The sequence below is a fragment of the Paenalcaligenes sp. DL 463 genome, assembly GCF_057475185.1.
The window spans coordinates 57,672-115,342 of sequence record NZ_JBYBKX010000002.1; the positions used below are offsets into that span (position 1 = coordinate 57,672).

General features: G+C 49.5%; 44 protein-coding genes, 1 tRNA gene, 1 pseudogene and 1 riboswitch (2 of these 47 cut by a window edge). Of the genes and pseudogenes, 16 read left to right on the forward strand and 30 right to left on the reverse strand.

Features of this window, described 5'->3' with window-relative positions; genetic code table 11:
* The 4 genes and pseudogenes from nusA to scpB all read right to left on the reverse strand — a co-directional run.
* Window positions 1-1,239, reverse strand: partial view of a transcription termination factor NusA gene (gene nusA, locus AC2UZI_RS10380; protein WP_486943803.1) — the 5' portion only. It extends 246 nt beyond the left edge of the window; only the first 1,239 of its 1,485 coding nucleotides appear in the window; its start codon is at window positions 1,237-1,239; its stop codon lies beyond the left edge, outside the window.
* On the reverse strand, window positions 1,236-1,727 hold the full coding sequence (gene rimP / locus AC2UZI_RS10385; RefSeq protein ID WP_486943804.1) for a ribosome maturation factor RimP: 492 nt from the start codon (window positions 1,725-1,727) through the stop codon (window positions 1,236-1,238). Before rimP ends, nusA begins: the two co-directional genes overlap by 4 nt.
* 383 nt (window positions 1,728-2,110) lie before the next feature.
* Window positions 2,111-3,805, reverse strand: coding sequence for a 23S rRNA pseudouridine(2605) synthase RluB (gene rluB / locus AC2UZI_RS10390; protein ID WP_486943805.1), 1,695 nt, complete (start codon window positions 3,803-3,805; stop codon window positions 2,111-2,113).
* A gap of 114 nt (window positions 3,806-3,919) precedes the next feature.
* A pseudogene (gene scpB, locus AC2UZI_RS10395) lies at window positions 3,920-4,459 on the reverse strand (SMC-Scp complex subunit ScpB); the annotation flags it as partial.
* Window positions 4,460-4,524: 65 nt separating this feature from the next.
* Here scpB and AC2UZI_RS10400 point away from each other — a divergent pair.
* Together AC2UZI_RS10400 and AC2UZI_RS10405 are read left to right on the forward strand one after the other, a co-directional pair.
* Window positions 4,525-4,601 (forward strand) — tRNA-Met (locus AC2UZI_RS10400).
* An 869-nt stretch (window positions 4,602-5,470) separates the two neighbouring features.
* Window positions 5,471-6,589 (forward strand): GNAT family N-acetyltransferase, encoded by a 1,119-nt coding sequence (locus AC2UZI_RS10405; RefSeq protein WP_486943806.1) that lies wholly within the window; start codon window positions 5,471-5,473, stop codon window positions 6,587-6,589.
* A 27-nt stretch (window positions 6,590-6,616) separates the two neighbouring features.
* Here the strand turns inward: AC2UZI_RS10405 and phaR are convergent, their stop codons facing one another.
* The 5 genes from phaR to AC2UZI_RS10430 all read right to left on the reverse strand — a co-directional run bounded on the left by phaR (window position 6,617) and on the right by AC2UZI_RS10430 (window position 11,532).
* Window positions 6,617-7,174 carry a polyhydroxyalkanoate synthesis repressor PhaR gene (phaR, locus tag AC2UZI_RS10410; protein ID WP_486943807.1) on the reverse strand — a complete coding sequence of 186 codons (558 nt, stop codon included), beginning with the start codon at window positions 7,172-7,174 and terminating at the stop codon, window positions 6,617-6,619.
* Between the two features lie 49 nt (window positions 7,175-7,223).
* A complete protein-coding gene (gene phbB / locus AC2UZI_RS10415; protein ID WP_486943808.1) occupies window positions 7,224-7,961 on the reverse strand; it encodes an acetoacetyl-CoA reductase in 738 nt (245 codons plus the stop codon).
* A 62-nt stretch (window positions 7,962-8,023) separates the two neighbouring features.
* The gene (locus AC2UZI_RS10420) at window positions 8,024-9,574 is read right to left on the reverse strand and encodes a PHA/PHB synthase family protein (protein WP_486944008.1); all 1,551 of its coding nucleotides are present in this window, start codon (window positions 9,572-9,574) and stop codon (window positions 8,024-8,026) included.
* A 228-nt stretch (window positions 9,575-9,802) separates the two neighbouring features.
* Window positions 9,803-10,555 carry a peptidoglycan editing factor PgeF gene (pgeF, locus tag AC2UZI_RS10425; RefSeq protein ID WP_486943809.1) on the reverse strand — a complete coding sequence of 251 codons (753 nt, stop codon included), beginning with the start codon at window positions 10,553-10,555 and terminating at the stop codon, window positions 9,803-9,805.
* Window positions 10,555-11,532: an RluA family pseudouridine synthase gene (locus AC2UZI_RS10430; protein ID WP_486943810.1), complete on the reverse strand. Its 978-nt coding sequence runs from the start codon at window positions 11,530-11,532 to the stop codon at window positions 10,555-10,557. The genes pgeF and AC2UZI_RS10430 overlap by 1 nt, the downstream gene beginning before the upstream one ends.
* Window positions 11,533-11,651: 119 nt before the next feature.
* On the opposite strand from AC2UZI_RS10430, the gene AC2UZI_RS10435 reads away from it, so the two are divergent.
* Entirely contained in the window at window positions 11,652-12,431 is a 780-nt protein-coding gene (locus AC2UZI_RS10435; protein WP_486944009.1) for an outer membrane protein assembly factor BamD, read from the forward strand.
* A 56-nt stretch (window positions 12,432-12,487) separates the two neighbouring features.
* Here the strand turns inward: AC2UZI_RS10435 and yoaA are convergent, their stop codons facing one another.
* Window positions 12,488-14,503: a DNA repair helicase YoaA gene (yoaA, locus tag AC2UZI_RS10440; protein ID WP_486943811.1), complete on the reverse strand. Its 2,016-nt coding sequence runs from the start codon at window positions 14,501-14,503 to the stop codon at window positions 12,488-12,490.
* 153 nt (window positions 14,504-14,656) lie between these two features.
* Here yoaA and AC2UZI_RS10445 point away from each other — a divergent pair, with 153 nt between their 5' ends.
* Together AC2UZI_RS10445 and AC2UZI_RS10450 are read left to right on the forward strand one after the other, a co-directional pair.
* Window positions 14,657-17,014: a Tex family protein gene (locus tag AC2UZI_RS10445; protein WP_486943812.1), complete on the forward strand. Its 2,358-nt coding sequence runs from the start codon at window positions 14,657-14,659 to the stop codon at window positions 17,012-17,014.
* A 162-nt stretch (window positions 17,015-17,176) separates the two neighbouring features.
* Window positions 17,177-17,692 (forward strand): hypothetical protein, encoded by a 516-nt coding sequence (locus AC2UZI_RS10450; protein WP_486943813.1) that lies wholly within the window; start codon window positions 17,177-17,179, stop codon window positions 17,690-17,692.
* A gap of 80 nt (window positions 17,693-17,772) precedes the next feature.
* Here AC2UZI_RS10450 and AC2UZI_RS10455 read toward each other — a convergent pair whose 3' ends face one another.
* The 5 genes from AC2UZI_RS10455 to AC2UZI_RS10475 all read right to left on the reverse strand — a co-directional run bounded on the left by AC2UZI_RS10455 (window position 17,773) and on the right by AC2UZI_RS10475 (window position 26,073).
* Window positions 17,773-19,098, reverse strand: coding sequence for a tryptophan--tRNA ligase (locus AC2UZI_RS10455; protein WP_486943814.1), 1,326 nt, complete (start codon window positions 19,096-19,098; stop codon window positions 17,773-17,775).
* Between the two features lie 36 nt (window positions 19,099-19,134).
* Window positions 19,135-20,226 (reverse strand): cell division protein ZapE, encoded by a 1,092-nt coding sequence (zapE, locus tag AC2UZI_RS10460; RefSeq protein ID WP_486943815.1) that lies wholly within the window; start codon window positions 20,224-20,226, stop codon window positions 19,135-19,137.
* Window positions 20,227-20,378: 152 nt separating this feature from the next.
* Window positions 20,379-21,806: a dihydrolipoyl dehydrogenase gene (gene lpdA / locus AC2UZI_RS10465; RefSeq protein ID WP_486943816.1), complete on the reverse strand. Its 1,428-nt coding sequence runs from the start codon at window positions 21,804-21,806 to the stop codon at window positions 20,379-20,381.
* 147 nt (window positions 21,807-21,953) lie between these two features.
* Window positions 21,954-23,156 (reverse strand): 2-oxoglutarate dehydrogenase complex dihydrolipoyllysine-residue succinyltransferase, encoded by a 1,203-nt coding sequence (gene odhB, locus AC2UZI_RS10470; RefSeq protein WP_486943817.1) that lies wholly within the window; start codon window positions 23,154-23,156, stop codon window positions 21,954-21,956.
* A 43-nt stretch (window positions 23,157-23,199) separates the two neighbouring features.
* Complete coding sequence (locus tag AC2UZI_RS10475; RefSeq protein ID WP_486943818.1) at window positions 23,200-26,073, reverse strand: 2-oxoglutarate dehydrogenase E1 component; 2,874 nt, start codon at window positions 26,071-26,073, stop codon at window positions 23,200-23,202.
* Between the two features lie 471 nt (window positions 26,074-26,544).
* Here AC2UZI_RS10475 and AC2UZI_RS10480 point away from each other — a divergent pair, with 471 nt between their 5' ends.
* Window positions 26,545-28,845 carry an NADP-dependent malic enzyme gene (locus tag AC2UZI_RS10480; protein ID WP_486943819.1) on the forward strand — a complete coding sequence of 767 codons (2,301 nt, stop codon included), beginning with the start codon at window positions 26,545-26,547 and terminating at the stop codon, window positions 28,843-28,845.
* A 107-nt stretch (window positions 28,846-28,952) separates the two neighbouring features.
* On the opposite strand, the gene AC2UZI_RS10485 is transcribed toward AC2UZI_RS10480, so the two are convergent.
* From AC2UZI_RS10485 to AC2UZI_RS10520, 8 genes are all read right to left on the reverse strand, one after another.
* The gene (locus AC2UZI_RS10485) at window positions 28,953-30,368 is read right to left on the reverse strand and encodes an amino acid permease (protein ID WP_486943820.1); all 1,416 of its coding nucleotides are present in this window, start codon (window positions 30,366-30,368) and stop codon (window positions 28,953-28,955) included.
* Window positions 30,369-30,790: 422 nt separating this feature from the next.
* Window positions 30,791-30,878, reverse strand: a riboswitch (glycine riboswitch).
* A gap of 150 nt (window positions 30,879-31,028) precedes the next feature.
* Window positions 31,029-32,324, reverse strand: coding sequence for a citrate synthase (locus tag AC2UZI_RS10490; RefSeq protein ID WP_486943821.1), 1,296 nt, complete (start codon window positions 32,322-32,324; stop codon window positions 31,029-31,031).
* 19 nt (window positions 32,325-32,343) lie between these two features.
* Window positions 32,344-32,604, reverse strand: a complete 261-nt coding sequence (locus AC2UZI_RS10495) for an FAD assembly factor SdhE (protein WP_486943822.1) — start codon at window positions 32,602-32,604, stop codon at window positions 32,344-32,346.
* Window positions 32,605-32,616: 12 nt separating this feature from the next.
* On the reverse strand, window positions 32,617-33,333 hold the full coding sequence (locus tag AC2UZI_RS10500) for a succinate dehydrogenase iron-sulfur subunit (RefSeq protein WP_486943823.1): 717 nt from the start codon (window positions 33,331-33,333) through the stop codon (window positions 32,617-32,619).
* 13 nt (window positions 33,334-33,346) lie between these two features.
* Window positions 33,347-35,122: a succinate dehydrogenase flavoprotein subunit gene (sdhA, locus tag AC2UZI_RS10505; protein ID WP_486943824.1), complete on the reverse strand. Its 1,776-nt coding sequence runs from the start codon at window positions 35,120-35,122 to the stop codon at window positions 33,347-33,349.
* Window positions 35,123-35,125: 3 nt separating this feature from the next.
* Window positions 35,126-35,509: a succinate dehydrogenase, hydrophobic membrane anchor protein gene (gene sdhD / locus AC2UZI_RS10510; RefSeq protein ID WP_486943825.1), complete on the reverse strand. Its 384-nt coding sequence runs from the start codon at window positions 35,507-35,509 to the stop codon at window positions 35,126-35,128.
* Window positions 35,509-35,922, reverse strand: coding sequence for a succinate dehydrogenase, cytochrome b556 subunit (gene sdhC / locus AC2UZI_RS10515; protein ID WP_486943826.1), 414 nt, complete (start codon window positions 35,920-35,922; stop codon window positions 35,509-35,511). The genes sdhD and sdhC overlap by 1 nt, the downstream gene beginning before the upstream one ends.
* 108 nt (window positions 35,923-36,030) lie before the next feature.
* A complete protein-coding gene (locus tag AC2UZI_RS10520; RefSeq protein ID WP_486943827.1) occupies window positions 36,031-36,801 on the reverse strand; it encodes a GntR family transcriptional regulator in 771 nt (256 codons plus the stop codon).
* 298 nt (window positions 36,802-37,099) lie between these two features.
* Here AC2UZI_RS10520 and AC2UZI_RS10525 point away from each other — a divergent pair, with 298 nt between their 5' ends.
* The 8 genes from AC2UZI_RS10525 (at window position 37,100) to efp (ending at window position 47,184) form a co-directional block, all read left to right on the forward strand.
* On the forward strand, window positions 37,100-38,089 hold the full coding sequence (locus tag AC2UZI_RS10525; RefSeq protein ID WP_486943828.1) for a malate dehydrogenase: 990 nt from the start codon (window positions 37,100-37,102) through the stop codon (window positions 38,087-38,089).
* Between the two features lie 220 nt (window positions 38,090-38,309).
* The gene (prpC, locus tag AC2UZI_RS10530) at window positions 38,310-39,485 is read left to right on the forward strand and encodes a bifunctional 2-methylcitrate synthase/citrate synthase (RefSeq protein ID WP_486943829.1); all 1,176 of its coding nucleotides are present in this window, start codon (window positions 38,310-38,312) and stop codon (window positions 39,483-39,485) included.
* 20 nt (window positions 39,486-39,505) lie between these two features.
* Window positions 39,506-40,957 carry a bifunctional 2-methylcitrate dehydratase/aconitate hydratase gene (locus tag AC2UZI_RS10535; protein WP_486943830.1) on the forward strand — a complete coding sequence of 484 codons (1,452 nt, stop codon included), beginning with the start codon at window positions 39,506-39,508 and terminating at the stop codon, window positions 40,955-40,957.
* 109 nt (window positions 40,958-41,066) lie between these two features.
* Entirely contained in the window at window positions 41,067-41,342 is a 276-nt protein-coding gene (locus AC2UZI_RS10540; RefSeq protein ID WP_486943831.1) for a GNAT family N-acetyltransferase, read from the forward strand.
* A gap of 136 nt (window positions 41,343-41,478) precedes the next feature.
* Window positions 41,479-44,064, forward strand: a complete 2,586-nt coding sequence (acnB, locus tag AC2UZI_RS10545) for a bifunctional aconitate hydratase 2/2-methylisocitrate dehydratase (protein WP_486943832.1) — start codon at window positions 41,479-41,481, stop codon at window positions 44,062-44,064.
* A 168-nt stretch (window positions 44,065-44,232) separates the two neighbouring features.
* Window positions 44,233-45,438 (forward strand): DUF2863 family protein, encoded by a 1,206-nt coding sequence (locus AC2UZI_RS10550; RefSeq protein ID WP_486943833.1) that lies wholly within the window; start codon window positions 44,233-44,235, stop codon window positions 45,436-45,438.
* A gap of 6 nt (window positions 45,439-45,444) precedes the next feature.
* Window positions 45,445-46,554 carry an elongation factor P maturation arginine rhamnosyltransferase EarP gene (gene earP, locus AC2UZI_RS10555; RefSeq protein ID WP_486943834.1) on the forward strand — a complete coding sequence of 370 codons (1,110 nt, stop codon included), beginning with the start codon at window positions 45,445-45,447 and terminating at the stop codon, window positions 46,552-46,554.
* Between the two features lie 69 nt (window positions 46,555-46,623).
* Window positions 46,624-47,184 (forward strand): elongation factor P, encoded by a 561-nt coding sequence (gene efp, locus AC2UZI_RS10560; protein ID WP_486943835.1) that lies wholly within the window; start codon window positions 46,624-46,626, stop codon window positions 47,182-47,184.
* Between the two features lie 115 nt (window positions 47,185-47,299).
* On the opposite strand, the gene AC2UZI_RS10565 is transcribed toward efp, so the two are convergent.
* The 7 genes from AC2UZI_RS10565 to AC2UZI_RS10595 all read right to left on the reverse strand — a co-directional run bounded on the left by AC2UZI_RS10565 (window position 47,300) and on the right by AC2UZI_RS10595 (window position 56,707).
* Entirely contained in the window at window positions 47,300-47,812 is a 513-nt protein-coding gene (locus tag AC2UZI_RS10565; RefSeq protein ID WP_486943836.1) for a DUF1178 family protein, read from the reverse strand.
* 103 nt (window positions 47,813-47,915) lie between these two features.
* Window positions 47,916-49,643 carry an ABC transporter ATP-binding protein gene (locus tag AC2UZI_RS10570; protein ID WP_486943837.1) on the reverse strand — a complete coding sequence of 576 codons (1,728 nt, stop codon included), beginning with the start codon at window positions 49,641-49,643 and terminating at the stop codon, window positions 47,916-47,918.
* Complete coding sequence (locus AC2UZI_RS10575) at window positions 49,640-51,133, reverse strand: ABC transporter permease (RefSeq protein WP_486943838.1); 1,494 nt, start codon at window positions 51,131-51,133, stop codon at window positions 49,640-49,642. Before AC2UZI_RS10575 ends, AC2UZI_RS10570 begins: the two co-directional genes overlap by 4 nt.
* Before the next feature lie 54 nt (window positions 51,134-51,187).
* Window positions 51,188-52,165 (reverse strand): ABC transporter permease, encoded by a 978-nt coding sequence (locus tag AC2UZI_RS10580; protein ID WP_486943839.1) that lies wholly within the window; start codon window positions 52,163-52,165, stop codon window positions 51,188-51,190.
* Window positions 52,162-54,369, reverse strand: a complete 2,208-nt coding sequence (locus AC2UZI_RS10585) for an ABC transporter substrate-binding protein (RefSeq protein WP_486943840.1) — start codon at window positions 54,367-54,369, stop codon at window positions 52,162-52,164. The genes AC2UZI_RS10580 and AC2UZI_RS10585 overlap by 4 nt, the downstream gene beginning before the upstream one ends.
* Window positions 54,369-54,980 (reverse strand): thermonuclease family protein, encoded by a 612-nt coding sequence (locus AC2UZI_RS10590; protein WP_486943841.1) that lies wholly within the window; start codon window positions 54,978-54,980, stop codon window positions 54,369-54,371. The genes AC2UZI_RS10585 and AC2UZI_RS10590 overlap by 1 nt, the downstream gene beginning before the upstream one ends.
* 74 nt (window positions 54,981-55,054) lie before the next feature.
* Complete coding sequence (locus AC2UZI_RS10595) at window positions 55,055-56,707, reverse strand: acyl-CoA dehydrogenase family protein (RefSeq protein ID WP_486943842.1); 1,653 nt, start codon at window positions 56,705-56,707, stop codon at window positions 55,055-55,057.
* Window positions 56,708-56,833: 126 nt separating this feature from the next.
* On the opposite strand from AC2UZI_RS10595, the gene AC2UZI_RS10600 reads away from it, so the two are divergent.
* Both AC2UZI_RS10600 and AC2UZI_RS10605 read left to right on the forward strand, forming a co-directional pair.
* Complete coding sequence (locus tag AC2UZI_RS10600; RefSeq protein ID WP_486943843.1) at window positions 56,834-57,214, forward strand: DUF423 domain-containing protein; 381 nt, start codon at window positions 56,834-56,836, stop codon at window positions 57,212-57,214.
* 82 nt (window positions 57,215-57,296) lie between these two features.
* Window positions 57,297-57,671, forward strand: partial view of an adenosine deaminase gene (locus AC2UZI_RS10605; protein WP_486943844.1) — the beginning only. 660 nt of this gene lie beyond the right edge of the window; 375 of the gene's 1,035 nt are visible here — the first part of the coding sequence; it begins with the start codon at window positions 57,297-57,299; the stop codon falls past the right edge of the window.

A 57,671-nucleotide genomic window follows, 5' to 3' on the forward strand; every position in this document is an offset into this window, starting at 1 on the left:
ACGAGCGCGTGCTCGCAATTCATTAACGGTTTCTTCGTCAAAAGCGTCAATCTCGAGCAACTCTTGCATTGGCACATAAGCCACTTCTTCAAGACCGGTAAAGCCTTCATCGATAAGAATGTTGGCCACTTCTGAGTCTACGTCAAGACGCTGCATAAACACATCAAGTAGCTCTTGGCGCTCTTCTTCTTGGCGATTCTGGCTTTCTTCAGGTGTCATGATGTTAATCTGCCAACCTGTAAGCTCGGATGCTAAGCGTACGTTTTGACCACGTGCGCCAATGGCTTTAGGTAGGTTTTCTTCGTCTACCACCACATCCATCGCGTGCTTGTCTTCATCGACTAAAATCGACTGCACGTTTGCCGGCGCTAACGCACCAATCACAAACTCGGCTGGGTCTTCAGCCCACAACACGATATCAACTTGCTCGCCGCCCAGTTCATTTCGAACGGCGGTAACTCGTGACCCACGCATTCCAACGCACGTACCAATAGGATCAATACGTTGATCGTAAGCGATTACGGCTATCTTTGCGCGTACCCCAGCATCGCGTGCAGCGGCTTTGATTTCCAATAAGCCTTGCTCGATTTCTGGCACTTCGTTCTCAAAGAGTTCACGAATGAATTCGGGTGCGGTGCGAGACAAAATAACCTGCTGCCCACGAGCCGTACGATCAATACGTTGAACCCACGCACGAACACGATCACCCATGCGAATATTTTCTTTAGGGATCATTTCACTGCGCGGCAAACGAGCCTCTATCTTTCCCATCTCGATAATGGCATCGCCTTTATCCATGCGCTTAACACTGCCCGAAACAATAGTTTCTTCGCGCTCTAGGAAGTCGTTAAGAACTTGCTCGCGCTCGGCGTCACGAATACGTTGCAAAATAGCCTGTTTAGCGGCTTGAGCTCCGATACGGCCGAACTCGATGGGTTCAAGCGCTTCCTCGATATAGTCACCCACTTGTACATCGGGTGCGAACTCGATGGCTTCGCTATAGAGCTCTTGACGATCCGGCTCTTGCAAGCCAGCGTCATCGGGCACGACTAGCCAACGCCTGAAGCCTTCGTGCTCGCCGTCTACTCGGTTGACCTCTACTCGAATGTCTGCATCTTCGGTAAAGCGCTTTTTCATAGCAGAAGCCAGAGCGCCCTCGAGCGCACTAAACACAACGTCTGGCTCTACGCCTTTTTCACGAGCTAGTGCATCGACCAGCAAAAGAATTTCGCGACTCATCGCTTTCTACCCTTGAAATCAAGAACGGGATCTAATTTGGCACGATCTACCTCGTCAAAGGTAAAGCTAAGATCCCTGACACCACCCGATACATCTTCGAGCTCGAGCAAGAACTGCGTGTCTGGTGTAGCTGATTCGGCGCTAACATCGTCTGGAGCGATAAGGACTCCAACAAAAACCTTACGGTTCTCGATTGCTTCGCGAAACTTAACTTCAACACGCTTTCCTGTAAACCGCACAAAATCAGCAATTTGCTTCAGCGGCCGATCAACACCCGGCGAGGAGACCTCGAGCCGGTTGTAATCGATGTTTTCTACCTCGAAGACACGCGACAACTGCTTTGAGACCCACTCGCAGTTATCAACCGTAACCCCGTTAGGGTGATCGATAACCACACGCAACACGCCCATTGGAGCGCGCTCAACATCGACTAATTCGATATCGCTGCCTGTGAGGGCCTCTTGTGTCAAAGCGAAAATATCTGCCATAAAATCCAAAAAAAATGGGCTGTAAGTCAGCCCACTGCTACCGTACCAAGATGACTTGCGCTAACTGCTACACAAACCAACGGGCACATACTGTTAGGTAATCTTAATACGTTTTCAACAACGCACTGACTGGCGCTGACAGTACCCTTTAACACCTAAGCCACCCTGAAAACCAATGTGCCTTTGCTGCTTTAAGGACCTAAACCTATTAAGACTCGGTAAGTATCTGACATTAACATTTAACGATGATACCGTGCTAAGCCCCATATTCTAACAGAATTCAGTAAAAAATCCTGCTATTTCTAGAGCTTAGCCTAATAAAATCGAGCTAAACACCTCCAAGCGGTGGACAGCTTTGACGCTGTTACTCGGCCTGTTGTGTATTAACGACGCCCCGAGCCGATTCTCGCCAACTTAGACTCGTGGGCATTTGAACCACTTGGTTGCCAATCGTCGCGAGAGGTACGCGATGATGACCGGCGCGGGGAGGCGCTTCGCGGCGTGGACTCTGCCGTGCGACCTGTCGAGTTTTTTGCTGCTCGAGGGCCTCCGCGACGGTTCGCATTCGGCGCCTTGTCTCCTGCTTCACGCGGCTCCGCGCCTCGACGTGACCCACGAGGTCCATTTCCAGTACGATCAGGACGGTGACGCTGCTCGCCACGCTTAGCAGAATGACCTCGCCCAGCCTCTGGGTGTCCATTAGCAAGACCACCGCTAATTAACAAGCCTGTTGTCACCGTGGGGTCGATCGCCCGTGACGTACGTGGCGACGACCTAGCCCCTCCACGACGCCCGCCGCGTAAGGTAGCACCTGTGCTGCCATTTTGCTCTATGGTGCCAAAGCCCGGGGGCAAAGCACTATCGTGGCTTAAAGGCTGTCCCCGACGTCCACGACGCTCTACAGGTTCTTCGCCCGTGATAGCGCGCGTTAACCCCACGCGCAACATTAGCGCTGTGGCCATGTTTTGATCAAGCTCTTCCCAGCGACCGCGGCGCAATCCACGTGGCAACACCACTTCGCCAAACCGAGTACGTATCAAACGACTAACAGTAACCCCAGCCGCATCGAACATACGTCGTACTTCGCGATTACGCCCTTCATTAATCGTGACTCGGTACCAACGGTTACTGCCTTCGCCACCAATAAACTCAAACTCGCCAAACTTTGCAAGACCATCTTCTAACTCAATACCAGTGACCAATCGCTTGGCTTGCTCGGCATCCAACTCGCCCAAGACTCGAACCGCGTACTCACGCTCGGCACCGTAACGTGGATGCATCATGCGGTTCGCCAACTCGCCCGACGTGGTAAAAATCAGCAAGCCCTCGGTGTTCAAATCCAAACGGCCTATCGATAGCCACTTCCCAACCTTCAAACGAGGCAAACGGGAAAACACCGTTTCTCGCCCGCCCGGATCATCATGACTGACGATCTCGCCAGCAGGCTTATGGTAGAGCACAATACGCGGCGGCTTATTCGCATTAGGACGTGTAATTAATCGGCCATTCACTCTAACTTTATCGTCAGGACCCACACGCTGACCGATGTGAGCGGGTTCGCCATTAACCGACACACGGCCTGAGATAATCAACTCTTCCATATCTCGTCGCGAACCAACCCCAGCATCGGCGAGCACTTTATGGAGCTTAGGCTGAATCAAATCGCTACTTAAGTAACGACCTAATCGCTGCGACATCTGCGCGGTTTTATCTAAGTACGCCAACGCCTGTGACGCTTCTTGCTCGGTGCTATCCGTTGATTCGACTCGGGTAGGCGCGCCACTTACCGGCTTTTTCCCACCGGGACGTCGTCCTACTGGACTACGTCGACGGTTGGATGGGCGTGAAGTGGCTTTGTTCTCTTCACTCGACTCGACAGCCACAGCGGGTTTTGCTGATGTTCTTGCTCTAGGGCTTGAACCCGCACCCTCGCTATGATTCGAACTGGCGTCCCCACGTCGACGTCTAAAGGGCGTACGCAGCTTTCTACCTTTACCTCGCGATGAACCCGTACCGGATGCATCTCCCTCGATGTCATTAGCCCCTTTGGCAGGGGGCTGATTGTTATGTTCAGTCATTAATTAAGAGACTCCTTGTATTTTTATGTCTTCTGATTGAGTAAGCGCAACAACGGTGTCGGCGCTCTGCTCGCATGTTTGTTCGTCACCCATAGACGTTGTATCGATAGGCTGCAAACCAATCAATGCATCGGCATCGTCCATCTCGTCTAACGGTGGTAAATCCTGTAAAGAACGTAAACCTAAATCATCTAAAAATTGTTTTGTCGTACCGAATAACGCTGGCCTGCCTGGGGCATCGCGATAACCCAGTGCCTCGATCCAACCTCGATCTTCTAAGGTACGAATAATCTGTGTAGAAACGCTTACGCCGCGTACATCTTCAATATCGCCACGTGTGACAGGTTGGCGCCAAGCAATAATTGCTAAGGTCTCCATCACTGCTCGCGAATATTTAGGTGGCCTTTCTGGACTGAGTCGTGCCAGAAATGGCTGCATTTCAGGCCGGCTTTGAAATCGCCAACCTGTAGCAAGAGAAACCAGCTCGAGGCCTCGTTCTTTCCAATCGAGCTGCAATAGAGCTAGATTATGACGCACTTGGTCGTTCGATAACTCATAAGCGCCAAACAATTGTCGCAGTTGCGACAAGTTTAAGGGTTCATCTGCACACAATAGTGCAGCTTCAAGCACTTTCAAGACGTCATTCTCTGGCATGTTGTAGGAGATTTCCAAGTATCGCTTGCTTTTATATTTCAGTGGGGTTACTATTGTTTTTCTGACGCGGGGTGGAGCAGCATGGTAGCTCGTCGGGCTCATAACCCGAAGGTCGTAGGTTCAAATCCTGCCCCCGCAACCAAGATTCGAATAGGTCGGTTTCTTTCATAAGAAACCGACCTATTTTTTTTGTGCTGTTAGCTGCTGTAGAAAAACTCGTTTCACCGCGCCAAACACGTACACGCACTACCGCTGCAATTGTCAAAAAACCCATCCCAACGTAGAACAGTGCCTCGATGTGAGCCTTCGCTACAGCGCCAGCCTGACTAATTGCCACACACACGCTCACCAAAGCGATAGCCGCCCCCAGTGCCTGCAACCAGTCAGCACATGACAAACATAACGTAGAACGTCGAAGCCGAGGACTAAACACTATTTGCCTCCCCTTTACCGTTTCTACCGTATGAATACGGCGAAATGCCCATAGGGTTAGGTTCATTATGTTCAGCCAACGCCCAATGTGGCGTAGCAACATAGAAATCAACACAAGCATGAACTAATAAAATACTGGCTAAACACCGAAAATTGGTGAGATGGCTCTGACGAATCGAGCCCAACAGCAACAGTGATTCAGGTATAAAGCTGCCTATGAATACACACCCATGATTAAAAACAGGGCGGCAAGCAAAATTTATATAGAGTTATGTGGCGAAGTTTGATAAATCAAAAACGCGACCAGAATAACGAGGGGCGAAAAACCGTAGCTATAATATGGCGGCTATTACGATAAGTGGCATTGCTATACGGTGATCCCGTGCAACGCAGGATTCGCGCCCACTGGTAATAATGTTTATTACACCACCGTACTCAACGCTTTGCAAGAAATCATTGATGCCTGTTGACCTAAACCCGAGGAGTCAACGCTTCGTTAATAACACTCGCCATCCTGAGTAGCCGAAATGATACATACTATATATTTGGCCTCGCACCCTTCATCTGTTGCTTTTTATTGTGCCCTTATCCTTTAACCTTATCCACAACGCTGCAGAGCTAACATCACCTCAATGGGATGCCTTAACGCAGAATGAAGCGTTGCTTAGCCACGGGTTTTTTTGCGCCTTAGAAAGCCCGTCTAATGCCTGTAGAGAAACAGGATGGGCAGCACATCATCTTATCGCCAGATCAAATGAACAGGTTATGGGTATCCTGCCCCTCTACCTTAAAAGCCACTCACGTGGGGAGTACGTTTTTGATCAAGGCTGGGCAAACGCTTACCATCAGCATGGAAAGGATTACTACCCGCGTCTGGTTAGCGCCATTCCCTACACCCCAGTGGGCGGCTCGCGGCTACTCGCCAACGACACCACCACGCAGGAAGCCTTGCTAACCCAAGCCCTTAACATTAGCGAAAGCAATAAGATCTCATCATTGCATTTACTGTTTCCTTTTCCAGAGCAGATCCCGTTAATGCAAGAGGCCGGTTTACTGATTCGGGAAGGCATACAGTTTCATTGGAAAAACCACGGCTACAGGGACTTCGAAGACTATCTCGACCGGTTCAGGCAAAAATACAGAAAAAAGATAAAGCAGGACAGCCGCAAAGTACACGAGGCAGGGGTCCACTTTCTGCACCGCACGGCCCACGAGATCACCATCGAGGACATGAGCTTTTTCTATCAATGCTACCAAAACACCTACTTCATTCGAGGGCAGCGACCGTACTTAAATTTGGATTTTTTCCTACAGCTACTTGATACCTTAGCTGAAACCTTGGTTTTGGTTACTGCCTACCAAAACGAGCAGCCCATTGCCTGTGCATTAAGCCTGCGCTCAAACTCGACGTTGTATGGTCGATACTGGGGGGCCTTACACGAGGTATCCGGTCTACACTTTGAAACCTGCTACATACAAACCATACGCTGGTGCATCGAAAATGCCATCGACACGTTTGAAGGCGGCGCCCAAGGCGAACATAAGTTAGCCCGGGGCTTAGAGCCTGTAAGCACTTACTCAGCTCATTGGATTTCAGACGCTCAGTTCAGACCAGCTATTGCCGACTTCTTACAACGCGAGCAAACTGCTGTCCATCGTTATAAACAAGAACTACTCGCCGCCCTACCCTTTAAGTAGTCCGGCTCGGCCTTAACCCTGAAACGACTATTTTTTATCGTTAGACTTAGGCACAAAGGGGAAAGCGCCAAACAAGTTGTAGGTCTGATCTTGCATCTGGTCTTGCATTTGTGTAAACATTTTCTGGCTTTGATCCATATACGCACTTAACGCACTCTGCATGACTGGGTTTTGCGCAGACATGAGTTGCGCCCAAGCTTCGGGGCCTAGTTGTTTGCCGTATAAACCTTGCGATTGCTCTGCCAAGTGGCTCTGCATATCGATAAAAGCCTGAATGTTTTTTTCTAAATACGTACCCATTACGCCCTGCATTGCACTGCCATAAAAACGAATAATGTGCTCAAGCGCCGTGGCGGAAAACATGGGAACGTTTGCACTTTCCTCTTCAAGAATAATTTGTAGAAGAATGCTGCGAGTGATGTCTTCATTGCTTTTCACATCCACAACCGTAAAACCTTCACTGGCCATAACAAGCTGCTTAACGTCGACCAGTGTGATGTAAGCACTGGTGTGCGTATCGTAAAGCCTGCGATTGGGATATTTCTTAATAAGACGAATGGAATCGGATTCTGTAGTCTGGGTCATAATTAACAATCTTAATTGAAATGGGGCGAGTCGCCCCACCCTTCTGCCACTAACCCATGTGCAACCCACCATTAACGGAGAAATCAGCACCCGTTGAAAAGCCGGATTCTTCCGACGCCAACCAACTGACCATGGAGGCGATCTCATTGGGCTCGCCTAAACGACGAACAGGAATCGTAGCAACGATTTTTTCAAGCACATCTGCACGTATCGCTTTCACCATATCCGTACCGATGTAGCCCGGTGATACGGTATTAACCGTCACACCCTTACTAGCCACCTCTAAGGCCAACGCCATCGTAAACCCATGTATCCCTGCTTTAGCAGTGGAATAGTTGGTTTGTCCAAATTGACCACGCTGTCCGTTAACCGAACTTATGTTAATAATACGCCCCCACCCATTATCTAGCATAGGATCAATCACTTGCTTTGTCACATTAAACAAGCTGTTTAGGTTTGTATTAATAACGGCCTGCCAATCTTCAAGGCTCATTTTTCTAAATTGAGTGTCACGCGTAATACCGGCATTGTTCACTAATATATCAATATTTCCGTGTGTTTTTACCACTTCGGCAAAAGCAGCTTGGGTTGACTCCCAATCAGTGACGTTTCCAACCGAAGCATGAAACTCAAAACCCTGATCACGTTGCTCGCCCAACCACTTACCATAATCTCGACTCGGACCGCATCCCGCAACGACTCTAAAACCGTCTTTGGCCAAGCGCTGGCAAATTGATGTTCCTATACCGCCCATACCACCCGTTACATAGGCCAGCTTGCTAGACATACAACTCTCCTTAAATTAGTAAAACGACAGCAGTACCAACAACCGCAACCCTAACACCTACTTTAAATAGCCCTTACCCGTACATACTGTCCTGGAGCCGCTGTAATTTCTGGATACGCAGAGCTACCTAATACCTTAGGGGCCTTTTTCATTTCCACACTATGACCCGCTAACCAAGCTAACCAGTTCGGCCACCAACTTCCTTCATGTTTTTGAGCTTGCTCCAACCACTGATCAGGGTCTTCAGCGCTTCGGACGGAGGTGTTAGTCTCGGCTGCCCAGTAATGACGTCGCTTGTTAATAGGAGGGTTAATAACACCAGCGATATGCCCTGAGGCCCCTAAAACAAACTGCACCTCAGCGCCAAACAGTTGTGCGCTACGATAGGAGCTTCGCCAGGGCACAATGTGATCATCAATAGAGCCGTAGACATAGGCTGGCATGGATAACTGACGAAAATCGAGTGGGTGACCGTTAATGGTCACACCCCCTTTATCTTTAAGCTTATTTTCCAGATACGCATTACGAAAATACCAAGTAAAAAACGGTCCAGGTAAGTTCGTTCCATCGGCATTCCAATAGAGCAAATCAAATGCAGCTGGCATTTCGCCTTTCAGATAGTTGTCTGTCACGTAATTCCAGACCAGCTCACTGGGTCTCAAAAAGGCAAAAGTGGACAGCAAATCGGCAGCGGGTAACAAACCGCCCGTCCCCATTTGCCACTCACGTATTAACGCCAAGGCCTCGTCCACAACGACTTTTAGCGGCCCCACGTCATGAAAGTCGAGCATGGTCGTTAGCAACGTTAAGGTATGGCACGGCGATTCGCCACGCGCTTCTGCTAGCGCTAAAGCTGAGGACAATAGCGTTCCCCCCACGCAAAACCCTAAGCAGTGAATACGCTCTTGCTGACTAATGCGTTGGGTCGCTTCAATGGCCTGTAACACTCCATGCTCAAGGTAATCTCCCCACGTAGCCTGTTGCGTCATATCGTCATCGTGAGGCATCGGGTTGCGCCACGAGATCAAGAACACTTGAAACTCGTTATCGAGCGCATGCTTTACGAACGAGCTACGCTCTTGCAGATCAAGGATATAAAATTTATTGATACAGGGCGGTACGATTAGCAGCGGTATGCTTTTTACGTTTTCCGTTGTTGGTTTGTAGTGAATCAACTCAAATAATGCATTGCGAAAAACCACACTACCAGGCGTTGCCGCAAGATTTCGTCCCACTTCAAATTGGGACTCATCACTTTGGGTTAGACGCCCTTTTTTCGCATCTGACCAGAGGTTTTTCACCCCTTCCAGCATACTACTACCCTGAGTCTCGACCAGTTTTCTTTGGGTTTCAGGGTTGGTGGCCAAAAAGTTAGCAGGACACGCCGCCTCTGCCCATTGCATCGCCATAAACGACAATTTTTCTTTCACGTCAGGAGAGAGCTCTGAGCGTCTGACCATGGCTTGCAAGGTCTCGTTAAAAAGCTCCCACGCGTGCGCACTGACAAGTGCAGTCGGGCTGCTAGACCAGGCTTCATTTTTAAAACGTCGGCTTCGAGGTGCTGCCAAACTGGAGGTGGCTGCCAAGCGCAACAACACTTCCCACTTGGCCATAAAATCGTTTTGAATATCAGCTTGTACTTGAGGGCTAAGAGAAGATGGTAACGATGACACTGCACTCACGCGGTACGCCTCGGTTGTGATAAATAATGACTTGTTTATCATCTGTGGTCGAGCGCATTGCTGTCAATGGGGGTATTGGCCTACGCCCTACGTCACACGATGTCGTTCAAGTATGACCCATCATATAAGAGCAACGTTACAAAACAAATATCGCCGCTTTTAAACCTTGGGCTTTAGCCAGGCGAGGGACGCTATACGCCCCGTAGTGGAATGCCTTCGATAGGAAAAATAACGATCGTCCCGCTCGTGGGTGCACTCGTTACTTAGCATGACATCAATACCTTGGGGGCACGCGTTAATTAAGATCAATCGAGCCAGACCAGCAAGATCAGCATGATACTTCCCCACCGTTACAGAAGGCACAAAATAGTGGGCTGCGTTTGGATGTTTTCCTAAGAACGCCTCTCGCACCTCGGCACCCACTTCAAAATGCCGTTGACTGATGGCAGGGCCAACCCATGCTCGTAGTCGCTGATGTTCGGGTTGCTTATCTTGCATGGCTTGAAGCGTCGCCTCAAGCACACCCGCCGCCAAACCCCGCCAACCTGCATGAGCTATGCCCAATACCGTAGCCTTGTAGTCACTGATGATAACGGGCAAACAATCCGCAGTCAGAACACTTAACACCGTGTTTACGGTTGTGGTTACCGCCGCATCACCTTCAGGTGAGGGGTGTTGCGGCTCATCGAAGTCAATGACTTTTGTTCCGTGAACTTGCGTTAACCAACGCGGCTCGTCAGGCAACGACTCCGTTAATAGCGCGCGGTTTCGCATCACCGTGTGGGTGTCATCTTGCGTATTTAAACCCAGATTGAATGATGCCCAGGGTTCGACGCTAAACCCACCGCTACGAAGGGTGCTGAAGTACGAGACATGGGGCCAGACGATCCCAGACACGGACGGAATAGACACTACGCTCTCCACTGAATTTGGGCAGCAACCGTTTCATAATCATCAGGAGGCGCCGCCTGAAATTCCACAAGCGCCTGCGTAGCAGGGTCAATAAAGGCCAAAGCCCTCGCATGAAGCATCTGACGACCGGCGCCTAAAAGCGGCTTTCCACCATAAATCTCATCCCCTAATAGGGGGTGCTTAATACTGGCCATGTGGACACGAATTTGATGTGTTCTTCCAGTATGCAAGTGACACACCACTTCGCTTACCGCCAGCCCTCTTTCTGCTAAACCGGTACGGCTGCACTCGAATCGGGTTAACGCCTCTCGGGGTGCAATGCCGTTCGCCGTGGTCATTCTTACCGGTACTTTAGCGTCTCGTCCTATCGGATAATTGATCTGTCCGGTTTTTTCGGCAAAGCCATGCACCAGCGCAACGTATTCACGCTTCACGTTTCGCTCTTGTAGTTGTCTCACCAAATGCGTTTGTGCGATGTCCGTGCGCGCCACCATCATTAGACCTGAGGTATCTTTATCCAGACGATGCACAATACCGGCACGGGCAACACTTTTTAATTCAGGGTAGCGAAATAACAATCCATTTAATAAGGTACCATTCCAATTTCCGGCCCCAGGATGCGTCACCAAGCCTGCTGGCTTATTCACAATAATCCAGTGCTCTGACTCCTTAATCACAGGAAAATCGATGTTTTCTGGGTCGTATGCGGTGTCTTCAGGTGCAGCTTGTTCCCATACGGTGATAACATCACCGGGATACACTATTTGACGAGCTCGAACGGCTGATTGATTTACCAGCACGTGCCCGCTTTCAATCCAAGATTGCAAGCGACTGCGCGAGTGCTCTGGAATTAAACGCGCTAGGGTTTTATCCAAGCGTTCAGCATCGGCCGAGATCGGTAATTTAAAGACTCGCGCCTCGCTGTGATCACCCGCCAGTTCGTCACTTAATTTTTTATCAGTATTTGTGTCAGGCATGTCGACAAACCCATATAATTCAAGTCTGCAATGCTAACACCAAGGATGCTTTTGTGACTCGCTTAGATTATTTTCTATCTCGACTTCCGAACGCTAAGCGCTTAGTTCGCGCCGCGTCAATGGCTACCGCAGCCCTTATTATCGTAGGGTGTGGCACAGTCAAAGCACCGGTAGATGAGACCGCTGGCTGGACAGCAGAGCGTCTATACCAAGATGCCAAAACTGAAATGAATACCGGAAACTGGAATGCGGCACGTACTCGCCTAGAGGCCATTGAAGCCCGCTATCCCTTTGGTACTTTTGCGCAACAGGCTCTTATTGATCAAGCCTACATCAACTGGAAAGACGAAGAGCCAGAACAAGCGCTAGCAGCGATTGATCGTTTTCAAAAACAATACCCTAATCATCCGGGTAGTGACTATATGCTCTATTTAAAAGGGCTCATCAGCTTCACACCACCCAGCGCTATGTTGTCGCGTGTCACGCGTCAAGACCCTAGCGAGCGCGACCCAAAAGGGCTACGCGAATCGTACGAAGCCTTTAACGATCTGATCGAATCGTATCCCGACAGCCGTTACGCAACTGATGCTAAGCAGCGCCTAACCTGGCTGGTCAGCACGATCGCTGAGAACGAAGTACACGTCGCCGAGTATTATTACTCCAGAGGGGCTTACGTCGCTTCTATTAATCGTGCCCAACGGGTGATTACCGATTTTGAAGGTGTAGAAATCGCCGAAAAAGCGCTGTACTTGATGTATTTATCGTATGACAAACTTGGAAAAACCGATTTGCGCGACGATGTGAAACGCATCATGGATCAAAACTTTCCAGACAGCGTTTATTGGGAACAAGGCTTAGAGGCTTCCAAAAACTACTGGAACCCAATTAACTGGCTGTAAGTTTCTAACACCTTACTCAATATCATTAAAAACCCAAGCCACAGGCTTGGGTTTTTTTATACTTCGTGTTGCTGGGCCTCAAAGAAGGCCACGGCACGCTTAGGATCGCGGGTTCGAGTAAAGGGCGGCAAACCTCGCCACAACAGCCGCCCATACGGCTTATCGACCATACGGGCGTCCCCCACAACTAAAACCCCCCAGTCTCGCTCTGTCCGTATCAAGCGACCTGCACCTTGTTTAAGTGCGATGGCAGCGTCTGGAAGCTGAAACTCCATAAACGGATTACCCCCACGCTCGCGGCAGGCGCTCATGCGTGCCTCTAAAACCGGGTCGTCAGGAGGGGCAAACGGCAGTTTATCAATAGCCACCAGCGTTAAGGCGTCGCCAGGCACATCAATGCCTTCCCAAAAGCTGGCGCTGCCTACCAACACCGTATTGCTACTATTGCGAAACGCCTCAAGTAGCACCCGTCTGGAGCGCTCGCCCTGCCTAAGCAAAGGTCGATCAATAAACTCTTCATCAAACCGTTCAGCCAGTAAGTCGGCAATACGATCCACCGCCCTTAAGGTGGTGCATAGAATCAATACCCCGCCTTTTGCTTCTTTGATAAGAGGAATCAACAGCTCGACAAACTCGCTATTAAAATTCGCGGCACTGGGGACGGGTAAGCTATTGGGCACCAGTAGCAACGCTTGATCAGCATAATTAAACGGCGAGGGCCAAACTTCGGTGCGAGCTTCCCATAACCCCAACTGATGCACAAAATGAGCGAAGTTTCCGTGCACGGACAGGGTCGCGGACGTTAACACCCATGATTGGTGTGGCTCTCGGTAACGCGAAAAGACTTTTGCGACCGAGAGGGGTGCACTGTGAAACCTAAAATAATGCGTTCCGTGCTCTACCCAGCGAACGACCTCGTCGGCACTGGCAGCTTTAAGGTCTTCTGCGGTGGCATCCGGCATCAACGCATGCCGACCTTGGCGATCAGGCTGTGTCCAAAGAAAGAGCTTGGCTCGTAAGCTAAGTGCTAGCTTATAAGCGGCGTTGAGATCGGGGTGTTTCTCAGCCAACATTTCGAGCAGTTTAATAATTTTGTCCAGCTTCTCTAATAAGGTATCGAGTGCGGCGTCAAACTTCTCGGCATCGGGAATCACGTTAAAAGTGGCTCGTCCTCCGGGCATCTGGCTAATCGCGGCGGCGCTTAAGCGCAGTTCATTACACGCTGTTTGCAAAGCGCCTGAGACGGCGCTCCAATCCACCACGCCGCGGGCGTGCGCCAAGCCAGCCGCTTCGGTTTGACGCGCTAAATCTTGTAAGTTATGCAAAGACACCGAGGTGCCTAAAAAACGAGTCGCCACATCAGGAAGCTGGTGCGCTTCGTCAAAAACCACCGTATCCACCGAGGGTAATAAATCGGTGATGCCCTCTTCGCGCAGTGCTAAATCCGCCATAAACAAAGCATGATTCACCACGATGACATCAGCTTCTTGTGCCTTGCGTCTGGCCTTAAGCACGAAGCAGTCACCTACAAAAGGGCAATCTTGACCCAAGCAGTTCTCGCGCGTTGAGGTTACTCTGGACCAGATATCAGCATCTTCAGGGACTTCAGATAAATCCGCCTTGTCACCACTGGAACTAACGCGAATAAAACGATTAATTTCTTGTAGGTAACTGGCTTCTCGTCTTGAGCTAAACCCCCTACCGTCTTGCTCGGCGCGCTCAAGGTGATAATGACAGACATAATTACTGCGCCCCTTAAGCAAGGCGATCTGTATCGACAGCGCAAGCGCCTTACGTAGGTGCGGAAGGTCACGCCTAAACAACTGATCTTGCAGCGTGCGTGTTCCTGTAGAAACTAACACTTTCCCGCCGCTTAAAAACACAGGTACTAAGTAGGCCCACGTTTTACCGGTTCCGGTTCCAGCTTCGGCGATGAGCACTTCGTGATCTGCAATCGCCTTCGCGATGGATCTGGCTAACTCGAGCTGCCCATGCCGCAAATGATAATGGCTGACTGAGTCTGCCAAAGGGCCGCCTTCGGAAAAAATATCGTCGAGTTCCTGCGTTAGCATGTTGATATATCTTTAAATAAATTGGCTCGCCTCTAACCTATAATCAGAGCCACCAAGCCTAATAGGGTGCACCCGTCACATAGCGTAACGCTGTGATGGTGCTTTTGTATGGCAAAATGTGCCGCGTCCAGCCTTTTTACTGATGTTGAATCAATGACCGATACCACTACTGATACTACCGTTCGCACCGTCGATGAAGCCCGCATATTACAACTACTTGCCACTGAATTAAGCATACGCTCAGCACAAGCTGCAGCGGCTGTAGAGCTACTAGACGATGGCGCCACGGTGCCTTTTATAGCGCGCTACCGCAAAGAGGTAACAGGCGGACTTGACGATAACGTACTGCGTGAACTCGAAGTGCGCTTACTGTACGTACGTGAACTTGAAGCTCGTCGTATCGCTATTTTAGATTCGATTGAGCAACAAGGTAAGCTTAGCCCAGAATTAAGTAATGAGATCGAGTCCGCTGAGACGAAACAGCGTCTTGAGGATCTTTACGCTCCTTACAAACCGAAACGACGTACGCGCGCACAAATTGCCCGAGAAGCAGGTTTAGAAAAGCTGGTAGAGGCTATTTTAACCAGCCCTGACGCCGAGCCTTTAGCCTTAGCCGCCCAGCACCTTAGCGAGGCGCCTTTCGATAACCCTAAAGCCACGCTAGAAGGTGCTCGTGACATTTTGGCAGAGGACTACGCCGAAAACGCCGACCTGTTAGCCACGCTGCGCGAATCACTATGGCAAAGCGGCTTGCTCTATGCCAAAGTGGTGGAAGGCAAAGAGAACGAAGGCGATAAGTTCAGAGACTGGTTTGATTTTAGTGAGTCACTGCGCACCCTTCCCTCACACCGAATCCTTGCTCTGCTTCGTGGCCGCCAACAAGGCGTGCTAACACTGCGACTTGGTCTGACGCAAGAGCAAGAAGAACAATTGCCTCATCCTTTTGTACAGCGTATTGCCGATATCGTCCAAAACCATGCCAGTTTTGATGCTAACGCCACAGCACAACAAGCTTGGCTAGCTGAGGTATGCCGTTGGACATGGCGCGTGAAGTTACTTTCTGTTTTTGAAACTGAACTTATCACCCGTTTACGCGAGTCTGCCGAACAAGAAGCCACTCGTGTGTTTGCCGCTAATTTGCGAGACTTACTGTTAGCGGCTCCGGCGGGTAATAAAGCCGTTCTTGGCTTAGACCCAGGTATTCGAACCGGGGTTAAAATTGCGGCAATTGACGGCACCGGTAAAGTTGTCGATACCGCTACGATTTTTCCATTTGAGCCAAGACGAGACAGAGAGGGCAGCTTAAAAACGCTGCTGAGCCTTGCTAAGAAGCACGCTATTGAATTAGTCGCCATTGGTAATGGCACGGCCTCACGCGAAACCGAAAAACTTGTAGCCGACCTACAAAGCGCACACCCAGAACTTAAGCTAACTCGGGTAACGGTGTCCGAAGCTGGCGCCTCGGTTTACTCGGCCTCGGAACTCGCCTCTAAAGAGTTCCCCGATCTCGATGTTAGCCTACGCGGCGCGGTGTCGATTGCGAGACGCCTGCAAGACCCACTGGCCGAGCTCGTAAAAATCGAACCCAAAGCCATCGGTGTTGGGCAATATCAACACGATGTAAATCAACGCGAATTAGCCCGGTCCCTAGAGGCTGTGGTTGAAGATTGCGTGAACGCCGTCGGCGTTGATGTGAACACGGCGTCAGCCCCTCTATTGATGCATGTCTCTGGCTTAAACGCCACGCTCGCACGCAACATTGTTGAATGGCGTAATAGCAAAGGTGCCTTTGAAACGCGCAAGCAACTGCTGGATGTGCCCAGATTTGGTCCCAAGGCATTCGAGCAAGCGGCGGGCTTTCTACGTATTCCAGACGCTAAAAACCCCTTAGATGCCTCAGCCGTTCACCCAGAGGCTTATGAGGTCGCACAACGCATTCTGAGTAAGCTGCAAAGTGATGCCGCAAATGTAATGGGCAAGTCCGGCGCACTAAAAGGATTGTCTCCTTCTGAGTTCACCGACGAACGTTTTGGTCTGCCCACGGTACAAGACATTTTTAGTGAAATCGAACGCCCGGGTCGTGACCCTCGCCCCGAGTTCAGCACGGCTACGTTCATGGAAGGCGTCACAAAAATCGCCGATCTGATACCCGGTATGGTGTTAGAAGGCGTTGTCACCAACGTTGCCAATTTTGGTGCTTTCGTCGACGTAGGCGTACACCAAGACGGTCTGGTACATATTTCAGCCCTAGCCGACAAGTTCGTTAGCGATCCTCGCGATGTGGTGCGTGTCGGCCAAACGGTGCAAGTAAAGGTGGTAGAGGTGGACGAGGCGCGTAAACGCATCGGCTTAACCATGCGTCTTAACGACGAGGCTCCTTCTGTAGCGAAAGAACAACGCTCAGTCAGGAAAAACACAGCATCGAAACGTCCGTCATCGTCACGGCCTGAGCGTGACAAAGCGCCTTTGAACAACTCAATGGCTGCAGCCTTTGCCAAATTAAAAGGCTAATTTTAGTAAAGCAGGGCACCGCTATTAGGCCGCACGTGCCCTGCTACATTCAGGCCGTCGTATAATAAAGGCTACGTTATAGCGTCGCTTAATCGACCGCGTCGGGCGCAATGCAAGTTCTGCTGTGGCTCGCTTTTTCAACTCTGATGAAGTGAAGATCATATGCTTCAAGACACCCTTACAGACCAACTTCGAACGCTTATTCAGCTGCTTAGCGACGATAGCCTTGATGAGGCGGAAACGCAAACCATCATTGATATCGCGATCGAGGCAAAAGATAAGCCCGAGCCCGTCATTAAACGGCTTTACGGAAGCGATGCCGCCCAAATCATCACCCACTACCCTGCCGAGGTCGTGACGTTCATCTTAGGCGTAGAACTGGAAGACTACCTGATTGTGGCCAACACTGTTGATGAGCTGTGGGAAGAAACCATTGACTGCTTCGAAAACCCTCAGCTTGCCGAGTTTCCGTACGATGATATGCCCTTTGACGATGTAGAAGGGTTTTACAATTGGGCTGATGCTCAATTGCTCGCGCATCACGCGAACTATGCGCTGATTGAGTTTGGGCAACACTACAACTACGAGTTTCAACTTGTGCTGGTGAAGCGAGACAAGCTTGATCAAGTCATCGACTTATGTAGAAAGCTGGGCATACACGCACAACCTTGTGCTTAGACGATTTTCTTAAATAACACATAGGCCCAGACGCACAGCATTTGGGCCTAATCTCAGATCACAGCAACGTTACGAAAACATCATTCTCTCATGCTCGCTAAGGTATCGAGAATTGCTGAAATGTCGGTTGCCTCCGCCTTAGCCACCCATTTATCGTCAATAGAAACCATAGCTTGTTGATCAACGATAGCAAACTCCGATGCCTCGGAGAATTGCAAAATGGTTTTTTGTATTGTGCCGGCTAAGCGGGGATCTTCAAACGATTCAGATACCAATAGCTCGGTACCTGCGGCGTCTAGCAAACGAAACCTAAACCCACCATCATCACGAAAACTGACGAACCGCCCTTTACGCGTGTTCGATGCGGTTGACGCCGATTTACTCTTAGGGATTTGAGCTGCCCGCAAACCGATGGCCTCGCGCACTTGCTGCATAAGCGGTGCCGCCTCTGCCCTAGCCTTACGAGCGCCTTCACGCAGAATGTCTTCTATGTCATCGGGCTTGGCCATCAGCGCTTGATAACGATCACGCATGGGCGATAACAAATCATTCAACATGTTATATAACTGTTGCTTGGCCTCACCCCACCCTAAGCCATCCTGAAGGGACGCTTTGAATGTTGCGGCCTGCTCAGCACTTGAAAATGCCTTGTATAAGGGATAGACCATCGAGGCTTCTGCGTCTTTCGCCTCACCAGGTGCTTTTGAGTCAGTCACGATACGCATAACAGAGGCTTTAAGCAGCTTTTCACCCCCTTCAAACAAAGGAATGGTGTTGTCATAGCTTTTAGACATTTTACGTCCGTCTAGTCCAGGCAGGGTTGCAACACTGTCCTCAATGACGGCTTCCGGTAAAGTAAAAGTGCTGGTGCCGTGACCATACAAATGATTAAATCGTTGTGCAATATCACGCGCCATCTCGATATGTTGGATTTGATCCCTGCCTACCGGCACCTTATGCGCATTGAACAATAAAATATCGGCGGCCATTAACACTGGATAGCAATACAAACCCATCGTAATGCCATCATCGGGCTCTACCCCACGTGCCACATTCTGATCGAGGGATGCCTTATAAGCGTGCGCTCGATTCATTAAGCCTTTGGCGGTAACACAACTTAGAATCCAATTTAGCTCTGGAATCTCGGGCACATCTGACTGGCGATAAAATGTCACCTTATCCGTGTCCAGACCCGCTGCAATCCAGGTGGCCGCAATCGCTAATCGGGACTGAGCTACCCGCTCTGGATCGTCACACTTAATCAAGGCGTGATAGTCAGCCATAAAGAAAAACGCATCATTGCCTTTAACTCGGCTAGCATGAATAGCTGGACGAATGGCTCCCGCGTAGTTGCCCAAATGCGGGATTCCAGTGGTAGTAATTCCTGTAAGTATACGAGTAGTCATCTAAATTAGCGGCGCAATAAGTCTGTTAAATAGGAGTTATAAAGTCGTGGTACTTCGGCGATCGTTCTCTAAATACTCTTTGGATTGCATTTCCAAAAGTCGAGAAATTGTACGGTGGAACTCTGATGCCATTGGCCCCTCTGTGTAGAGATCGTCGGGTAAGCATTCTGCCGATATTATCAGCTTAACGTTATGGTCATACAACACATCGACCAACCACGTAAAACGTCGTGCTGCCGAGGCATCACGTACCTGCATTTTAGGCACATCCGACAAAATGATCGTCTGGTATCGACTGGCAAGCTCTAAATAATCATTTTGCGAACGCGGGCCTTGGCATAAGACCTCAAAACTAAACCACGCCACGCTTCCACTATGCGCCACTGTAGGCAGCTCACGGTTTTCAATCACAATCACGGGCTCTAAGGGAGCCGTATCGGCTAGCTGATTAAACGCTTCCGTTAACTGGGCGGCGGTGTCTTCGTTTAAAGGCGACAAATACATTGGCACTTGCTCCAACGTACGTCGACGATAATCAATACCTGCATCCACATTAACGATATCCATGCGTTCTACGATTAAGTTAATCGCTGGCAGGACACGGTCTCGATGCAAACCGTCAGGGTACAGTAAATCAGGCTTGTAGTTCGAAGTCATCACAAAACACGTGCCTCGCTCAAAAAGCCCCAACAATAACTTATGAAGAATCATGGCATCGGCAATATCCGAAACATGAAACTCGTCAAAACAAATTAACTTGTAGCGCTGAGATACGGCCTGAGCGACGCTGTCTAATGGGTCGGATTGACCGCGCAGTAAGTTCAATTGCTGATGCACGCTGCGCATAAATTCGTGAAAATGCACGCGGGTCTTCGCTTCAATCGGCACACTTTGATAAAAGGCGTCCATTAAAAAACTTTTGCCTCTGCCGACTCCTCCCCACAGGTACACCCCCTTAGGTGGGCTTTCTTTAGAAAGCCAACGACGTAAAACTGAGCGCTGGCTTTTGTCATAGGCTGCCAGCTCATCGGAAAAACGATGTAGACGTGCTAGCGCCTGCTGTTGTGCAGCATCGGCTTGATAACCTCGTTGGGCGAGTGCCTTTTTATAGTACTGAGTAACGGGCATAAAAGTGATGGAACAATGGGAGCTAAAAACAGCGTTGCAGGAATGCCTTGAGCGGAGAATGGTAAATCTGAAAAAACGACAGTAATCGAAGCCGGTGGCATAAAAAAGGCAGGCTGCAATAGCCTGCCTTCCGATTCACAAGCACAGATGAATTAGAAGTTCACTGCACGTTTATCAACGGCCAAGGCCGCTTCTTTCATGACTTCAGAAAGCGTAGGATGAGCATGGCAAATACGAGCAATATCTTCCGCCGCTCCGCGGAATTCCATGATCACGACGGCCTCTGCAATTAGCTCGGAGGCGGTAGGCCCAATAATATGCACACCTAAAACCTCATCAGTTTTGGCATCTGCCAGAATCTTGATAAAGCCAGTAGTATTTCCCAAAGCACGTGCGCGACCGTTTGCCAAAAATGGGAAACGACCTGAACGATACTCGCGACCTTCTTGTTTAAGCTGTTGCTCGGTTTTACCCACCCAAGCGATCTCAGGGGAGGTGTAAATAACCCAAGGCACGGTATTAAAGTTAACGTGCGGTTGCTGGCCAGCAATACGCTCAGCAACGGCCACCCCTTCGGACTCGGCCTTGTGCGCTAGCATTGGCCCACGAACCACGTCACCCACCGCCCACACGCCGGGAAGGTTGGTGCGGCAGTCGTCATCGACGGCAACAAAACCACGTTCGTCTAGCTTCAGGCCAACGGTGTCAGCGCCTAAGCCTTCCGTGTTAGGAACGCGACCGATGGAAACAATTAAATTGTCCACCTCAAGCTTTTCTTCTTTACCTTCTGCGTTAGTGTACTTAACGCTTACCCCTTTAGAAGAGCTTTTGATTTCACCCACTTTGACATTAGTTTCGATCTCTAAGTCTTGCTTGGTGAATTCTTTAAGCGCTTCTTTAGCGATATCGCGATCGACCGCTGGCAAAAACTCAGCGGCGCCTTCTAAGACCTTAACCTCAGCACCCAAACGACGCCACACACTGCCTAGCTCGAGACCGATAACCCCAGCACCAATAACACCCAGTTTTTTAGGCACACGAGTCAGACGCAGCGCGCCATCGTTAGACAGAATTTTCTCTTCGTCAAAAGGCACATCTGGCAACTGACGAGCGCTAGAGCCTGTGGCAATAATAATGTTTTTTGCTACCAGCTCTTCGGCATCGGGGCCCTCTACCTGAACAGACCAACCAGCATCCACTTTAGCCTTAAACGTAGCAGTGCCATGAAAGAAAGCCACTTTGTTCTTCTTGAATAAATACAAAATGCCCTGGTTGTTTTGTTTGACGACCGAGTCTTTGCGACCTAATAAGATATCAAGCTTCAGTGATAGCCCTTTTACTTCAATACCGTGTTCGGCAAAATGCTCATCAGCATGCTCATAATGCTCGGAAGACTGCAACAGCGCTTTAGAAGGAATGCAACCCACGTTGGTGCATGTGCCACCAGGAGCCGCTTTACCGTCTTCGTCAACCCAAGCGTCAACGCACGCAACCGTCATGCCAAGCTGAGCGGCGCGTATCGCGGCTACGTAGCCACCAGGGCCTGCGCCGATAACGACTAAATCAAATTGTTTTGCCATTTTGTACTTCTACCTTTTGATCGTAGGCGGTAGGCGCTATGTCGTATACCAATACGAACACCTGCCTTAACCTTTCCTTAAACGATACCGGCCAGACGCGCATGCATCTGGCCGACACAATTAAAACATAGCCAGAATATGTATGACTTACAGATTCAGTAGCAAACGCTGTGGATCTTCCAGCGCTTCTTTCATTGCAACAAGCCCCAACACCGCTTCGCGACCGTCAATGATACGGTGGTCGTAAGACATCGCAAGGTAGTTGATCGGGCGAATAACGATTTGACCGTTCTCGACCACTGGACGATCTTTCGTTGCATGAATACCCAAAATAGCGGACTGAGGTGGGTTGATGATAGGAGTCGATAACATCGAGCCAAACACACCACCGTTCGAGATAGAGAAGGTACCACCGGTTAGTTCATCCAGTGTTAATTTACCATCACGTGCCCGTGCGCCAAAATCAGCAATTTGCTGTTCGATTTCAGCAATCGACATCTGATCAGCGTTACGTAAAATAGGTACCACCAAGCCACGTGGGCTACCCACTGCAATACCGATGTCGAAATACCCATGATAAATGATATCAGTACCATCAACCGAAGCGTTAAGGACTGGGTATTTTTTCAATGCGGCCACAGCAGCTTTAACAAAGAAAGAAGTGAAGCCCAGTTTCACACCGTGCTCTTTCAAGAACTCGTCTTTGTACTGTGCACGTAAGTCAATCACTGCCTTCATGTTGACTTCGTTAAAAGTCGTCAATATGGCATTTTCTTGCTGCGATTGTAACAAACGTTCGGCCACTCGTGCACGCAGTCGGCTCATCGGAACGCGCTGCTCTGGGCGACCGTCTAGCGATAACGATGCCGGTGCGGCGGGCGCTGCCGCTTTGGCCACACCAGGTTGGGCACGATTAGCGTCTTCTTTGGTAACTCGTCCATCACGCCCACTACCTGTGACGCTGTCTACCTCAACCCCTTTTTCTGCCAAAATTTTGGCAGCTGCAGGCGATGCGGCGGCAACAGAAGCGCTCTTCTCTGGCTCGGCTGCTGCCGCAGTAGCTTGTTCCTCTTTAGGCTGCTCTGCCGGTGCGGCGGCACTTGCGGTAGCGGCGGTATCAATACGCGCCAGCACTTCACCCGCTAAAACGGTTGAACCGTCGGCTTTCACAATTTCGGTTAGCACACCTGACGATGGCGCTGGCACCTCAAGCACCACTTTATCCGTTTCAACTTCAATCAGAATTTCATCAGCAGAAACGGCCTCACCAGGCTGTTTTTTCCACTCTAGCAATGTGCCGTCAGCCACGGATTCGGAAAGTTGGGGAACAAGGACGTCGATAATAGCCATAATATTTCTTCCGTAAATTTAGTAATCTGTGTAAATGCGCAAGTTATTTCGTTAACGAAAAGCCTTTGATACGAGGCGTAAACGCCTGCTCAATCAATGCTTTTTGTTGCTCTTGGTGCTTAGCGAGATAGCCTACTGCTGGAGAGGCCGAAGCGGCACGACCGGCGTAGCTGAGCTTCTGACCTTCGGCCATATTCTCGAACAAGTGATGTTGAATGTAGAACCAAGGACCTTGATTCTGCGGCTCGTCTTGCACCCATACAACTTCGCGCAAATTCTCATATTTTTGCAGCTCGGTCTGGAATGCCTTGTGTGCAAAAGGATAGAGCTGCTCGACTCGTACAATGGCAACATCGTTACGTTTTTGTTCTTCGCGTGCAGCGATGAGGTCGTAGTAGACCTTACCTGAACATGCCAATAAGCGTGTCACATTGCCTGCTTCAATGGCAGTGTCAACCTCACCGATTACAGGCATAAAATGCCCTTCTGACAGGTCAGTTAACGGCGATGTTGCGGCCTTATGGCGTAACAACGATTTCGGCGTCAACAGGATCAGTGGTTTACGGAAAGGACGAATCATTTGACGGCGCAGAACGTGGAAAATTTGTGCACCGTTCGTGGGCTGAATTACTTGAATATTGTTATCAGCACACAGTTGCAAGAATCGCTCGATACGAGCGGAAGAGTGTTCAGGGCCTTGGCCTTCGTAGCCATGTGGCAACATCAATGTTAGACCGCAATGACGGCCCCACTTTGCTTCACCTGAGGTAATAAACTGATCAATAACGACCTGAGCACCGTTCACGAAGTCACCAAACTGCGCTTCCCAGATGGTTAAGATATTTGGCTCAGCCGATGCATAACCGTATTCGAACGCCAGCACAGCCTCTTCGGACAATACCGAGTCAATGACATTGAACGGGGCTTGCTTCTCGGAAATATTTTGCAGTGGTACATAGGTACCGTCGTCCCAACGCTCACGTTTTTGATCGTGCAATACCGCATGACGATGACTGAACGTACCGCGACCCGAGTCTTGACCAGTGATGCGTACCGCGTAACCGTTCTCAACCAGTGAGGCATAAGCCAAATGCTCGCCCATACCCCAATCGACGTTTAGCTCGCCTCTGTACATCGCGCGTCTATCGTTAAGCAGACGATTGAGTAAAGGATGAACAGTAAAGCCTTCGGGAGTCGTGGTAATACGCTCGCCCAAACGTTGCAATGTAGAAAGCGGTAAAGCTGTATCAGCTTGATCGGTCCACTTGGCGTCTAAGAAAGGAGTCCAGTCGGTGGCATACTTGTTTTTGTAATCGGTTAGTACTGGCTCTACTGTACGCTTACCGTCTTCCATCAACTGACGATAGGCCTTAACCATGTCGTCAGGATCCGTCTCGCCAAGTACCCCTTGAGTAACAAGCTTGTCGGCATACAACTTACGTGTGCCAGAGTGCTGACCAATCGTTTTATACATCAGAGGCTGTGTTAACGACGGCGTATCTTGTTCGTTATGGCCCAATTTACGGAAGCAGACAATATCGATCACGACGTCGTGTCGGAATTTTTGGCGGTAATCCAGTGCCAGTTTCGTCACAAAAACCACGGCTTCAGGATCGTCACCGTTTACGTGAAACACGGGCGCTTCGATCATTTTCACAACGTCTGTGCAATACAGTGTAGAGCGAGTATCACGCGGGTCAGAGGTTGTAAAACCAATTTGGTTATTAATGACGATATGCAGCGTACCGCCCGTACCATAGCCTCGGGTTTGAGCCAGGTTAAGGGTTTCCATCACCACACCCTGACCAGCAAACGCCGCATCACCGTGCACCAGCACAGGCAATACTTGAGCGCCTTCCGTATCGTCACGACGATCTTGACGAGCACGTACACTACCCTCGACGACCGGGTTAACGATTTCTAAGTGCGATGGGTTAAACGCTAACGACAAATGCACAGGGCCGCCACGCGTGGACAGGTCACTAGAGAAACCATTGTGGTACTTAACATCACCATCGCTTAAGCCTTCGACTCGGTAACCTTCGAACTCAGCGAAAAGGTCAGCAGGCATTTTGCCCATGATGTTAACCAGCATGTTAAGACGACCACGGTGAGCCATGCCCACGATGATCTCTTGCACGCCGTTGTCTCCGGCGTGATTCACGACCTCGTCCATTGAGGCAATGAAGCTTTCACCACCTTCAAGTGAGAAACGCTTTTGACCTACATACTTAGTGTGTAAAAAACGTTCTAGGCCTTCGGCCTCGGTCAGTTGCTGCAAGATATTACGCTTCTCGTCAGCGGAAAACTCAAACGTACCGTGCACGGACTCCAAGCGCTGCTGAATCCAGCGTTTGGCCACAGGGTCTGAAATGTGCATGAACTCGGCACCCACACTTTGACAGTAGGTATCGCGAAGCGCTTTGAGTAGATCACGCAAGCTCATGGTTTCGCTTTTGGTGAAATACGTATTTGTCGCCGAGTAAACCTGATCGAGGTCGGCTTCGGTTAAGCCATAAAACGCGGGATCAAGCTCAGCATAATTTGGACGCTCGGTGCGCTTCAATGGATCTAAGGATGCTAGACGTGCACCCAACGAGCGATACGCTGCCACGAGCGATTGCACAGAAACTTGCTTGGATGCCAGCGTAAGGTCGACAGCGGGCACTCGCGTCACTAAGGTGTTGGCCTTAGCTCGCAGCGCAAAAGACTCGACGATCGGCGCATGGGCCTGATCTCGTGTGCTTTCACGTCCGTCGGTTGCAGGCAGGTGCTGCAGCTGGTCAAAATAACTGCGCCATTCGTCAGGCACAGCGGTGGGATTACTTAAATAGATCTCGTAGAGATCTTCAACATAGGCAGCATTACTGCCAAACAAATAGGAAGTAGATAGCAGTTCAGTTTGCGATGATGACATTATGCGCTTCACCTATCCGGATGTTTCATCCGTTATGAGATGCAGGAAAACCTTCCGCGACACGGCCACGCCGGTTAGCGGATAGCAGAGCAGAAGGCAACGATAGACGCCTTTTACAAGCCGTATACAATTTAGTATACCTCTCGATACTTAAATGCGCATACCCGAGCATTTAAATAACCAGTCTTATGTAAGACTGTTGGCAATACATCACAATCTGACTTGTTACACACGGGTTGTCAATAGCGTAAACACGAGGTTTACGTATCTACCCTTAGAAAAACAGTCGCTAAAATCACATTAACAACTTTTAAGCGTGCCTATCACGCATTGATCCCTTTGCTGCACTGCCGCATGCATTGTGTACGTCATTTACGCTATAACCAATAGATGCGCCAGTTTCGCCTAGAATTAACGCAATTTTTTAAGTAATGTAGTCAAACACAAGATATCAACAGGAGCACACCCACGATGGACGCCAAAGCCGATCTGGCAAAATTAGCGCTTGATTATCACGCTTACCCTACCCCAGGAAAAATCTCTGTCGTACCGACCAAAACCTTAGGTAACCAAGACGATCTTTCCTTAGCTTATTCACCTGGTGTGGCATCAGCGTGTATGGCTATCTTTGATGAGGGTGAGGAAGCCGCCGCCAAGTACACTTCACGAGCAAATCTCGTCGGCGTAATCACAAACGGTACCGCTGTATTAGGTTTAGGTAATATTGGCCCCCTGGCCTCCAAGCCCGTTATGGAAGGCAAAGGCTGCTTATTTAAAAAGTTTGCTGGTATCGATGTCTTTGACATTGAGCTTGCCGAGACCGACCCGAAGAAGCTTGTCGATATCATTGCCGCCATGGAGCCGACTCTTGGTGGAATCAACCTCGAAGACATTAAAGCCCCCGAGTGCTTTTATATCGAGCAAGAACTTCGTAAACGCATGAAGATACCCGTGTTTCACGACGATCAACACGGTACTGCCATTATTTCTGCCGCGGCGATCTTGAACGGCTTAAAAGTCGTCGGCAAAGACATCAGCAAGGTGCAATTAGTTTGTTCCGGCGCGGGTGCAGCAGCGATTGCATGTCTGAATTTGCTGGTTAACATGGGCATGCCACGCGAACACATTTATGTGTCAGACTCACGCGGTATTATCTGGAAAGGTCGTGAAGAAAACATGGAAGCCAACAAGGCTCTCTATGCACAAGAAACCGAATTCAGAACCCTGGCCGACGCTACCGCAAATGCCGACATTTTCTTGGGCTGCTCAGCACCTGGCGTACTGACACCGGAAATGCTTAAAACCATGGCCGACAAGCCGTTGATTTTAGCACTGGCGAATCCCGAGCCTGAAATCCGTCCAGAAGTGGCCAAAGCCACTCGCCCAGATTGCGTTATTGCGACGGGCCGCTCTGACTACCCCAACCAAGTTAATAACGTACTGTGCTTCCCCTTCATTTTCCGTGGCGCGCTTGATTGCGGCGCAACGATTATCAATGAAGAGATGAAACTGGCTTGCGTTAAGGCCATTGCCGAATTAGCACAAGCCGAACAGTACGATACCGGTAGCAGCAAAACAGACGAAGCCGGCTTAAGCTTTGGCCCTGACTACATTATTCCTCAGCCTTTTGATCCACGCTTAATTGTTAAAATTGCGCCTGCAGTTGCACAAGCTGCAATGGATTCTGGTGTGGCGGCTCGCCCCATTGAAGACATGGAAGCTTACCGTCAAAAGCTGATCGCCATGACGCACCACACTGGTCCGTTAATGCGTCCTTTGTACATGCAAGCCAAAGCCGATCCTAAACGCGTTATTTACGCTGATGGTGAAGACGAGCGCGTACTACGTGCGGTACAAACGGCTATCGACGAAAAGCTTGCTAAGCCAATTTTGATTGGTCGCCCTTCTGTCATCAATATGCGTATCGAACGTTACGCATTACGCATGAAGCCCGGCGTAGACGTTGAAATCGTAGACCCAGAAGATGACGATCGCTTTAACCAAACTTGGAGCGATTACTACAAACTTCGCGCTCGGTCAGGCATTACTCCCGACATTGCTAAAGCCATGATTCGCAAGCACAACACCTTAATTGGTGTCATGCTGCTTCAAGGCGGTGATGCCGATGCCATGATTTGTGGTGTAGCCAGTAACTTTGACAACCAACTCAAACACATTGAAGAGGTTGTAGGTTTACGTGAAGGCGCTGAAACTTTTGCTGCGATGAACGTGTTGATGCTACCAAGCCAAACACTATTCGTATGTGACACGCACATTAACGAAGATCCTAGCGCAGAAGAAATTGCCAACATGACCATTTTGGCTGCTGAAGAAGTCCGTAACTTTGGTGTAGAACCTCGTGTTGCTCTACTTTCGCACTCAAACTTTGGCAGTCGCTCTACGGCCTCATCGCGCAAAATGGCTAAAGCTCGTGAGCTTTTAGCTGAGCTTGCTCCCGAGCTAGAAGTTGATGGTGAAATGCACGCTGACTCGGCGCTATCCAATCAGATTCGATTCAAATCGTTTCCAGATACGACCTTACGCTCATCCGCCAACCTGTTGATTACCCCCAACTTGGATGCAGGTAACATTACCTACAACATGCTGAAAATGACAGGTAGTAACGGTGTGGCAATGGGTCCGATTCTGCTTGGTGCTGCACGCCCAGTGCATGTGTTAACCACAAGTGCTACGGTTCGTCGCATTGTGAATATGACTGCCCTAGCCGTCTTGGATGCGCAAGCCGAAGAAAAGAAGAACGCATCTAAGTAAAGTTAGATGTGAAGCCAGCTAATGCTAAATAGCACTAGCTGCTACAAACAAAAAGCCGAACTTCATTTCTATGAAGTTCGGCTTTTTAATGCGACCTAAACAAAGACTTAACTAGCGCTGTTGCTAACCATTTGCGCCTGCACTAAAGATGCTTTGGCAATGCGCTTTTTATAGAAAGGTAAAAAAGCCCACAGCGCAATAAACCAAAATGGTGTAGCAATCAAACCCGTTAACGTTCCTTCATCTTGACTAAATAAATACAGTGCAAAGGCAAAGAAAGCCAGACATGCATAGCACATAGGAATACCAAAGGGCATTTTGTACGTCGATGCCAAATACGCCTCAGGTCTGACATAGCGGTATTTCAGATAAGAAATCAAAATAGCCGACCATACAAAAATAAAGCAAATACTCGATACCGTGGTCACAATAACGAACATGCTCATTACATCACCCTCTGCATAGAGCAGAGGCAAGCTAACCAACAAAAGACCACATGAATACATCAAGCCATTAAGCGGTACACCACTACGTGAAAGCTTGCCAAAAGAAGAAGGCGCCAGTTTATTTTTTGATAAACCATAAAGCATACGCCCAGTCGAGAACATCCCACTATTGGCGGAAGACAGTGCAGAAGTTAGGACCACGAAGTTAATAATGGCTGCAGCAGAACCAACCCCTATCAACATAAACATATTAACGAAGGGGCTCGTGTTTGGTGAAACAATATCCCAAGGTGTCACGGTCATAATGACAGTTAATGCCAGCACATAAAAGATAATGACTCGTATTGGAATTTTATTAATGGCTTTGGGTAAAGTCTTGCTTGGATCTGCTGTTTCTGCTGATGCGGTACCTACCAACTCGATACCAACAAAAGCAAAAATAGCGATCTGAAAGGCTGCAAAAAACCCAGTCATACCATTAGGAAAGAAACCACCACGATCCCATAAGTAGGTCAAACTCGCCTTATAACCAGTAGGCCCCACAAAGCCTGTAGTCAGTAGGTATATACCTACAATAATTAGCGCCAAAATGGCAATAATTTTAATTAATGCAAACCAAAACTCTAGCTCGCCGAACATCTTTGCAGAGAGCAGATTGAAGGTCATCAGGAAAGCAATACACAGCAGCCCTGGTAGCCACAACGGTACGTCAGGCCACCAAAACTGGGTATAACCCGTAATGGCGATGATGTCGGCAACGCCGATCACTACCCAACAAAACCAATAGCTCCACCCTACAAAATAACCAGCAGTAGGCCCCAATAGATCAGCGGAAAAGTCTACAAAAGACTTGTATTCAAGGTTATGCAGCAGCAGTTCGCCCATTGCTCTCATAACGAAAAATAGAAAAAAACCAATAACAATATAGGTTAGAAGTACCGAGGGGCCTGCCAAGCTGATGGTTCTGCCCGATCCCATAAAAAGCCCCGTACCAATCGCCCCACCAATGGCGATTAACTGTAAATGCCTATTCTTAAGCGTACGCTGTAATTCAGCTGCATTTTCTTGTTTGCTCACGTCTCTACTCCTACACTCTCATCCTAAATTCATATTAGGAAGTGCATTTTATTAATCGTAATTTTCCCATTACTAACGAGCCTAATAATCTGCTCGTGCACGGACCTTCCCTAAACGCTTTTGTCAGGAATGACAAAAATCAGGTTTAGTAAAAAGTCAGTCGTTACGTAGTAGCTATAAAAGCCTTATGGGAATCCTGTCTATGCTTGGCGCAAAAACATAAACTGGTTTGATAAGAGTAGTAGAAACGTGTACTCGTTTGAATATTATCGTGGTAACAGCCATATATAGACCTCTGGTCATAAGGGGTAATAATGAACTACTGAAACACCAGTAGCACCCCATCTGTCCTGTTACCTGAGAGCTTGTCCATATTTCTATGGTCCCCTTCGGTGGGCGTATTCGGCCTCTCTCCAGATTTGTCTAAGTTCGGATCCTTTTGCCTGAGAGATTCCGGGGTGGTTGCTCCGTCGGCGCTTCATGGTGAGAAGTCTCTCTCCTGAACCATTAAGTGACCAACTCATTATAAATAGACGTCAGTTTACGACTACTATCATTAACCCTTGTTTTAGGCCGAACTTAATCGCCACTTATTAAACAAAAAAAACTGGCCTAAGCCAGTTTTTTTTAACGACTACCACCTAACAAATAAAACAGGTATTAGCCCATATTGCGTTCGGTGTAACCTGTGTATAACTGACGTGGACGACCGATTTTGTAACCTGGATCGGACATCATTTCATCCCACTGGGAGATCCAACCAACGGTACGTGCTAAGGCAAAGATCGCTGTAAAGAGCTCGGTTGGGATACCGATAGCGCGTTGAACAATACCTGAGTAGAAGTCAACGTTAGGATAAAGCTTACGCTCGACAAAATAGCTGTCTTCTAGCGCAATACGCTCAAGCTCCATTGCTAACTTAAACAAAGGATCGTTCTCTAAGCCCAATGCCGTCAACACTTCTTTGCACGTTTCTTGCATCAACTTAGCGCGAGGATCGTAGTTTTTGTAAACCCGATGACCAAAGCCCATGAGACGCACGCCAGAGTTCTTGTCTTTCACCTGCTCCATGAACTCGCCAACTTTTTCTACACCACCGTTGGCCTGCAACTGCTCAAGCATGTTCAAGCACGCTTCATTCGCTCCACCGTGCGCAGGACCCCATAAGCATGCCACACCTGATGCAATGGCTGCATAAGGGTTCGTGCCAGAAGAACCGCAAAGACGCACTGTAGAAGTCGAAGCGTTTTGTTCGTGGTCAGCATGTAGAATAAAGATACGGTCTAGAGCGCGCTCTACAACGTCATTCACTTTATAGTCTTCACATGGCGTACCAAACATCATGCGCAAGAAGTTACCTGTGTAACTGAGATCATTGCGCGGGTACATCAGTGGCTGGCCAACAGAATGCTTATAAGCCATGGCTACCAATGTTGGCATTTTGGCGATTAAACGAATCGCTGAAATACGACGATCTTCGGCTTTTGCCACATTTGTGGAGTCATGGTAGAAGGCAGACATGCCGCCCACTAAACCAGTAAGAATAGCCATTGGGTGGGCATCAGCACGGAAACCACGCAAGAAGTACTGCATCTGCTCTTGCACCATCGTGTGGTTCGTAATCAACTTCTCAAAATCAGCCTTTTGCTGCGCATCCGGTAACTCGCCATTCAGAATTAAATAGCTAACTTCCATGAAGTTGCAATTCTCGGCAAGCTGATCGATTGGGTATCCTCGATACAATAACTGACCTTTGTCTCCGTCGATGTAGGTAATTGACGACTCGCACGAGGCTGTCGCCATAAAACCAGGATCGTAGGTGAACATATCCGTTTGACTGTACAACTTACGGATATCAATCACATCAGGTCCAACTGTACCTTTGTATACCGGGAACTCGACCGAAGGGCTTCCATCGGAAAACGCGAGTGTGGCTTTCTTATCTGACAGTTCCATCACAAATCTTCCTAAAAAATTACAGCGCTCGCATAAGAGCAACCAGACGTCGAATGTCAGGCGTATCGTATTTGCCTTCTACCTCTTTAGAAGCCAGTAACACGTCGAGCAATTCGGTATCGTCCATTTCAAACAGGCAAGTTAAGGCGGAAACATCAACATCCGTTAAACCGGCCTCGTACTTATCCAAAAAACGGGTAATCATGAGATCGTTTTCGAGCATTCCTCGACGAGCTCTCCAACGCAAACGTGCACGTTCTAACTGAGTTAACGTTCTCATTTCATTGCCTACTTAAATGCTACGGCGAACCAACATTTCTTTGATTTTGCCAATAGCATGCGATGGGTTTAATCCTTTAGGACACACATCAGTACAATTCATGATGGTGTGACAACGGAATAAACGATAGGGATCTTCTAAGTTATCTAAACGCTCACCGGTTGCCTCATCGCGAGAGTCGGCAATAAAACGGTAAGCCTGCAATAAACCGGCGGGACCAACAAACTTATCGGGATTCCACCAGAATGATGGGCATGACGTGGAACAACATGCACACAAAATGCACTCGTAAAGGCCGTTAAGCTCGTCACGTGCTTCCGGTGTTTGCAGACGCTCGCGCTCGGGTGGAGGCGCATCGTTGATCAAATACGGTTTAATCGAATGGTATTGATCGAAGAAATTGGTCATATCAACGATCAAGTCACGCACTACCGGTAAGCCAGGCAAAGGACGCAAAACGATAGGCTGCTTAAGCTCGTTTAGGTTGGTCGTACAGGCCAGACCGTTTTTGCCATTGATGTTCATAGCATCTGAACCACAAACACCTTCGCGGCAAGAACGACGAATGGCTAAGCTATCATCCACGTCGTTTTTAATGCGTACCAGCGCATCAAGCAGCATCTTGTCGGTAGGCTGAAGCGTAACTTCAAGCTTCTGCATGTAGGGTCGCTCGTCCTTATCAGGGTCGTAGCGATAAATCTCAAATTTAAGGGTACGGGTTTGACTCATGTCAGTATCCTGCTTAGAAAGTGCGAGCTTGTGGCGCAATGCTGTCGGCGGTGAGTGGTTTCATCTGAACGTCTTTGTACTCAAGACGACTTCCTTCAGAAAACCACAACGTATGCTTCAACCAGTCTTGGTCGTTACGCTCTGGGAAGTCGTTCAGTGCGTGCGCACCTCGACTTTCAGTGCGACTTGCCGCTGAACGTGTGGTAGCACGAGCCACTTCAATCATGTTTGCGATTTCTAGCGCTTCTACGCGTGCGGTATTAAAGACCTTGGATTTATCTTTGAAGTAAATGCTTTGAACCTCAGGAACCAAGCCTTCGATAAGCTCTTCGCCTTTCTTGAGTAGCTCCATAGTACGGAACACACCGCAATGCGCTTGCATAGTTTGACGAATTTTTTCGCCCACATCTTGTACTTTCTCACCCGAGGTACGCGTCTCAAGGTGATTGACTCGGTCAAGAGAGTAATCAATCGCTGACTGAGGGATGTCTTGATGGCTGTGGGTTTGCTCGGGGTGGGAATCAACAATATGATTACCTGCCGCACGACCAAAAACGATAAGATCCAGCAACGAGTTGGTGCCCAGACGGTTCGCACCGTGTACGGACGTGGCTGCACATTCGCCGATGGCATATAAGCCGTTAACCACTTTGGACTCGCCATTAACAGGACTGATCACTTGTCCGTAATAGTTAGTGGGAATACCGCCCATTTGATAATGGATAGTAGGCACAACCGGAATGGGATCTTTGATCGGGTCAACGTTGGCAAACTTCATCGCAATGTCGCGAATAGAGGGTAAACGTTTTTGGATCGTTTCCGCCCCCAAGTGATCGAGCTTCAAGACCACATAGCTACCGTCGCCACAACCACGACCTTCTTTAATCTCTTGGTCCATTGAGCGGGACACAAAATCGCGTGGAGCCAAATCTTTTAAGTTCGGCGCGTAACGCTCCATAAAGCGCTCGCCGTCTTTATTCAATAAGATACCGCCCTCACCACGCACGCCTTCGGTAATTAATACACCGGCACCGGCCACGCCTGTAGGGTGAAACTGCCAAAACTCGAGATCTTGCAGCGGCAAGCCTGCTCGCGCCGCCATGCCAAGACCGTCACCTGTATTGATGAACGCATTTGTTGAAGCAGCCCAAATACGACCAGCGCCACCGGTAGCAAGAACGGTACGCTTGGCTTCTAAGATATAGATTTCGCCTGTTTCCATTTCAAGCGCGGTTACGCCCAACACATCGCCGGCTTCATTGCGTAGAAGATCCAGCGCCATCCATTCAACAAAAAAGTTGGTGCGCGCCGCCACGTTCTGTTGGTATAGCGTATGCAACATGGCGTGACCTGTACGGTCAGCAGCCGCACAGGCTCGCTGCACAGGTTTTTCGCCCAGATTCGCCGTATGACCACCAAAAGGACGCTGATAAATGGTGCCATCAGCGTTACGGTCAAAAGGCATTCCGTAATGCTCTAGTTCGTAAACGGCGTTAGGCGCTTCACGACACATGAACTCGATCGCATCTTGGTCACCTAACCAGTCGGACCCTTTAACGGTGTCGTACATGTGCCAGTACCAATGGTCTTCGCTCATGTTACCTAAGGCAGCACTTACCCCGCCTTGGGCCGCAACCGTGTGTGAACGTGTAGGGAATACTTTAGACAATACGGCCACGGACAAGCCGGCCTTCGCAAGTTGTAATGAACAACGCATACCGGCACCGCCGGCGCCCACTACCACCACATCGAATTGGCGGCGCGGTAAAGATTTTTTAATAGCAGCCACGGCTTACAGGCTCCAGATAATTTGTGCAAAGAAAACGATGGCAGCCACTAACCACAGTACGGTTAGCACCTGAAGAAGTAAACGCAGGCCCGCGGGTTTTACGTAATCCATCCAGATATCACGCACACCGATCCAAGCGTGCCAAGCGAGCGACAAGAAAAACAAGGTCGCCAACAGCTGCCCTAAAGGAAGACTTCCGACTTGGAAGGCAAATAAATTACGCCAAGCCGCATAGTCCAGCGTAGAACTAAATAGAATGCCACCGAGGAAAACCAAGGTGTACACAATCATGATGACGGCAGTCACGCGTTGAGCGATGAAGTCTAGCGTGCCGTAATGAGCACCTACTACCAGACGCTTTGTACCGATTCGTTCTGGATTAGCCATTACCACGCTCCAAATAGTTTTAGACCAAACAACGCTGTTAATGCCAGACTAACAACCAGCACCGAGGCGGCCGTTTTGCTTGCTGTGTATTTGTCGTTGCCTTTACCCATATCGAGGGCTAAATAGCGGATGCCAGCACAGAAATGGTGTAAGTAGGCCCAAATAAGCGCCAACAACACCAACTTACAGATGGGGTGCCCCACCACGCTGCTAATCGTATTAAAACTTTGCTCGGACGTTAAACTCAAAGAGAGTAACGGCAATAAGATGACCGGCAAGCTTAAGAAAAGCAGTGCCCCACTAATTCGATGAAGAATTGAGGTTTTTGCAGCAAGCGGTAAACGGTAACTCAATATCTGCGGCACGCTGATATTGCGATACTGCGGACGCTGCTTAGGTGCGGTATCAGACATTCTGGCCTCGAAGAAAAAATAAAATGGTAACCATTGGATCTCAGTGTTCTTATTCGGACTATTTTCGCTTATTTAATGCTGCAACGCATCACTCAGCCTAAACAATGTTCAATTTAGTTGATTTCTGTAATGAAATCGGTCAGTTATATACAAGCCCCGGCGTAATTCCATCGGTCTTTCACCGTAGGTATACGATACGCGTTCGACTTGCAGCAAGGGTGAGCCTAGCTCTACCTCAAGGCGCTCGACAGCTTCTTCCTCGGCGGCTACGGCGCGAATACTTTCATCTGCCCGCACCATGCTGACCCCAAACTTGCTTTCGAACCAAGCGTACATAGGCCCTTTGTTCTTGGCTAGAGCCTCGACCGTTAAACCTTTAAATACTGCACCGGGTAGCCAGATGTCGTCAAGAATCGTAGGACGATCATCAAACGATAATACGCGCCGTATATTCACCACCATATCGACCGTGCGAAGCTGCAACAAGGCAGCGACATCAACAGGCGCCTTTATACGCGCACAGCCAATAATGACACTGCTTGTTAAGGGCTGATGCCCGTCATCCGGCGTAAGACGTAAAAAACGATATCGAACGTTCGCTTCATGATGGGTGGAAACAAAGGTTCCCTTCCCTTGTCGACGTATCAACAAGTTGTCGGCCGCAAGCTCGTCGATGGCTTTACGTACGGTTCCCTGACTGACCTGATAACGGGCGGCCAAATCAAATTCGCTAGGGATTGACTCGCCCGGCTTCCATTCGCCACGATCAAGGCTTTGCAACAGTAGCGCTTTAATCTGTTGATATAACGGACTGTAAGCAGCGCCAGCAGCTGATTTCTCAGCTGACTGTAGAGATACGGGCGACGTGTTTTCTGTCATAAACCAATATACCGATTAAACCATTAACAATTGCTAGCGTTTAATCGGCGGTAAAGAGAAGTTATTTAATATATCTGGCATTTTCGCACGCTAGGCCCAATCTGTCTAACACTCTTCTGTCTTATATAAGATATAAGATTATTGACTCATTAAAGTTTTTAGTCTAGTGTTCCCAACATTAGTTATTGCCTTACCAGCCGTGGCCTTTCAGCGCAATTTCGGCTCGTAAGCGAGCGTTTAAAAGCATTAAACTGTATTTCAATCTATAGAATTTTCCAACCTATTGGAGTCAAAACCCATGTCAAAACCTGCTATGCGCGTAGCCATTACTGGTGCAGCTGGTCAAATTGGTTATGCACTGCTGTTCCGCATCGCTTCCGGCGAAATGCTAGGCAAAGACCAGCCTGTTATCCTGCAACTGCTTGAGATTCCAGACGAAAAGGCGCAAAAGGCCTTACAAGGCGTCATCATGGAACTCGACGACTGCGCCTTTCCTTTGCTTCAAGAAATTACTGCTCACAGCGATCCACGCACGGCCTTTAAAGACGCTGATGTGGCATTACTGGTCGGCGCAAGGCCCCGCGGTCCGGGTATGGAGCGTAAAGATCTATTAAGCGTAAACGCGAAAATCTTTACCGAGCAAGGACGTGCGCTGAATGACGTGGCTAGCCGTGATGTCAAAGTGTTGGTAGTCGGTAACCCTGCCAACACCAATGCTTACATCGCCATGAAGTCCGCACCTGATCTACCAGCAAAGAACTTTACCGCCATGCTGCGCTTGGATCATAACCGCGCATTATCACAGTTGGCCGCTAAGGCTGATGTTGCGGTTGCCGATATTGAAAAACTCGTGGTTTGGGGCAACCATTCGCCAACCATGTACCCCGACATTCGGTTTGCCGAAGTAAAAGGTGCTTCCTTAGAGCAAAAAATCAACGATCAAGAATGGAATCGCAACACCTTCATTCCAACCGTAGGTAAACGCGGCGCAGCCATCATTGAAGCCCGAGGCTTATCGTCAGCTGCCTCTGCAGCGAATGCCGCCATTGATCACATTCGTGACTGGGTGTTGGGATCAAATGGCAAGTGGGTGACCATGGGCGTCGCTTCTGACGGCTCTTACGGCATACCTGAAGGCATTATCTACGGTGTTCCCGTCACCACAGAAAATGGCGAGTACACAGTCATTAAAGATCTTGCTATCGACGAGTTCTCTCGTGAACGCATGGACTTCACCTTACAAGAGTTGCTGGAAGAGCGTGAAGGCGTCAAAGACTTACTAAGCTAATCGACCAAAAGATCGGCCTACTCCGCTGTACGCCGCTACACCCCAATGGCTAACCGAACGATAGCCATTGGGGTGTTTTTATTTACCCGTCTCATTGGTATTACGTTAAGGGGTTTGCCCTAAGTGAGGCGACGCCGTTACGACTATCGCGATACAGTAAATGCTTACTGCAAAAAATCTTATGCATCCTTAGGTTCACCACCTTTATTGGGAGATCAAGATGAGTAGCACTGCAAAAAGCAAAACATCAGCAAATACGGTGACGCCCAAAAAATCAGTGGCCTTATCCGGCATTGTTGCTGGTAATACCGAGTTAAGTTCAGTCGGAGGTAGTGGTAACGAACTGCATTATCGCGGCTACGATATTTTAGACTTGGCTCCCGCTTGCCAATTTGAAGAGGTGGCTCACCTACTTATACACGGGAAGTTACCCACTAAGGCCGAACTGGCTGCTTATAAGGTGAAGTTGAATCGTTTACGCGGTTTACCCTTGCTATTACAACGCGCCCTTGAATCACTACCCGCGGCCAGCCACCCCATGGACGTTATGCGGACAGCGGTTTCAGTATTGGGCTGCGTGCTACCCGAAAAAGAAGACCACGCACCTGCTGCAGCAAAGGATATTGCCGATCGCTTAATTGCGTCGCTAGGCTCCGCCCTACTTTACTGGTATCACTACAGCCATAACGGTGAAATGATTGATGTGCGTAATGACAACTCCAACATAGGTATTGCAGGGCATTTTTTAAGCTTACTGCACGGCACCGAACCCTCTAAAGCCTGGATTCACGCCTTAGACGTCAGCCTAAATTTATATGCTGAGCACGAATTCAATGCCTCTACCTTTACGGGGCGGGTGATTGCTGGCACTGGGTCGGATATCTATTCCTGCATCGCGGGTGCCATTGGCGCATTACGAGGCGCCAAGCACGGGGGAGCCAACGAGGTCGCTTTCGACATTCAAAAACGCTACTCAAGCCCAGAACAGGCGCAAACCGACATACTTGATCGTTTAACACGCAAAGAGGTGATTATGGGCTTTGGCCACCCTGTCTATACCACCCACGACCCGCGTAATGTGGTGATTAAGGACGTCGCCAGATCGTTATCCAAACAGGCCAATAGCAGTCAAATGTTCGACATCGCTGAGCGAATCGAGACGGTGATGCAAGATGAAAAACGAATGTTTCCTAATCTGGACTGGTACTCGGCAGTGGCCTATCACCGCATGGGCATTCCAACCAGTATGTTCACGCCACTTTTTGTCATCGCCCGAGTCGCTGGCTGGTCAGCGCATATTTTGGAACAACGAAACGACAACAAAATCATTCGCCCTACCGCAAATTACATCGGCCCAGAACCACGCGATTTTGTACCCCTTAGTCGCCGTAAATAACCCTTCAAACAGGAGGCGCTATGCCCGAGCCACGTCAGAATGTATTACCCCAACCCGATCAGGTGCTTATTGATATTGCCGAGTATGTACTCAGCGATGAGCCCCTTAGCGCCGAAGCCTATGACACAGCGCTTTATTGCTTACTTGATAGTATCGGCTGTGGACTCGAAGCGCTGGAATACCCCGCGTGCACCAAACTTCTTGGCCCTGTCGTGCCCGGCGCCAGCCTAACCAACGGGGCTCGTGTCTTTGGCACCCAACATCAATTGGATCCCGTACAAGCCGCCTTTAACATGGGCACCATGATTCGATGGTTGGATTTCAATGACACATGGCTGGCGGCAGAGTGGGGCCACCCTTCCGATAATTTAGGTGCTATTTTAGCGCTTGCCGATTGGTTATCGCGTGATGCCGTCGCCTCTGGCAAAAAACCCTTAGTCATGAAAGACGTGCTAACTGCCATGATTAAAGCCCACGAGATACAAGGATGTTTAGCACTCGAAAATGCGTTTAATCGCGTTGGGCTGGATCATGTCATTCTCGTTAAAGTCGCCTCTACGGCTGTTGCAGCTCGTTTGCTGGGTTTAACGAAACACGAAACCATCAACGCGTTGTCGCAAGCCTGGGTGGATGGCCATGCGTTGCGCACGTATCGCCACAGCCCCAATACGGGCAGCCGTAAAAGCTGGGCAGCTGGCGACGCCACCAGTCGCGCGGTAAGGCTTGCCTTAATCTCACGCACAGGTGAAATGGGCTACAACTCAGTATTAAGCGCGAAAGATTGGGGGTTTTACGATGTGCTGTTTAACGGGCAGCCTTTCACGTTCCAGCGCCCTTACGGCAGCTATGTCATGGAAAACATACTGTTCAAAATATCCTTTCCCGCAGAGTTTCACTCGCAAACCGCTGTCGAAGCAGCCATGACACTGCACCAACGCTTGGTCGAAATGGGAAAAACCAGCGACGACATTCAGTCAGTATCAGTGCGTACACACGAGGCCTGCATCCGTATTATTGATAAAAAAGGCCCCCTGCATAACCCGGCCGATCGTGACCATTGCCTGCAGTACATGGTGGCTGTCCCTCTTATTTTTGGTCGCCTAACTGCCGCTGACTATGAAGACGATGTCGCCAGCGACAGCCGAATTGATGTATTGCGCAGCAAAATACACTGCATCGAAGACCCAAGTTTCACCGCCGACTACCACGAGCCAGACAAGCGATCTATCGCTAATGGCTTAACCATTACGTTAAACGACGGTACAAGCTTAGACGAGGTCGTTGTGCACTACCCAGTGGGTCATCGTCGGCGCCGCTCTGAAGGTATTCCGCTGCTTATTGAAAAGTTTAAAATCAATCTCGCCAGAAGGTTTCCTGAGAAACAACAAGAGAACATACTCAAGGCCTCATTGTCTGCTCAAACTCTGCATCACTTAAGTGTGGATAACTATCTGGACCTTTATGTCATTTAAACTCGTTGCTGGGAGGCGTTTAACGTCCTCCCATAACCCGCCTTCCCCACTTTACGAAGTGAGATTGCCCGTTTAGGCTAAAGGTCTCATACTTAGTCTAGGATTCATCATGACCCGAACCGTGCATCACCTTCCCGATCTACAACGTTTTGAAATCAAGGAGGATGGCCACACCTGCGTGTTAAATTATCATACGCAAGCCGCCATCATGACCGTCACCCATACTGGTGTGCCTTCGGCCGTTGGCGGGCGAGGCATTGCTGCAGATTTAACCGCGGCCGCGCTTGATTACGCAAAAAACCACCATCTTAGTGTCGTACCCCAATGTAGTTATACGGCGGCTTATTTTCGTAAACACCCCGAGCATAACGCGCTGCTTGCCTAGTCGATTGCACCACAGTCTCTTCACTCAACTCTTATATAAGATATAAGACTCTTGCTTAGCAGGCGGCTTCCACATACAATTAGAGTCAGTCGTTACGCACACTTAACTTAACATTTACTCTTAATAGGCCTGCTACATGCTGGATTCATATCGCCAACACGTTGCCGAACGCGCTGCGTTGGGCATTCCTGCATTGCCCTTAACGGCAAAGCAAACCGCTGATCTAATCGAGTTAATCAAGAACCCACCTGCTGGTGAAGAAGCGTTCTTACTCGATCTATTCACTCATCGCGTGCCCGCTGGTGTAGATGACGCCGCTAAAGTTAAGGCGTCGTATTTAGCCGCCGTTGCGCTTGGCACCGAAACCAATTCCCTATTCGATCGTAAACGGGCCTGTGAACTATTAGGCACCATGCTCGGTGGTTACAACATTAGCACCCTATTGCAATTGCTTGACGACGAAGAGCTTGCCCCCGTCGCTGCACAAGGCTTGAAATTCACCTTGCTAATGTTCGACGCTTTTCATGACGTTAAAGAAAAGGCCGATCAAGGTAATCGCTACGCACAAGAAATTCTGCAAAGCTGGGCTGACGCCGAATGGTTTACCAGCCGCCCTGAAGTCCCACAAAGCTTAACGCTCACCGTCTTCAAAGTAACCGGCGAGACCAACACTGACGATCTGTCACCTGCCCCTGATGCATGGAGTCGCCCTGACATCCCGCTTCACGCTTTAGCGATGTTGAAAAATCCACGCGACGGTATCGAGCCTGATGAAGCCGGAAAAGTTGGCCCCATTAAGCTACTACAATCGCTTAAAGAAAAAGGTCACCAAATTGCTTACGTTGGTGATGTAGTCGGTACGGGTTCTTCACGTAAGTCAGCCACTAACTCCGTGTTATGGTTTACCGGCGACGACATTCCTTACGTACCCAACAAGCGTTTTGGCGGTGTTTGTTTAGGCAGTAAAATTGCCCCGATTTTCTATAACACCATGGAAGATGCTGGTGCCCTTCCCATCGAGCTAGATGTGTCCAAAATGGAAATGGGCGACGTCATTGAGCTACTTCCTTACGAAGGCAAAGCATTGAAAAACGGCGAAGTCATTGCCGAATTCACTGTAAAATCCGACGTATTGTTCGATGAAGTTCGTGCGGGTGGCCGTATTCCACTGATCATTGGTCGAGGCCTAACAGCTCGCGCACGTGAAGTGCTGGGCTTGCCTGCCACCGCGTTATTCCGCCTACCAACTGCGCCCGTTAGCTCTGATAAAGGCTACACATTGGCTCAAAAAATGGTGGGTCGCGCTTGCGGCTTGCCCGAAGGCGAAGGTGTACGCCCTGGTACGTACTGCGAACCGCGTATGACCACCGTGGGCAGCCAAGACACTACTGGCCCCATGACACGCGACGAGTTAAAAGACTTAGCTTGCTTGGGCTTCTCAGCAGATTTGGTCATGCAGTCATTCTGTCACACCTCTGCTTACCCTAAACCAGTGGATGTTTTAACGCATCACGAACTGCCTGATTTTATCAGTACCCGTGGAGGCGTGTCCTTGCGCCCCGGTGACGGCATTATTCACTCGTGGCTAAACCGTTTGTTGTTGCCTGATACCGTTGGTACAGGTGGTGACTCACACACACGTTTCCCAATCGGTATCAGCTTCCCCGCCGGATCGGGTCTGGTGGCGTTTGCGGCAGCAACAGGCGTGATGCCATTGGACATGCCTGAGTCCATCCTTGTGCGATTCAAAGGCGAAATGCAACCCGGCGTCACTCTGCGTGATCTGGTTAACGCCATTCCACTCTACGCCATCAAGCAAGGCTTGCTTACTGTAGAAAAAACCGGAAAGGTTAACGCGTTTTCTGGCCGCATTTTGGAAATCGAAGGTCTGCCTAACTTAAAAATTGAGCAAGCTTTTGAACTCTCTGACGCGTCAGCCGAACGTTCTGCTGCGGCATGTACCGTTCGTCTCGATAAAGAGCCAATTATCGAGTACTTAAACAGCAACATCACCCTGATGAAATGGATGATTGCGAACGGCTATGAAGACGAGCGCACTTTGGTACGTCGCATCAAAAGCATGGAAGAGTGGTTGGCTAATCCGCAACTACTCGAACCAGACGCCAATGCTGAATACGCCGAGATCATTGAAATCGATCTGGCCGATATTCACGAACCCATTGTTGCCTGCCCGAATGACCCTGATGATGTGAAAACCTTATCCGAAGTGGCTGGTACGGTGATTGACGAAGTATTTATTGGTAGCTGCATGACCAATATCGGTCACTTCCGCGCTGCCTCTAAATTACTGGAAGGCAAACGCGACATTCCTACCCGCTTATGGGTGGCACCGCCAACCAAAATGGATCAGTCGCAGCTTACCCAAGAGGGTCATTACGGTGTGCTTGGCGTAGCTGGTGCACGCATGGAAATGCCGGGTTGCTCTTTATGTATGGGTAATCAGGCACAGGTACGTGAAGGCGCTACGGTAATGTCCACCAGCACGCGTAACTTCCCTAACCGTCTAGGTAAGAACTCGAATGTGTTCTTAGGGTCGGCCGAGCTTGCTGCAATTTGCTCACGCTTAGGACGTATTCCAACGAAAGAAGAATACATGGCAGATATGGGTGTACTTAGCAGCAATAGCGATGATATTTATCGCTACATGAACTTCGATCAAATTGAAGAGTACCAAGAGATCGCAGATTCAGTAGGCACCTAGCCTAAACGGCTAATTGCCCTACCCTTGCCGAACAGCCTCAACGCTGTTCGGCATTTTTTATGGACAAACATGATGAGGGTTACTTCATCCGCCGATTACCCCCACTTGGCTACACAACAAGGGTAAACTTAGTCATATACTGCGTTTAACATAACCTATAAGCGGCCTATGTCTGTACCTTCATTACCCGAGCACCAACACTTGCATCGCGATATGCAGCTTTTACTGCGTTATGCTGATGCCTTAACTCGGTCAGGCTCTAAGGTCGAAGATGACTTTTGGGAAGCCAAACTCGTCAAGCTCATCAATCAAGCACTAGCCGCAAAAGAACCTCGCTTGCTTGAAACCTTATTTGAGTTCCTGGGGCAGCAACAGCTACATGCACAGTACGAAATTTTGGCGGGCCTCGCCGAAGGGGTGGCCGAGTCGCTAACCTTCGAGCACCAAGGCGCCAACTACGATGCGTTGTTGATTAGTTTGCCGATTACCGTCTGGACACGCTATCAACTACCGCATGGTATGTTAAATGAAGCCGTCATAACGGATCTTGAACACCGCTTATTAGCTAAGGTCTTAAACCCAGACGCGCAAATCTCTGTGGTCAATCATTTACTAAGTTTTGACCAACTCCCCGCCAATTTCAATGAAACTCGTCAGCTTTTGACTCGCTTAGCCAAGCGCGCGCTTAGCCAATCTGCCGACGATATTACGCCTAAAGCCGATGACGAGTCTTACGGCTTGCTGGCTGACGCACGTTTCATTTTAGTCGGAGTCGTTGTACCAAAAGGCGAAGCGTTATTCCGTTGGCAACAGGATGGCACTGACCCCTTAACTGAGCAACTTCAGATCATTAATGAATGGCAAGACGTGTGCCATTCGTTACTGGGTAAAACCTTTACCGGCTGCAGTACCGATTATTGGTTGCCCAACGCGTTCTATGCAAACAATCGCGAAGCCGACAAGCACATGCGCCCGCTAACCGTCAAAGCCGCCGTCACATGGCTGCAAACTGCCGCTCAGCTATCCGCATCCGACTTAAGCGTTGTCATTGCCGCGTGTGGTAACGAACAAGTGGAAGAATACCGAATAGGTTTTAATACCCAAAAAAGTACAAGTGCTATTTATGGGGCAATTTGGCCCATCCTGATTCCAGAAGAGACCGACAGTAATAGTCCGGAATATCTGGATGCGCCTAGCGAAATCGCATCGTTGTTAAACGAATTTGGCATCACGGAAGTTCGTTTGCTACCTGGGCTGTACCTACCTGAAACCTGCGACGACTGTAGCGCTCCATTCTTTCCCAATGAAGAGGGCGAGCTACTGCACCCCGACTTACCCGAAGAACTTAACCTCGACCCTTTGCAATTACACTAACCAGCCGTGCTTCACTTTGATATTTTTTGCCGTGTCGTCGATAACTACGGCGATATTGGCGTGTGTTGGCGATTAGCTCGGCAATTAGCAGCTCGCCCACACTCTGCTACGGTGCGCTTGTGGGTAGATGACTTACACAGCCTCGCTAAGATCGAACCCGTCATACAACCTCAATTAGCACAACAGAAAGTAGCCCAAGTCGACATACGACAATGGTCTGATCACACCTCATTCCCCGCTTTGCATCAGGTTGTCATCGAAGCCTTCGCATGCGAACTACCCCAATGCGTGCGCGATCAAATTAGCCACCAACACCTGTGGATCAACCTTGAGTACCTCAGTGCCGAAAGTTGGGTAGACGATTTTCATGGGCACGCCTCTCCGCAAGGACAACAGCAACGAAAATTCTTTTTCTTTCCTGGTTTTACCTCTAAAACAGGCGGTTTATTACGCGAGCATAATCTACTTAGCCATCAACAGCAGTGGCTAGCCAACCACAACAACGCAAGATTACTCTGGTCGAAGTTGGGTATTGCTCCTGCAGTGCAAAATGAGTTAAGCAACCATAAACGCCAACAACTACTACTTTTTAACTACCCTAATGCACCGGTCGACGGGCTGCTGTCTGCCCTTAATCAAAGTGGACAAAAGTTTATCGTCCTTAGCCCCTACCCACTTACCACAGCACAGCTCAGTTCAGGTCACGATGACGTGTTATGGCATCAGTTCAACTTTGTGCCCCAAGATGAATTCGACCAACTGCTGTGGCTAAGCGCCGTCAATATTGTGCGTGGTGAAGACTCGTTACTGCGTGCCCTATGGGCAGGCAAGCCCATGATTTGGCAACCTTATCTGCAAGACGATGATCTACACATCAGTAAGTTAGAGGCACTGCTGAAAACCAGCCCCTTAACCCCGTCAACTCACGCTTTGATGCATGCGTGGTCAACAGGTGACTCCACAGGTTTTGCCAAGCAACTTGCGCAACAGCTACAAACGCCGCAGTGGGAGATCTGGAATAAAGAGGCTGAATTATGGCGCGCCCACTTGCTTGAACACGACGATCTGTGCACTCGTCTTATTGGTTTCTGTACTGAACCGCTACGTTCGCGTTAAAATAGACGGTTTAGACCTCCGCTAACAACGATGTGCGCGGAGCCATCCTTAATCGGAGTTCTTCTACCTATGAAAACTGCTCAAGAGGTACGCGTCGGTAACGTCGTAATGATCGGCGGCGAGCCCTTAGTCGTACAAAAATCCGAGTACAACAAGTCGGGGCGTAACTCGGCTGTTGTGAAACTCAAATTCAAAAACTTATTGACCGGCAGCCCTAGTGAAGCCGTACATAAAGCTGACGAAAAATTTGAAGTGGTACTACTCGAGAAAAAAGAATGTACTTACTCCTATTTTGCTGATCCGTTGTATGTCTTCATGGATCAAGACTACAACCAGTACGAAGTTGAAGCGGACAGCATGGGCGATGCCCTTAATTACCTTGAAGATGGTATGCAGGTTGATGTGGTCTTTTACGAAGACCGCGCCATTTCACTCGAGCTACCTAATACCGTTGTACGAGAAATCACTTACACTGAACCTGCAGTGCGAGGCGATACTTCAGGTAAGGTGCTTAAGCCTGCCACGATCAGTTCGGGTCATAACGTCTCTGTGCCGCTATTTTGCGAAATTGGCGACAACATTGAAATTGACACACGTACGAATGAATACCGTAGCCGTGTAAACTCATAGTTTGCGCAATTACCGTAGGGCCTTATGGCCCAGCCAACAAAAAGCCCATCTAAAAATGATGGGCTTTTTGTTGTGTGCATGAGCTTGAGAGCCTGCGCAAAGTGGACATCGGATTTTACTGCAAACGATCATCATCCAAATACTCGGGAATAGGCATCACGGCAATCCCTTCGTCTGCCAACTCGGCATACTCGTCAGCGGTTGCACTTCCTCGAATTGAGCGCTCTTCAATTTCGCCATTATGCATGCGTCTGGCTTCATCAGCAAAGCGGACGCCAACGTCATCAGAGTTACGCACGATATCTTTAAATTTACGAAGCATCTCGGCCTGTAGGCTGGCTAAGTCTGCCGTACCGGGAGAAGCAACAGGCGACGCATTATTGCTGCCACTGCTACTGCCCGCACTGGTCTCTTCTTGCTCGGTGCTACGCGATGCTCGGGTATCACTTTTCAAATGACTGAGATTTAAACGCGGCGCTGAGAGTTTTTTTGTCAGCTCGGCAGAGTCACAAACAGGACAACGCAAAAAGCCTGACTCGCGCTGCTCTTGATAATTATCGTGTGACGTAAACCAGCCTTCAAAAACATGGCCGTTCGTACACTGTAAATCGAATACTTTTAATCCCATACTATTCCAGATGAGGGTGGTTTGCCGAAATACAAGACCACGCCATTAACGGGTAACGTTCATTACATTATATCGAGACCCTACTCTCGGTGCTGAACTCACGTTATAGCCGCGGAACTGAGGCCAAAAGCTGTTGGGTTTGAGGGTGGCTTGGCTGTTTTAACACTTGATGTGCGCTGCCTAATTCGGCAATCCGGCCCTCATGCATGACAGCCACCCTATCGGCTAGGTACTCGACCACCCCAAAGTTATGTGTAATAAATAAATAGGCAATGCCATGCTCTTTCTGAAGCGCATTGAGCAGATCAAGGATTTGAGCTTGCACTGAAACATCTAACGCCGAGGTGGGTTCGTCACAGAGCAGCACGGCGGGCTCGACCGCCAATGCACGTGCAATGGCGATTCGTTGTCGTTGACCACCGGAAAACTCGTGTGGATAACGTTCAGCACTATTCTTGGGCAGCCCAGTTTGATCTAACAATTGCACGATGCTGGCGTCGCGTTGCGCTTTAGACGCCTCGGGTTTTAACGACCTTATCCCTTCATGCAAAATATCACCAACCAGCATGCGTGGGTTCAATGAAGCAAAAGGGTCTTGAAAGACGATCTGTATGCGTCGACGCAAGGCTCTCAGTGTTGATCGCTTCACATCAAGCAGGTTATCACCTTCTAATATGGCTTGACCGGTGACCTTCGCCTGCCCATCCAGTAAACGCACCAACGCTTTGGCAATCGTACTTTTACCGCAGCCTGACGCTCCCAACAGCGCTAGCGTTTCGCCACGATGTAAATTGAAGGACACTTCTTGCACAATTGGTAAGAGTTTGGGCTTGCGTAACACACCCCGAGATTGCGAATACGCTACCGACAAATCACTGACCTCAAGCACCACTGGTCCAAGCGCTTTGTGCGCCAGATCAACAGGCTGTTGTAGGGTTTGCCGTGACGTCGTTTCCATTGTCTTCGTTACCACTTCCTTTGCCTCACGTGACGATACGTCAGTGGACACAGCGCTTAATGCCTGCCCTCGTCGTTCGTAGGTCGGAATGGCAGCCAATAATTCCTTAGCATAAGGGTGATCAGGGCGCGCAAAAAAACGAGATGCCTCGGCAATTTCCACAATTTCGCCATAGCGCATTAACGCCACTTGGTGCGCGATACGCCTAACCACAGCCAAGTCGTGAGTGATTAGCAAAATACCCAGTCCCATCTCTTGCTGAATATCAGCCAGCAGATCGAGAATTTGCGCTTGAACGGTAACATCCAACGCGGTCGTAGGTTCGTCAGCAATCAGCAACTGAGGCTCTGCCGCCAGAGCCATCGCAATCATAACGCGCTGTCGTTGCCCACCTGAAAATTGAAATGGGTAATCGGCTAAGCGCTGCTCTGCATTAGGAATACCAACACGCGTTAACCACCAAATCACACGTTCTTTTAACGCCGCACCGCGATACGAGGTATGCAAACGTAACGTTTCGGAAATTTGCTGCCCGATGCTCATCACCGGATTCAAACTGGTCGAAGGCTCTTGAAAAATAATGCCAACCTTTGCCCCCCTTAGGCTACGCATGTCTTTTTCAGAGTAATCCAACACATCATCGCCATTTAACGCGATGCTGCCCTGATCGATCCAGGCGGCGTCGGGCAGTAATCGCAAAATAGCCTGTGCGGTAATGCTTTTACCTGATCCGGACTCGCCAACCAACGCAAAGGTTTGGCCTTTGAGCACACTGAACTGCAACGTTTTAACGGCATGGTTAATGCCTGCATCAGAGGCGATGTCGACCGACAACCCGTTCACGTACAGCAAGGGAGTAGATACTGTACTCATGGCAACTCACTTTGGGCCGCACTTGGCGCTTTGTTTTTTCGCCCCCGAGGCACCTGAATATGCAGGCGTCTGGCTCGAGGGTCAAAAGCCCGTTGAACGGCATCCGCAAAAATATTTGCTGACAGCACCAACGCTAGTAAAAAGAAGAACGCCGCACCTAAATTCCACCAGATCATGGGGTCACGGGACATTTCCACACGAGCTGCATCGATCATGGTGCCAAACGATGGCATGCTGGGATCCACCCCTATACCTAAGTAAGAAAGCACCGCCTCGTACAACACCAGCCCCGAAAACTCTAACACCATCGTGATCAAGACAATATGCATTAGGTTCGGCAAAATGTGTTTGAGCATAATGCGGATATGGCCAACACCAAAAGCTTTGGCGGCCTGCACATACTCGAGCTCGCGTAGTTTAAGGGTTTCAGCTCGCAATAGCCGGCACAAACCCGACCACCCCGTCAATCCTAAAATCAAACACAGTAAAAACAAACGCAGGTCAGCACGGGCCGCAACCGTATCAAACAGCTCAGGGTGATTATCAATATAGACCTGCATTAACAACACGCAAGCCGCAATCAATAGCACGCCGGGTATCGACGTCAAGGTGGTGTAGAGATACTGGATAAGATCGTCTACCCACCCCTTAAAGTAACCAGCGGCAATACCAAAACCCAAAGCTGGAGGCAGCATGGCAAAGGTGGTTAAGGTGCCAATGACCAGCGCCGTGCGCACGCTTTTTAGCGATAGCGCAATCACATCATTACCAGAACGGTCAGTGCCAAATACGTAGTAATTACTGCTTAATGCCACCACCACGCTCGCACACAGCACCAGTGCCGTCAGCGCGTACCAGGTGGCTTTCCATGCATAAAACTCGCTATCGCGGCGCCACCAATGCTGGCGAACAGTCAGCCACGACACCGCGATGCCTTGCGCTGTTAAACGGCGTTTTAACAAGGCATTCCATAACAACAGTGAGAATGCCACCCACACCGCCATCACCAAGGTCGCGTAGCCCAACAAGCGTGTAATATCTGCTGCACGCTGCTCGGTAGAGTCGATATTTAACGCTGCAAACTCTAGGGCGGGAAAGTCTCGCACCGCTTCCCCGTCGATTAACTGAGACTCTTTAAAGAACAGATGTAAGGCTAAGGGAGCCGAATAGGTGCGTTCGACTTTAGCTAAGCCGGACTTCTCTAACACATCGTCAAGCACAGATCGCGCAATAGGCGCATAGCGTGCTTCGGTTTGCTCAGCGTTTTCCAACGGGGGCAGCAGTGGTCGGTAATGAATAGAGTCAAGCAAGCCGACGACAAGAAACGCAGACAGAATAACCCCTGCCGCGGCGGCCGAAGGGGTGCGCAATACGCTGGTCCACGCTTTTTTCAATGCGGTATTGCGTGTGACATGCCAGACATACACCAGTCCACCCAGCACGGCTAGCCAAATAAACACATCGGTCCACAACAAGGCTAACTTAGGCATGTTTGTGACACCCCGTATAACGTTGAGAGGAGCTTACAGTCATCTTCGCGGGCCCTAATCAAAACGAACTCGTGGATCGACTAAGGTGTAGGAAATATCAGCTAGCATCAGCCCCACAATGTAGAGTGCTGAGCCCAAAAACACCATGGCTCGCACAATAGAAAGGTCTTGTGCATTAATGGCATCAATGGTGTAGCTCCCCAAACCCGGAATGCCAAAAAACGACTCGGAAATCAAACTACCCATAAAAAGTAAAGGAATGGCAGATACGGTGCCCGTTAAAATGGGCAGCATCGCGTTCGGTAATAAATGCCGGAACAACACGATACGCTCTGATAAGCCTTTAGCGCGGGCCGTACGTATATAGTCTTTGCTGGCTTCCTCAAGAAACAAACTACGATAAAAGCGACTTTCGGCACCCAGCCTAGAGATAATGCCCACCAGCACAGGCAATGCTAAGAACTTAATGCTGTTCATGCCATCGATCCATCCCGAATAAGGCACCCACCGCAGCACTTTAGCGAAAAGCCACTGGCCTGCAATGATGTAAAACAAGCCCGAAATTGACAAAAGCACCACGCAAACCACCACACCCGCAAAATCCAGTCGAGTCCCTCTGAAGAAGGTCAGTAATAGGGCAAATGCGACAGATACCCCAAGGCCTAAGATAAAGGTAGGTAGCGCCAAGGCTAAGCTTGGCCCCATCCGGTTACGAATCTCGTGAGTGATATCGTGACCGGAATCGGAAAAGCCAAAATCAAAACGAAGCAATGGCACAGATCGGTTATAGAAAATGGTGTCCTTAAACGCCGTTAGCCCCGACTGCTCGGCGTTATAAAACAAGGGCTTGTCGTAACCACGCTCTTGCTTCCAAAGCTCGATGGCTTCTGTGCTGACGCGTTGACTACCGATAGCAAGATGAGCCATATCATCCGGCGTGTTCACGGCAAAGAACAACACAAAGGTTAAAAAATTAACCCCTAGTAAAATCAATACACCATAGGCTAAGCGACGCAATAAGTATCGAATCATGACTGCTCCTGCTTTGGCGTCACGGCTGCTGCTCTGGCCGTTTGTTTTTCACGGGCCTGCGCGCTGCGCCACACATACACGGCGACAGCAAAAGCCAAAGCCAGCACTAACCATAGCGGCCACCAATACGGTGCGTTCCATTGCTTTTGCAACACCACCCGCTGCTCAGGATCAATACGCAAATACTGCAAGGTATTACGCACCATTTGGGTAGGTTTCGCGTTATGTACCCACGAATGGTAGGCGCCCCCCGCCTTCGGGAAATAGCCAAACATCCATGGGGCATCCTGTTGGACGATGCCTATCATCTCTTGCACCACGGCGTCTTTCTCAGGACCATCGTCTAAAAAACGCATTTCCTCAAAGAGGCGGTCGTAATCGGCATTTTGATAATTCGCCGCATTTTCACCATTAGTAAGCGCTTGAGCTCGTGGTCCGTACAGAAGAAATAAGAAGTTTTCCGCATCGGGATAATCGGCAACCCACCCCCACATAAACATCTGGGCCGAACCGCGTCTCATTTTGTCTTGGAAGCGGTTGTAGTCCGTTGCCCGAATCTCAAGTTGCACACCAATTGAACCAAGCTGGCGACGCATCCAATCGAGCATAGCGCTAGAGCCCATGCCCCCGGCCGAATCAAAATACAGGATTAACGGTGCCCCCGTTTTTTCATCTCTACCGTTTGGATAACCCGCTTTCGCCAGCAGTGCTTTCGCCTCGTCTAAGCCCTTTCGCTCTACTCCGGCTTGGGTCAGGTTATAAACCGTTGGGTTTACCCCTTCGGGAAGGGGTAGGTAGCCGCTGACATCCGGGGGCAGTGGGCCGTGTGCTACGTCCGCCTGATCATTTTGAAAAATGGAAACGAACTGCTCCCAATTAAAGGCGATGCTTACCGCCTGTCGCAAATACCTGTTTTTCTCTTGTTGTTCCGGCGTATCTCCTAACCCAACTACCGGGTCTAACCAGTTAAAGCCCATGTAGAAAATTTGTGCCGCCGTCGCCGTACTAAGCTGTAAACCGCGCTCTTCGTAAAGCTTTGCTTTATCGACCGAGTCTTCCGCGGCGACCGTCATCGACACGCCGTATTCGCCGCGCTCGATTTGAGGAATATCGTAGTACCCTTGCAAGAATTTGCCCATCAGGGGCACACTTTCTTTCTCTAAACTGAACACCGCCTTATCAATAAACGGCGTCAATTTGCCGCAATCAACCAATAAACCTAAGGCCGCGTCACCCGCTTCGCCTTCACACGGATACGGCTCACCTCTGAAATTAGGATTACGTGACAGCACATGACGGCGATTCGGGATCGACTCGCTTAACATATAGGGGCCTGTACCCACTGGCCACGTATTCAAGCTTAGACCGTGTTCAGCCATCCCCGGTTGATGATAAAAACGCTCGGCCTCCCAAGGAATGGGGGCCACGAAGGTCATGGCTAACCAGTACCTGAACTGCGGGTACTTTCCCTTTACTCGGATGCGAAGCGTATAAGGATCAAGAGCTTGTACGCCCGTCAACTCGACGGAACGTAAGTCCAGCCACTGCTCTCTCTCTGTTTGTTGATCCAGCTCGCGCAGCGTGTCACCGAGCTCGCGCAAACCCTCTACGTGTTGCGCCATGGTGGCAAAAATCGGAGATACAACCCGCGGACTGGCTAAGCGCTTAAACGCGTAAACGTAATCGTAAGCCGTTAGCTCTCTGGTGCCGCTCTGTTCAAAATCGCTAATAGCGTATTTGCCATTTAAAGCGTCTGGGGTGATAGGCCAATAGCGGTGTGATCCGTTGTTATCGACAGCAAACGCAGGATGGGGCTGAAACTGAATACCCCGTTTAATCGGAATATCGTAAACGCTGATGGCGACGCTCGAACCCGCTACGTCTTCGGGTAAGCGCTGCTCTTGCTCATCTAAATAATAGGGCTCAACGATTTCTTCAGCGGCTCGAGGGATGAGCTGATAGGGTCTGGCCAAATAATGGTAACCGTATAAAGGCTCGTAAATTGAGTACGTAAAGGGCGTTTCATCGGTAGAGTAACTGCTTGCAGGGTCTAAGTACTTAGGCGAACGCTGGGTGAAGGCCGTATAAAATACGTTCTCTGCAATCTCAGCTTCGGCATAAGGGCTGTTTACAGCTTGATCAGAGCATCCCGAAGCCGCCACCATCAGAAATAACGCTGTAATGCCTGCCCTTAGTGTTGTCATTAGCAACTTCCTTGCTGCCAGCACTCGTAACGCCAAACCCACGGTGCTTTAACATTCGCCTGCTCCCAGAGTCCTCGCCTCTGAGATCGGGCTTGCTGTTGAATGTTAACTAAGGCGCCATTACGTAAAAACATGCCCTGCTTTTCGGTGTTAGCCCATGCATAACCCGCCTCTACCATTTGCTCGTTCACTGTCGCACCCTTGGATAAGTGAACGTCACACACATCGCGATCATAATGGTCCCGCTCAAAGCAACGCAGGCTTACGTTTTGCCCCGCAATCAGCGAGGCCAAAAAATCGCGTGACGCTTTAGCATGCGGCTGGCCGGGACGCTGGGCGCTGGTATGCGTTTCTGGTGCATCGATACTGGCCATACGAACTCGATGCGTTGTGCCGCTAACCGTTGCATTAAAGGTGTCGCCATCAATGACGTTAGCTACCGTGGCCTCTAGTAAATACTCACCCTTAGCTAACTTAAGCGAGCGGCCCTCGTCGTCGCCTTCTTGTGCGTTGTTCCACACCGCCGAAGCGGCAAGCACCACAATCACACCTAGGGTGAGCGATTGACGAAACTTCGATTTATTACGAAAAAACGCAGGGCGTTTAGACATCAGTGACGCATCCAAAATAAAGAAAGTAAATGGCTTGTTGATTATAAGTTTTGAATGACTGATGTCCAGTATCTTTATGCGGAATAAGGCCAGTAACGCTCGAGGATGACTTTTGTTTCGGCGTTACGCCCTTCTAAACCGTATACTCCTAAGCCGCCTTCGAGGAACATAGCGCGCTCAAAATGATGAGAGACATACTCAGGCGAACACTCCCGTAACAATGCTGCCTGCATTAATATCACCACATGCTGCGCAATTCGTCTTGCACTGATCGTGCGCTCGAGCTCATCGGCTGACAACATGCGTTCCAAGCGCTGCAGGGCAACCTGTGCTGGCGTAGAATGCTGCAAAGACTCACCTAAATACTGACGAAGCGGCGCAATAAAATGAGGCTCACGACTCAAGGCTTTCAGCACCTCTAGGCACATGATGTTTGACGATCCTTCCCAAATTGCGTTAACAGGCGCCTCGCGATAAAGGCGCGGCATTATATTATCTTCAATGTATCCATTACCGCCCCACACCTCTAAGCATTCGGCGCTAAGCTGTTGGGCACGCTTACACACCCAAAACTTTGTCGCCGGAATCACCACTCTCACCAGCGCTTCGTCCAAGCCATTTTTACCTCGTTGATGCGACACCTGCTCGACCGCATGCGCCAAACGTAGCGCTAATAACGTAGACGCTTCGCACTCTACGCCCATATCCACTAGCAGCGCACTCATTAAAGGTTGCTCAATTAACGGCTTATCGAAAGCATGGCGGTGCTGGGCGTGGTGCAGCGCTTGTACCAAAGCCTCGCGCATTAACGCCGCACTGCCCAAAACGCAATCCAAACGAGTTAAGCCAGCCATGCGCATCAGCGTCGCTATGCCGCGCCCTTGCTCGCCGACTAAAACCCCCTCGGCACCATCAAACACGACTTCCGCACTCGCATTTGAACGGTTTCCCAGTTTCTGTTTGAGGCGTTGAATCCGTATGCCATTCGCTTGGCCGTTCTCTTTCAAACGTGGCACAAAAAAACACGATAGCCCCGACTCACTGCGTGCCAGAACAAGATGCGCATCGGCGGTAGGTACCGAATAAAACCACTTTTCCCCTTTTAGCGTGTACGTTTGTTGAGAGCCAACCTCATTAAGTAAGGTTGCCGTGGTTTGCGTTTGGCGTAGATCAGATCCACCTTGGCGCTCGGTCAGCCCCATTCCAATCACAATGGCATTTTTATGCGTAATGGGAAGATCTCGTGGGTCATAGCTATCGCTGCCTAAATGCGGCATTACACTTGCAAGCTCAGGCTCTTGCATTACCACAGGTATAGCGGCTGATGTCATGGTTAACGGACACAACGAACCCGCTTCAACTTGGCCGTGCATAAAGAACGCCGCTGCACGCTCAACGTGCGAACCCGGCTGATCGACACACCACGCTCGGTTATGAACCCCGTATTGCATCGCCAAACGCATTAAGCTGTGCCACGCCGGATGAAAATCAATGCGGTTACTTGGCTCTCCCAAACGGGTATACGCCTGAAACGCTGGGGGATGTTCATTCGCTAATACGCCCCACTCTCGCACCTCTAAGGAACCCAAGCGTGCGCCATAGGCTTCAAGTCGTTTGTGGGCCTTAAAGGAAGACCATTTGGCCACGGCGGCCCGCAATGCAAGATCAGTCGTATACTTATTGTAATCAGCGATGTCGCCGACTTGATTGGGTGTAGTCACTTGCATACGTAGTACTCCAAGTTGAACACTCAGGGACTCATCCGTGTCGACATTCAGGTTAACGGATAACTACAGCATAAATTAGGCCGCCGACTGTTAAAGTAAGGGTTTACTCTTTGGTTAACTAAAATCATGCCTGTTCGACTACTCTGCGGCAGTGCCGCGATTCTTCTCATGCTGGGTGTAACGGCCGGGGCTTTTGGCTCACATGCCCTACGTAATGTCGTCCATATTAATATGCTTGCAGTCTGGCATACGGCAGTGCTCTACCAGCTTTTGCACGGCTTAGGTCTGTTGGCTTTGGTTGCGATTACGCCGCACCTACAGCCGCGCTGCGCCCGTTTAGCAGGCCCCACTCTTTTACTCGGCACCTTACTTTTTAGTTTCAGCTTGTATGCACTCGTGCTAACAAACACGACTTGGTTAGGATTCATCACGCCCATAGGGGGCATGTTGATGATTGCAGGTTGGGGGTTAGTCGCTGTCGCCGCCTTGTTGCGTCCCAAAAACTAACAGCAAAAAAACAAAAAAGCGAATTTGCCATGATCTTCCCCCTAAGACATCAGGCATCGCAACCTATTATCCGGAGATCACGTTGCCCTACCACTCACATCCACTCAAAGCCTTTATTCAACAACTACCCAAAGCCGAACTGCACTTGCACATCGAAGGCACACTTGAACCTGAACTCATTTTTGAACTTGCAGAACGCAATAATATTGAACTTCCCTACCCCTCGGTCGAGGCATTGCGAGCTGCCTACGAGTTCACCGATCTGCAATCATTTTTAGATTTATATTACGCAGGGGCTCGTGTGCTAATCACCGAGGCTGACTTTTACGCCATGACCATGGCGTATTTCAAGCGTATCCATGCGGATGGCGCCGTGCACACTGAAATCATGTTCGATCCGCAAACACATACGTCACGCGGTATCGCCATGGAAACCGTGTTTGCTGGTATTGCAACG

Bases quoted from the DNA above. Each gene is read 5' to 3' on its own strand.
- rimP (WP_486943804.1), bottom strand. From the start codon at position 1,727: ATGGCAGATATTTTCGCTTTGACACAAGAGGCCCTCACAGGCAGCGAT.
- rluB (WP_486943805.1), bottom strand. From the start codon at position 3,805: ATGACTGAACATAACAATCAGCCCCCTGCCAAAGGGGCTAATGACATC.
- phaR (WP_486943807.1), bottom strand. From the start codon at position 7,174: ATGACCCAGACTACAGAATCCGATTCCATTCGTCTTATTAAGAAATAT.
- phbB (WP_486943808.1), bottom strand. From the start codon at position 7,961: ATGTCTAGCAAGCTGGCCTATGTAACGGGTGGTATGGGCGGTATAGGA.
- AC2UZI_RS10420 (WP_486944008.1), bottom strand. From the start codon at position 9,574: ATGGCCAAGTGGGAAGTGTTGTTGCGCTTGGCAGCCACCTCCAGTTTG.
- AC2UZI_RS10430 (WP_486943810.1), bottom strand. From the start codon at position 11,532: ATGCCTGACACAAATACTGATAAAAAATTAAGTGACGAACTGGCGGGT.
- AC2UZI_RS10435 (WP_486944009.1), top strand. From the start codon at position 11,652: ATGGCTACCGCAGCCCTTATTATCGTAGGGTGTGGCACAGTCAAAGCA.
- yoaA (WP_486943811.1), bottom strand. From the start codon at position 14,503: ATGCTAACGCAGGAACTCGACGATATTTTTTCCGAAGGCGGCCCTTTG.
- AC2UZI_RS10445 (WP_486943812.1), top strand. From the start codon at position 14,657: ATGACCGATACCACTACTGATACTACCGTTCGCACCGTCGATGAAGCC.
- AC2UZI_RS10450 (WP_486943813.1), top strand. From the start codon at position 17,177: ATGCTTCAAGACACCCTTACAGACCAACTTCGAACGCTTATTCAGCTG.
- AC2UZI_RS10455 (WP_486943814.1), bottom strand. From the start codon at position 19,098: ATGACTACTCGTATACTTACAGGAATTACTACCACTGGAATCCCGCAT.
- zapE (WP_486943815.1), bottom strand. From the start codon at position 20,226: ATGCCCGTTACTCAGTACTATAAAAAGGCACTCGCCCAACGAGGTTAT.
- lpdA (WP_486943816.1), bottom strand. From the start codon at position 21,806: ATGGCAAAACAATTTGATTTAGTCGTTATCGGCGCAGGCCCTGGTGGC.
- odhB (WP_486943817.1), bottom strand. From the start codon at position 23,156: ATGGCTATTATCGACGTCCTTGTTCCCCAACTTTCCGAATCCGTGGCT.
- AC2UZI_RS10475 (WP_486943818.1), bottom strand. From the start codon at position 26,073: ATGTCATCATCGCAAACTGAACTGCTATCTACTTCCTATTTGTTTGGC.
- AC2UZI_RS10480 (WP_486943819.1), top strand. From the start codon at position 26,545: ATGGACGCCAAAGCCGATCTGGCAAAATTAGCGCTTGATTATCACGCT.
- AC2UZI_RS10490 (WP_486943821.1), bottom strand. From the start codon at position 32,324: ATGGAACTGTCAGATAAGAAAGCCACACTCGCGTTTTCCGATGGAAGC.
- AC2UZI_RS10495 (WP_486943822.1), bottom strand. From the start codon at position 32,604: ATGAGAACGTTAACTCAGTTAGAACGTGCACGTTTGCGTTGGAGAGCT.
- AC2UZI_RS10500 (WP_486943823.1), bottom strand. From the start codon at position 33,333: ATGAGTCAAACCCGTACCCTTAAATTTGAGATTTATCGCTACGACCCT.
- sdhD (WP_486943825.1), bottom strand. From the start codon at position 35,509: ATGGCTAATCCAGAACGAATCGGTACAAAGCGTCTGGTAGTAGGTGCT.
- sdhC (WP_486943826.1), bottom strand. From the start codon at position 35,922: ATGTCTGATACCGCACCTAAGCAGCGTCCGCAGTATCGCAATATCAGC.
- AC2UZI_RS10520 (WP_486943827.1), bottom strand. From the start codon at position 36,801: ATGACAGAAAACACGTCGCCCGTATCTCTACAGTCAGCTGAGAAATCA.
- AC2UZI_RS10525 (WP_486943828.1), top strand. From the start codon at position 37,100: ATGTCAAAACCTGCTATGCGCGTAGCCATTACTGGTGCAGCTGGTCAA.
- prpC (WP_486943829.1), top strand. From the start codon at position 38,310: ATGAGTAGCACTGCAAAAAGCAAAACATCAGCAAATACGGTGACGCCC.
- AC2UZI_RS10535 (WP_486943830.1), top strand. From the start codon at position 39,506: ATGCCCGAGCCACGTCAGAATGTATTACCCCAACCCGATCAGGTGCTT.
- AC2UZI_RS10540 (WP_486943831.1), top strand. From the start codon at position 41,067: ATGACCCGAACCGTGCATCACCTTCCCGATCTACAACGTTTTGAAATC.
- acnB (WP_486943832.1), top strand. From the start codon at position 41,479: ATGCTGGATTCATATCGCCAACACGTTGCCGAACGCGCTGCGTTGGGC.
- AC2UZI_RS10550 (WP_486943833.1), top strand. From the start codon at position 44,233: ATGTCTGTACCTTCATTACCCGAGCACCAACACTTGCATCGCGATATG.
- efp (WP_486943835.1), top strand. From the start codon at position 46,624: ATGAAAACTGCTCAAGAGGTACGCGTCGGTAACGTCGTAATGATCGGC.
- AC2UZI_RS10565 (WP_486943836.1), bottom strand. From the start codon at position 47,812: ATGGGATTAAAAGTATTCGATTTACAGTGTACGAACGGCCATGTTTTT.
- AC2UZI_RS10570 (WP_486943837.1), bottom strand. From the start codon at position 49,643: ATGAGTACAGTATCTACTCCCTTGCTGTACGTGAACGGGTTGTCGGTC.
- AC2UZI_RS10575 (WP_486943838.1), bottom strand. From the start codon at position 51,133: ATGCCTAAGTTAGCCTTGTTGTGGACCGATGTGTTTATTTGGCTAGCC.
- AC2UZI_RS10580 (WP_486943839.1), bottom strand. From the start codon at position 52,165: ATGATTCGATACTTATTGCGTCGCTTAGCCTATGGTGTATTGATTTTA.
- AC2UZI_RS10585 (WP_486943840.1), bottom strand. From the start codon at position 54,369: ATGACAACACTAAGGGCAGGCATTACAGCGTTATTTCTGATGGTGGCG.
- AC2UZI_RS10590 (WP_486943841.1), bottom strand. From the start codon at position 54,980: ATGTCTAAACGCCCTGCGTTTTTTCGTAATAAATCGAAGTTTCGTCAA.
- AC2UZI_RS10595 (WP_486943842.1), bottom strand. From the start codon at position 56,707: ATGCAAGTGACTACACCCAATCAAGTCGGCGACATCGCTGATTACAAT.
- AC2UZI_RS10600 (WP_486943843.1), top strand. From the start codon at position 56,834: ATGCCTGTTCGACTACTCTGCGGCAGTGCCGCGATTCTTCTCATGCTG.